50 protein-coding genes and 2 pseudogenes (2 of these 52 running past the window's edge) are annotated in these 56,499 nt (G+C 65.5%); 24 read left to right on the top strand and 28 right to left on the bottom strand.

All coding sequences use genetic code 11. The annotated features are described in order from the left end of the window. Positions 1-67: the 5' end (the start) of a hypothetical protein gene (locus tag I6F36_RS19815; protein WP_036024148.1), read on the bottom strand. 320 nt of this gene lie to the left of the window's left edge; 67 of the gene's 387 nt are visible here — the first part of the coding sequence; the start codon lies at positions 65-67; its stop codon lies off the left edge, out of view. Between the two features lie 170 nt (positions 68-237). Next, positions 238-1,025 (bottom strand): annotated as a pseudogene (locus I6F36_RS19810) (hypothetical protein). 117 nt (positions 1,026-1,142) lie between these two features. On the opposite strand from I6F36_RS19810, the gene I6F36_RS19805 reads away from it, so the two are divergent. Further along, a complete protein-coding gene (locus tag I6F36_RS19805) occupies positions 1,143-2,177 on the top strand; it encodes an aspartate-semialdehyde dehydrogenase (RefSeq protein ID WP_036002717.1) in 1,035 nt (344 codons plus the stop codon). 5 nt (positions 2,178-2,182) lie between these two features. Here I6F36_RS19805 and I6F36_RS19800 read toward each other — a convergent pair whose 3' ends face one another. The 4 genes from I6F36_RS19800 to murJ form a co-directional block, all read right to left on the bottom strand. After that, the gene (locus I6F36_RS19800) at positions 2,183-2,752 is read right to left on the bottom strand and encodes a NifU family protein (protein ID WP_036038709.1); all 570 of its coding nucleotides are present in this window, start codon (positions 2,750-2,752) and stop codon (positions 2,183-2,185) included. A gap of 318 nt (positions 2,753-3,070) precedes the next feature. Continuing rightward, positions 3,071-3,565, bottom strand: coding sequence for a universal stress protein (locus tag I6F36_RS19795; RefSeq protein ID WP_036002710.1), 495 nt, complete (start codon positions 3,563-3,565; stop codon positions 3,071-3,073). A gap of 106 nt (positions 3,566-3,671) precedes the next feature. After that, the gene (gene trpS / locus I6F36_RS19790) at positions 3,672-4,724 is read right to left on the bottom strand and encodes a tryptophan--tRNA ligase (protein WP_036002766.1); all 1,053 of its coding nucleotides are present in this window, start codon (positions 4,722-4,724) and stop codon (positions 3,672-3,674) included. A gap of 81 nt (positions 4,725-4,805) precedes the next feature. Continuing rightward, positions 4,806-6,338, bottom strand: a complete 1,533-nt coding sequence (gene murJ, locus I6F36_RS19785) for a murein biosynthesis integral membrane protein MurJ (protein ID WP_225114855.1) — start codon at positions 6,336-6,338, stop codon at positions 4,806-4,808. A 124-nt stretch (positions 6,339-6,462) separates the two neighbouring features. Between murJ and I6F36_RS19780 the strand changes: the two genes are divergently transcribed. Next, positions 6,463-7,464 (top strand): adenosine kinase, encoded by a 1,002-nt coding sequence (locus I6F36_RS19780; RefSeq protein ID WP_036002704.1) that lies wholly within the window; start codon positions 6,463-6,465, stop codon positions 7,462-7,464. 171 nt (positions 7,465-7,635) lie between these two features. Here the strand turns inward: I6F36_RS19780 and I6F36_RS19775 are convergent, their stop codons facing one another. Beyond that, positions 7,636-9,330 (bottom strand): AMP-binding protein, encoded by a 1,695-nt coding sequence (locus I6F36_RS19775; protein WP_225171985.1) that lies wholly within the window; start codon positions 9,328-9,330, stop codon positions 7,636-7,638. A 148-nt stretch (positions 9,331-9,478) separates the two neighbouring features. Further along, positions 9,479-10,675, bottom strand: a complete 1,197-nt coding sequence (locus I6F36_RS19770) for a serine hydrolase (protein WP_225171984.1) — start codon at positions 10,673-10,675, stop codon at positions 9,479-9,481. A 345-nt stretch (positions 10,676-11,020) separates the two neighbouring features. On the opposite strand from I6F36_RS19770, the gene I6F36_RS19765 reads away from it, so the two are divergent. Together I6F36_RS19765 and I6F36_RS19760 are read left to right on the top strand one after the other, a co-directional pair. After that, positions 11,021-11,341: a hypothetical protein gene (locus I6F36_RS19765; RefSeq protein ID WP_036002694.1), complete on the top strand. Its 321-nt coding sequence runs from the start codon at positions 11,021-11,023 to the stop codon at positions 11,339-11,341. Positions 11,342-11,449: 108 nt separating this feature from the next. After that, positions 11,450-12,946 carry an NAD-dependent succinate-semialdehyde dehydrogenase gene (locus I6F36_RS19760; protein ID WP_225171983.1) on the top strand — a complete coding sequence of 499 codons (1,497 nt, stop codon included), beginning with the start codon at positions 11,450-11,452 and terminating at the stop codon, positions 12,944-12,946. Positions 12,947-13,116: 170 nt separating this feature from the next. Here I6F36_RS19760 and I6F36_RS19755 read toward each other — a convergent pair whose 3' ends face one another. Both I6F36_RS19755 and I6F36_RS19750 read right to left on the bottom strand, forming a co-directional pair. Then, entirely contained in the window at positions 13,117-14,031 is a 915-nt protein-coding gene (locus I6F36_RS19755) for a phosphoribosylaminoimidazolesuccinocarboxamide synthase (RefSeq protein WP_225171982.1), read from the bottom strand. A gap of 63 nt (positions 14,032-14,094) precedes the next feature. After that, the gene (locus I6F36_RS19750; RefSeq protein WP_036024106.1) at positions 14,095-15,012 is read right to left on the bottom strand and encodes a pirin family protein; all 918 of its coding nucleotides are present in this window, start codon (positions 15,010-15,012) and stop codon (positions 14,095-14,097) included. 159 nt (positions 15,013-15,171) lie between these two features. Between I6F36_RS19750 and I6F36_RS19745 the strand changes: the two genes are divergently transcribed. Next, a complete protein-coding gene (locus I6F36_RS19745) occupies positions 15,172-16,227 on the top strand; it encodes a helix-turn-helix domain-containing protein (protein WP_225171981.1) in 1,056 nt (351 codons plus the stop codon). A 330-nt stretch (positions 16,228-16,557) separates the two neighbouring features. Beyond that, positions 16,558-17,985, top strand: a complete 1,428-nt coding sequence (locus I6F36_RS19740) for a serine hydrolase (RefSeq protein ID WP_225171980.1) — start codon at positions 16,558-16,560, stop codon at positions 17,983-17,985. A gap of 44 nt (positions 17,986-18,029) precedes the next feature. On the opposite strand, the gene I6F36_RS19735 is transcribed toward I6F36_RS19740, so the two are convergent. Next, positions 18,030-19,397 carry an MmgE/PrpD family protein gene (locus I6F36_RS19735; RefSeq protein WP_225171979.1) on the bottom strand — a complete coding sequence of 456 codons (1,368 nt, stop codon included), beginning with the start codon at positions 19,395-19,397 and terminating at the stop codon, positions 18,030-18,032. A gap of 117 nt (positions 19,398-19,514) precedes the next feature. Here I6F36_RS19735 and I6F36_RS19730 point away from each other — a divergent pair, with 117 nt between their 5' ends. After that, positions 19,515-20,630, top strand: coding sequence for an aromatic acid exporter family protein (locus I6F36_RS19730; RefSeq protein WP_036002665.1), 1,116 nt, complete (start codon positions 19,515-19,517; stop codon positions 20,628-20,630). Between the two features lie 312 nt (positions 20,631-20,942). Continuing rightward, entirely contained in the window at positions 20,943-21,437 is a 495-nt protein-coding gene (locus tag I6F36_RS19725; protein ID WP_192893029.1) for a septal ring lytic transglycosylase RlpA family protein, read from the top strand. Between the two features lie 35 nt (positions 21,438-21,472). Here the strand turns inward: I6F36_RS19725 and I6F36_RS19720 are convergent, their stop codons facing one another. Next, complete coding sequence (locus tag I6F36_RS19720) at positions 21,473-21,961, bottom strand: DUF2867 domain-containing protein (protein WP_225171978.1); 489 nt, start codon at positions 21,959-21,961, stop codon at positions 21,473-21,475. Then, on the bottom strand, positions 21,958-23,358 hold the full coding sequence (locus I6F36_RS19715; RefSeq protein ID WP_225171977.1) for an MATE family efflux transporter: 1,401 nt from the start codon (positions 23,356-23,358) through the stop codon (positions 21,958-21,960). Before I6F36_RS19715 ends, I6F36_RS19720 begins: the two co-directional genes overlap by 4 nt. A gap of 159 nt (positions 23,359-23,517) precedes the next feature. Here I6F36_RS19715 and I6F36_RS19710 point away from each other — a divergent pair, with 159 nt between their 5' ends. Genes I6F36_RS19710 through I6F36_RS19695 form a run of 4 tightly spaced genes read left to right on the top strand, consistent with a single transcriptional unit; the run spans position 23,518 to position 25,757 of the window. Then, positions 23,518-24,246, top strand: a complete 729-nt coding sequence (locus tag I6F36_RS19710; protein ID WP_225130212.1) for an outer membrane protein — start codon at positions 23,518-23,520, stop codon at positions 24,244-24,246. 43 nt (positions 24,247-24,289) lie between these two features. Further along, entirely contained in the window at positions 24,290-24,892 is a 603-nt protein-coding gene (locus I6F36_RS19705) for an RNA polymerase sigma factor (protein WP_346277103.1), read from the top strand. Beyond that, positions 24,889-25,317 carry a hypothetical protein gene (locus I6F36_RS19700; protein ID WP_225130207.1) on the top strand — a complete coding sequence of 143 codons (429 nt, stop codon included), beginning with the start codon at positions 24,889-24,891 and terminating at the stop codon, positions 25,315-25,317. The genes I6F36_RS19705 and I6F36_RS19700 overlap by 4 nt, the downstream gene beginning before the upstream one ends. Continuing rightward, entirely contained in the window at positions 25,314-25,757 is a 444-nt protein-coding gene (locus tag I6F36_RS19695) for a periplasmic heavy metal sensor (RefSeq protein WP_225130206.1), read from the top strand. Before I6F36_RS19700 ends, I6F36_RS19695 begins: the two co-directional genes overlap by 4 nt. A 387-nt stretch (positions 25,758-26,144) precedes the next feature. Here I6F36_RS19695 and murA read toward each other — a convergent pair whose 3' ends face one another. From murA to rpsT, 9 genes are all read right to left on the bottom strand, one after another. Next, a complete protein-coding gene (gene murA / locus I6F36_RS19690) occupies positions 26,145-27,437 on the bottom strand; it encodes a UDP-N-acetylglucosamine 1-carboxyvinyltransferase (RefSeq protein ID WP_225130203.1) in 1,293 nt (430 codons plus the stop codon). Between the two features lie 129 nt (positions 27,438-27,566). Further along, a complete protein-coding gene (locus I6F36_RS19685) occupies positions 27,567-28,034 on the bottom strand; it encodes a hypothetical protein (RefSeq protein ID WP_225130201.1) in 468 nt (155 codons plus the stop codon). 208 nt (positions 28,035-28,242) lie between these two features. Next, positions 28,243-30,678, bottom strand: coding sequence for a DNA topoisomerase (ATP-hydrolyzing) subunit B (gene gyrB, locus I6F36_RS19680; protein ID WP_036002622.1), 2,436 nt, complete (start codon positions 30,676-30,678; stop codon positions 28,243-28,245). Positions 30,679-31,065: 387 nt separating this feature from the next. Beyond that, complete coding sequence (locus I6F36_RS19675) at positions 31,066-33,228, bottom strand: hypothetical protein (RefSeq protein ID WP_225130199.1); 2,163 nt, start codon at positions 33,226-33,228, stop codon at positions 31,066-31,068. Positions 33,229-33,348: 120 nt separating this feature from the next. Continuing rightward, positions 33,349-34,083 (bottom strand): hypothetical protein, encoded by a 735-nt coding sequence (locus tag I6F36_RS19670; protein ID WP_225171976.1) that lies wholly within the window; start codon positions 34,081-34,083, stop codon positions 33,349-33,351. 108 nt (positions 34,084-34,191) lie between these two features. Beyond that, on the bottom strand, positions 34,192-35,328 hold the full coding sequence (gene recF / locus I6F36_RS19665; RefSeq protein ID WP_225171975.1) for a DNA replication/repair protein RecF: 1,137 nt from the start codon (positions 35,326-35,328) through the stop codon (positions 34,192-34,194). Positions 35,329-35,489: 161 nt separating this feature from the next. Beyond that, positions 35,490-36,608, bottom strand: coding sequence for a DNA polymerase III subunit beta (gene dnaN, locus I6F36_RS19660; protein ID WP_036002613.1), 1,119 nt, complete (start codon positions 36,606-36,608; stop codon positions 35,490-35,492). 258 nt (positions 36,609-36,866) lie between these two features. Beyond that, a complete protein-coding gene (gene dnaA, locus I6F36_RS19655; RefSeq protein ID WP_036024069.1) occupies positions 36,867-38,276 on the bottom strand; it encodes a chromosomal replication initiator protein DnaA in 1,410 nt (469 codons plus the stop codon). Between the two features lie 1,273 nt (positions 38,277-39,549). Next, the gene (gene rpsT / locus I6F36_RS19650; RefSeq protein WP_036002606.1) at positions 39,550-39,816 is read right to left on the bottom strand and encodes a 30S ribosomal protein S20; all 267 of its coding nucleotides are present in this window, start codon (positions 39,814-39,816) and stop codon (positions 39,550-39,552) included. A gap of 422 nt (positions 39,817-40,238) precedes the next feature. Here rpsT and I6F36_RS19645 point away from each other — a divergent pair, with 422 nt between their 5' ends. Continuing rightward, complete coding sequence (locus I6F36_RS19645) at positions 40,239-40,556, top strand: hypothetical protein (protein WP_025033220.1); 318 nt, start codon at positions 40,239-40,241, stop codon at positions 40,554-40,556. 134 nt (positions 40,557-40,690) lie between these two features. After that, a complete protein-coding gene (locus I6F36_RS19640; RefSeq protein ID WP_036002627.1) occupies positions 40,691-41,437 on the top strand; it encodes a polysaccharide biosynthesis/export family protein in 747 nt (248 codons plus the stop codon). A gap of 145 nt (positions 41,438-41,582) precedes the next feature. Here I6F36_RS19640 and I6F36_RS19635 read toward each other — a convergent pair whose 3' ends face one another. From I6F36_RS19635 to I6F36_RS19625, 3 genes are all read right to left on the bottom strand, one after another. After that, positions 41,583-42,257 carry a dienelactone hydrolase family protein gene (locus tag I6F36_RS19635; RefSeq protein WP_225143002.1) on the bottom strand — a complete coding sequence of 225 codons (675 nt, stop codon included), beginning with the start codon at positions 42,255-42,257 and terminating at the stop codon, positions 41,583-41,585. 200 nt (positions 42,258-42,457) lie between these two features. Next, on the bottom strand, positions 42,458-42,793 hold the full coding sequence (locus I6F36_RS19630) for a hypothetical protein (protein WP_225171974.1): 336 nt from the start codon (positions 42,791-42,793) through the stop codon (positions 42,458-42,460). A gap of 24 nt (positions 42,794-42,817) precedes the next feature. Next, positions 42,818-43,582: an alpha/beta fold hydrolase gene (locus I6F36_RS19625; protein WP_225171973.1), complete on the bottom strand. Its 765-nt coding sequence runs from the start codon at positions 43,580-43,582 to the stop codon at positions 42,818-42,820. 486 nt (positions 43,583-44,068) lie between these two features. Here I6F36_RS19625 and I6F36_RS19620 point away from each other — a divergent pair, with 486 nt between their 5' ends. The 3 genes from I6F36_RS19620 (at position 44,069) to I6F36_RS19610 (ending at position 48,353) form a co-directional block, all read left to right on the top strand. Beyond that, on the top strand, positions 44,069-44,560 hold the full coding sequence (locus I6F36_RS19620; protein ID WP_025033225.1) for a (2Fe-2S)-binding protein: 492 nt from the start codon (positions 44,069-44,071) through the stop codon (positions 44,558-44,560). Beyond that, entirely contained in the window at positions 44,557-46,839 is a 2,283-nt protein-coding gene (locus I6F36_RS19615; protein ID WP_225171972.1) for a molybdopterin cofactor-binding domain-containing protein, read from the top strand. Before I6F36_RS19620 ends, I6F36_RS19615 begins: the two co-directional genes overlap by 4 nt. Before the next feature lie 419 nt (positions 46,840-47,258). Continuing rightward, entirely contained in the window at positions 47,259-48,353 is a 1,095-nt protein-coding gene (locus tag I6F36_RS19610; RefSeq protein WP_036002556.1) for an HD-GYP domain-containing protein, read from the top strand. Between the two features lie 135 nt (positions 48,354-48,488). On the opposite strand, the gene I6F36_RS19605 is transcribed toward I6F36_RS19610, so the two are convergent. Continuing rightward, entirely contained in the window at positions 48,489-50,069 is a 1,581-nt protein-coding gene (locus I6F36_RS19605) for an AMP-binding protein (protein ID WP_225171971.1), read from the bottom strand. Positions 50,070-50,295: 226 nt separating this feature from the next. After that, positions 50,296-50,712: a VOC family protein gene (locus tag I6F36_RS19600; RefSeq protein ID WP_109142053.1), complete on the bottom strand. Its 417-nt coding sequence runs from the start codon at positions 50,710-50,712 to the stop codon at positions 50,296-50,298. A 123-nt stretch (positions 50,713-50,835) separates the two neighbouring features. Here I6F36_RS19600 and I6F36_RS19595 point away from each other — a divergent pair, with 123 nt between their 5' ends. The 4 genes and pseudogenes from I6F36_RS19595 to I6F36_RS19580 all read left to right on the top strand — a co-directional run bounded on the left by I6F36_RS19595 (position 50,836) and on the right by I6F36_RS19580 (position 53,511). Then, on the top strand, positions 50,836-51,810 hold the full coding sequence (locus I6F36_RS19595) for a tripartite tricarboxylate transporter substrate binding protein (protein ID WP_036002523.1): 975 nt from the start codon (positions 50,836-50,838) through the stop codon (positions 51,808-51,810). A gap of 86 nt (positions 51,811-51,896) precedes the next feature. Next, positions 51,897-52,412 (top strand): metalloregulator ArsR/SmtB family transcription factor, encoded by a 516-nt coding sequence (locus tag I6F36_RS19590; RefSeq protein WP_225171970.1) that lies wholly within the window; start codon positions 51,897-51,899, stop codon positions 52,410-52,412. Positions 52,413-52,420: 8 nt separating this feature from the next. After that, a pseudogene (locus I6F36_RS19585) lies at positions 52,421-52,756 on the top strand (SRPBCC domain-containing protein); the annotation flags it as partial. A 17-nt stretch (positions 52,757-52,773) separates the two neighbouring features. Continuing rightward, complete coding sequence (locus I6F36_RS19580; protein WP_225171969.1) at positions 52,774-53,511, top strand: thioredoxin family protein; 738 nt, start codon at positions 52,774-52,776, stop codon at positions 53,509-53,511. A 166-nt stretch (positions 53,512-53,677) separates the two neighbouring features. Here the strand turns inward: I6F36_RS19580 and I6F36_RS19575 are convergent, their stop codons facing one another. After that, complete coding sequence (locus I6F36_RS19575) at positions 53,678-54,925, bottom strand: S1C family serine protease (RefSeq protein WP_225144823.1); 1,248 nt, start codon at positions 54,923-54,925, stop codon at positions 53,678-53,680. Between the two features lie 200 nt (positions 54,926-55,125). Here I6F36_RS19575 and I6F36_RS19570 point away from each other — a divergent pair, with 200 nt between their 5' ends. The 3 genes in view from I6F36_RS19570 to I6F36_RS19560 are tightly spaced (at most 29 nt apart) and all read left to right on the top strand, a layout consistent with a single transcriptional unit that may run on beyond the window. Beyond that, the gene (locus I6F36_RS19570; protein ID WP_036002509.1) at positions 55,126-55,743 is read left to right on the top strand and encodes a hypothetical protein; all 618 of its coding nucleotides are present in this window, start codon (positions 55,126-55,128) and stop codon (positions 55,741-55,743) included. Then, positions 55,730-56,104: a transcriptional regulator gene (locus I6F36_RS19565; protein WP_025033235.1), complete on the top strand. Its 375-nt coding sequence runs from the start codon at positions 55,730-55,732 to the stop codon at positions 56,102-56,104. Before I6F36_RS19570 ends, I6F36_RS19565 begins: the two co-directional genes overlap by 14 nt. A 29-nt stretch (positions 56,105-56,133) precedes the next feature. Next, a protein-coding gene (locus tag I6F36_RS19560) for a di-trans,poly-cis-decaprenylcistransferase (protein ID WP_036024036.1) crosses the window boundary here: on the top strand, positions 56,134-56,499 show its beginning. Its footprint extends 375 nt past the window's final position; the window shows 366 of its 741 coding nt (coding positions 1-366); the start codon lies at positions 56,134-56,136; the stop codon falls past the right edge of the window.

The raw sequence follows: 56,499 nt of genomic DNA, 5'->3' as shown, positions 1-56,499 counted from the left end.
CGGCCATTGCGGCGCCCGCCGCAAGCAATGTCGCCAGTTTGTTCGCGGCAGAAAATTTCAAGCTCATCACGTCCCCTTCAGGCGGCAGGCCGCCAGTCGATTTCACCCCATACTAGCCCGGCCGGGGCGGACGCAACTAGGTCAATTGGGTCACACCAGCTCGGAATAATCGTGCGCGCCGGCAAAAGTTGCATGCAAACCAGCTACTTGAGCTTGATGCAGAATCCTTGATGCAAGTCAAAGCGCTCCGCGCAATTGCGCGTTCACTGCGCCCAGCAGCCAGTCCGGCGAGCCCTGAGGGTCACAGCCGCGGCGCCTGAGCTCGGCACGGGCGAACAATTCCGCCAGCCTCGGCTCGTTGCCCGAGGCCAGCAGCGTCAGCCGGTTCAGCGTGCAGGCGATCGCCGCGCGGCGGGCGGGCAAGCTGTCGCCCTGGCAGGAGAAGCCGGAGATCTGCAAGGCGGGCTCCTCGTAGCGCTTGAGATAGCCGAGGCAGCCCGCGTCCCCTCTGTCGCACCGACCGGCCGGAACAGGGCGACGGGGCCGAATTTGCTGTCAATCAGGCCGGCCTGCTCGAGCGGGGCATCTGCACCCAAACCCATCCGGGCGGCCAAGCCCGCGGCCGCCGGCCGTGTCACGTCGAATTCGGCGCCTTGGCGGTAGATTTCGAGTTCGGCCACCGGCTTGTCCGCCATATCGGTCCAGCGCAGCACGTCCCTGCGGCCGCCCTCGGGATGCCTAAAGATGACGTAAGAGGCTGTTTTTTCTGATGAATCGATCCGGCTGACGGCGAAGGCCGGATGCGAGCGGTCGGCGATGCTCCAGCCCGGTCTGTCCGCCGGACCATCGCCACGCAGGTCAGGCAGCTGTCCCAGGCCTGCGAGGGCGAGGATGGCAAACAGGGCGAGCGCCCCCACATAGGCGACCAGATGCGCCAGCGTGCCGACGACCTCGTCGGCCAAGGCCAAGAGCGTCAGCTGGATCTGGGTAGGGCTAACGGCCGTGCTGGCCTCAGGCGACTGCATCCACGTCCCTAAGGCATGGTCTTAACGTTGTCTTGAGTCCGGTTCTCGCATAGAAGCGCTGCTCTTCCTGTTTAAGCGTCAGCTTCGGGAACGGGCTTTTTCATCGGAGAGTGAACGATGGGTTACAAAGTCGCAGTCGTCGGCGCGACCGGCAATGTCGGTCGGGAAATGCTCAACATCCTCGATGAGCGCAAATTCCCCGCGGACGAGGTCGTGGCCCTGGCGTCGCGCCGCAGCGTCGGTGTCGAAGTCTCCTATGGCGACCGCACCCTGAAGGTCAAAGCGCTCGAGCATTACGACTTCTCCGACGTCGACATCTGCCTGATGTCGGCGGGCGGGTCGGTGTCGAAGGAATGGTCGCCGAAGATCGGCGCCGCCGGCGCTGTGGTGATCGACAATTCCTCCGCCTGGCGCATGGATCCGGACGTGCCGCTGATCGTGCCCGAGGTGAATGCGGCCGCGACCGAAGGCTTCAAGAAGAAGAACATCATCGCCAACCCGAACTGCTCGACCGCCCAGCTCGTGGTGGCGCTCAAGCCGCTGCACGAGAAGGCGACGATCAAGCGCGTCGTGGTCTCGACCTATCAGTCGGTGTCGGGCGCCGGCAAGGACGCGATGGACGAATTGTTCTCGCAGACCAAGGCCGTCTACACCAACGACGAGCTGGTCGCGAAGAAATTCCCCAAGCGCATCGCCTTCAACGTCATCCCTCACATCGACGTCTTCATGGAGGACGGCTACACCAAGGAAGAGTGGAAGATGATGGCGGAGACCAAGAAGATCCTGGATCCCAAGATCAAGCTGTCCGCCACCTGCGTGCGCGTGCCTGTGTTCGTCGGCCATTCCGAGGCCGTCAACATCGAGTTCGAGAATCCGATCACCGCCGATGAAGCGCGCAACATCCTGCGCGTGGCGCCCGGCTGTCTCGTCATCGACAAGCAGGAGCCCGGCGGCTACGCCACGCCCTATGAAGCGGCCGGCGAGGACGCGACTTACATCAGCCGCATCCGCGAGGACGCGACCGTGGAGAACGGTCTCGTGCTCTGGTGCGTGTCGGACAATCTGCGTAAAGGCGCCGCCCTCAACGCGATTCAGATCGCGGAAGTCTTGATCAACCGCAAGCTGATCACCGCCAAGCAGAAGGCGGCGTAAGGGGCTTACATCGGCCGGACTTCGACCACGTCAGGCACGAAGTGCTTGAGCAGGTTCTGGATGCCGTGCTGGAGCGTCGCCGTCGATGACGGGCAGCCGGAGCAGGCGCCCTTCATGTTGAGATAGACGATACCGTCCTTGAAGCCGCGGAAGGTGATGTCGCCGCCGTCATTGGCGACGGCCGGCCGCACCCGGGTCTCGATCAGGTCCTTGATCATGTCGACGGTCTCGGCGTCGGCCTCGTCGAAGAACTCGTCCTCGTCATCGAGATCGGCCTCGCTTGTGGCCGTGCCGTCGGCCAGCAGCGGCGCGCCCGACATGTAGTGCTCCATGATGGCACCCAGGATCGCCGGCTTGAGCTGCTGCCACTCACCGCTCGCCTTCGTCACGGTGATGAAGTCCGATCCGTAGAACACGCCGGTGACGCCGGGCACCTCGAACAGCTTTTCGGCGAGCGGCGAACGCGCCGCCGATTCGCGGCTCGAAAATTCCATCGGGCTGCCGTCGACCACGACGCGGCCGGGAATGAACTTCAGCGTGGCGGGATTGGGGGTGGCTTCGGTTTGAATGAACATGGTTTTCTCCAGACGTCGCCGGTTCAAGGCCGGCGCGTGCTCTATCCCCTAGCAGATGGCGACGGCTAACGCACGGTCAAGGCGAGGCGGGATATTAGCTCATAAAAATCAGTGGGTTGGCCTTGCCCTCCCCTGGAGGGGTCCGGGACGAGCGTAGCTCGCCCGTGGTCGATCGCGCGCAGCGCGAGCGGGGTGGGGTGATCTCTCCACTCGGGCAGTGTCGGATGTGGAGAGACCGTCACCCCACCCCGTCTCATGCCTCGCTTCGCTCAACATGAGCCGACCCTCCCCTCCAGGGGAGGGTAAGATGCATCGTCGCTAGGACAGCGAATCCACGCTCTCATCGCTCAGGGCACCCGAGATGATCGTCACCGGCACCGGGAACGTGCCGAGCGCATGCGCGAGCAGCGAGACCAATGGCCCCGGGCCCTCCGCGCCGGGATTTGCGGCGAGCACCAGCATGGCGATATCAGGATCCTCGTCGATCACTGCGAGCAGCTGTTCCATCGCGCTGCCTTCGCGAATGACGCGCTCCGGCGTGATGGCGGCGATGCCGTTGGCGCGCCCGGCGGCGCGGTCGAGCGCGGCTTCGGCGGCTTCCTGTGCCTCGGCGCGCATGATGTCGGCGACCCCCAGCCATTCCTGGCTCTGCTGCTCAGGCTCGATGATGCGCAGCATCACCACGCCGCCGCCGGCGCGAATCGCCCAGCGGCTGGCGTAATAGACGGCGCGATCCCATTCGGCGCTGTCGTCGACGATGACGAGGCATTTGGGCTTGTGACCCGGCTCGTAGCAAAGTCGCTTACTGGTCATGCATGTCCCGGATTGTGCACGGGGAGCATGCTGCCACACTCCCGCGATGTTTGGGAGGGGCGAAGCGGCCGGCGCCGTGGCGCCAGCCGGTATCGCGAAGCGCGCCCTAGCGCCGGCGAATGAAGCCGACGATGTCCTTGGAGAGCTTCATGGTCTCGTCTGCGATCGCGCGCGCCCGGTCGGATCCGTCGTTCAGGATCGCCTCGATGTGGCCAGGGTCGGCGACGAGGCGCTTCATCTCGCCGGCGATCGGCGCGAGCTTGGTCACGCACAGCTCCGCCAGCGCGTTCTTGAAGCTGGAGAACTGGCCGCCGCCGAACTCGCGCAGCACGTCCGCCTTGGAGCGGCCGGACAGCGCGGCGAAGATGCCGACGAGATTGTCGGCCTCGGGCCGCGCTTCCAGGCCCTTCTCTTCCGTCGGCAGCGGCTCCGGATCGGTCTTCGCCTTGCGGATCTTCTGCGCGATGGTGTCGGCATCGTCGGTGAGATTGATGCGCGAATTGTCGGAGGCGTCCGACTTCGACATCTTCTTGGTGCCGTCGCGCAGGCTCATCACGCGCGTTGCCGGACCCGTAATCAAGGGTTCCGGCAGCGGGAAGAACAGCCCGTCATTGACGCCCTGCGCGCGGATCGAGTCGCCGAAGTCGTTGTTGAACTTCTGCGCGATGTCGCGCGAGAGTTCGAGATGCTGCTTCTGGTCCTCACCCACGGGAACGTGGGTGGCGCGGTAGAGCAGAATGTCGGCCGCCATCAGCACGGGATAGTCGAACAGGCCCACCGAGGCGTTCTCGCGGTCCTTGCCGGCCTTCTCCTTGAACTGGGTCATGCGTCCCAGCCAGCCCATGCGCGCGACGCAGTTGAAGATCCAGGCGAGCTCGGCATGGCCCGAGACCTGGCTCTGGTTGAACACGATGTGCTTCTTCGGATCGATGCCGGCCGCGATGAACGCGGCGGTCACCTCGCGGGTGTTGCGCGCGAGCTCGACCGGCCCGCCCCAGACGTCCACCCCTTGCGTGATCGCGTGCATGTCGACGACGCAATAGATGCAATTGTGGGTTTCCTGCATCTTCACGAAGTTGACGATGGCGCCGAGGTAATTGCCGAGGTGCAGATTGCCCGTCGGCTGGACGCCCGAAAAGACCCGTTCAACGAATGGCATGGTCAGCCTTCCCATAGGTATTCGGCCGTCGTTTCCAACAGCGGCGCTGCCCCGTCAAGGGTCTTTCGCGGAGGCCGTGGTCTAGCTGGGCCGTTTCAATGCGTTAACCGCCTCGCGCCAGGAGGCGGCACCGAGGATCTGCAGCAACAGGCCGTAGACGGCGATCCCGGCTGCGATCTGCACACCCAGCACAATGAAGTGGATGAGCCCATGGGCGCCGGCCGGCACCAGACCCGCGGTCAGCCAGAGCAGGGCGCCCATGGCGATCGCGGCCAGCACGATCCGCGGCAATCGCGTGCGGGCCGCCGCGTCGATCGAGAAGCCGAACTCGCCCGCGCCCTTGCGGAGCAGCGCGAGCGCGCTGCTCCAGGCGCCAGCCGCGATGCTTGCCGCGATTCCGCTTGCGCCAAAGACATGACCGAGCAGAACCGCGAGCACGACCGTCACCACGAAGCCCTTGGCGGTCGCGAGCAGCGGCGTCATCGTGTCGCTGCGGGCATAGAACGCCGGCGACAGCGCCTTGATCAGCACATGCGCCGGCAGGCCCAGCGCCAGCCACATCAGGGCACGCGCGGTGGCCGCGCTATCCGCCGCACCGAACGCGCCATGCTCGAACAGCAGCCCCACGATCGGCTCGGCGAGCACGATCAGGCCGACCGTGGCCGGCAGCGCCAGCCCGGCGGAAAGCTCCAGCGCGCGGGATTCGGCATGCGCCACCGCGTCGCGATCGGAGCTCGCGACGGCGCGCGTCAGCTCCGGCACCAGCACGGTGCCCATGGCGACGCCGACGATGCCGAGCGGCAGCTCGATCAAGCGGTTGGCGAAATAGAGCCAGGACACCGCGGACGGCGTTGCGGACGCGATGATCGCACCCGCCACCATCAGCCATTGCGGCCCCGAGCTTGCGATCATGCCGGGGATCGCCTTAGCGAAGAAGCCGCGCATCTCCTTGTCGAAACTCGCGCGCAGCGGTGTCGCAAGGCGCGCGCTTCGCTGCGACAGCAGCATTAAGAGTTGCAGCAAGCCGGCGAGGCCGACGGTCGCTGCCAGGATCCACGCGGCGAAGCCGGCGTCTGCATGCCAGACCAGCAGCATCGCGATCGCGGCGATCAGCGCAATGTTGAACAGCAGTGGCGAGAACGCCGTCAGCGCGAAGCGTCCCTGCGCATTGAGCAGCCCCATCAGCACGGTGACGGGACCGGCGAAGGCGAGGTAAGGCAGCATCAGCCGCGCGTTCTGAACCGCGAGATCGAGCGTGCCACTGCCGAGGAATCCCGGCGCGATCACCGTCATGATCAGCGGCATCAACAATGCGAGCAGGAGTGAGATCCCGATCAGGGCCGTGCTGACCGTGCCGATCACGCGCCCGGCGAACGCCGCGGCTTCCGCCACCCCGTCGCGGTCCCGCACCCGCAGCCAGGCTGGGATCAGCGCCGCGTTCAGCGCGCCCTCGCTGAGCAGCCGCCGCACCACGTTGACGAGCTGGAACGCCGCCAGAAACGCATCCGCCACGGCGCCGGTGCCGAGCAGCGCCGCAATCAGGGAATCGCGGGCGAAACCCAGCAGGCGCGAGGCCAGCGTTCCCGTCGAGACGGTCAGGAAGGAGCGGATCATGCTCTCGAAAATACCGTTGCTTGCCCGCCAAGGCCCGGTCGTGATAGGCCGCGAGCTTGGATTTCAGGCCGACAGGAAGCGGATTTCCGGTTAGATCGCAATCCGGCAAACAGGATCAAGGTGAATGGCTGACGTGAAATATGACGTTCTCGGCATCGGCAACGCGCTGTTCGACGTGCTGGTTCGGACCGACGAGGCCTTTCTGGCCAAGCATGGCATGGCGAAGGGCAGCATGTCGCTGATCGACGAGGCGCGCGCGGCCGCCATCTACAAGGACATGGGTCCGGCGACCGAGGTCTCGGGCGGTTCGGCCGCCAACACCATCGTCGGCATCGGCAGCCTGGGGGCACGCGCCGCCTATGTCGGCAAGGTCAAGGACGACCAGATCGGCAAGCTCTACGTGCACGACATTCGCGCCGCCGGCGTTGCCTTCAACACGCCGGCCGCCAAGGACGGCCCCGCCACCGGCTGCTCCTACATCCTGGTCACCGGCGACGGCGAGCGCACCATGAACACCTATCTCGGCGCGGCGCAGGACCTGTCGCCCGCCGACATCGACCCGGCCGAGATTGCCGGCGCCGGCATCGTCTACCTCGAGGGCTATCTCTGGGACCCCAAGAACGCCAAGGAGGCCTTCGTCAAGGCGGCCAAGATCGCCCATGACGCCAAGCGCAAGGTGGCGCTGACGCTGTCCGATTCCTTCTGCGTTGATCGCTATCGCGACGAGTTTCTCTCGCTGATGCGGGGCGGCACCGTCGACATCGTGTTCGCCAACGAGTCCGAACTGCACTCGCTCTACATGACCTCGGACTTCGACACCGCGCTGAAGCAGCTGCGCAACGACGTCAATCTCGGTGTGGTCACCCGCAGCGAGAAGGGCTGCATGGTGGTGTCGTCGGAAGACGCGGTCGCAGCGCCGGCCTTCCCAGTCGAGAAGGTGGTCGACACCACCGGCGCCGGCGACCTGTTCGCCGCCGGCTTCCTCTACGGCCTCGCGCGCAATTTCGGCTACAAGCAGTGCGGCGAGCTCGGCGCGCTCGCCGCCGCCGAAGTCATCCAGCACATCGGCGCCCGCCCGCTTGTCTCGCTGAAGGAGCTGGCCGAGCAGCGCGGGTTGACGGGGTAGGGTCCCGCTCTCACGCGGTCATCGCGACCCTCATTCACCGGTGTCATCGCCCGCGAAGGCGGGCGATCCAGTATTCCAGAAGCGTCAGCGGGTTACGGAAAAGCCACGGCGTACTGGATTCCCCGCTTTCGCGGGGAATGACACCGTCAGTGTTGCGCGAGCGTTCGACACTCATGCCGTCTTCGCCGCCTTCAATCCCAGCCGCTGCTCCACCGCGTCCCGCATCAGGAATTTCTGGATCTTTCCGGTCACGGTCATCGGAAACTCGTCGACGAACTCGACGTAGCGCGGGATCTTGTTGTGGGCGATCTGGCCCTCGCAGAAGGCACGTACTTCCTCAGCCGTTAGTTGCTCGCCCGTTCTGACGCGTATCCAGGCGCAGAGCTCTTCGCCGTAGCGGGTGTCTGCGACGCCAAAAATCTGTACGTCCTGGATCTTGGGATGGCGATATAGAAACTCCTCGATCTCGCGCGGATAGAGATTTTCGCCGCCGCGGATCACCATGTCCTTGATGCGGCCGACGATGTTGCAATAGCCCTCGTCGTCGATGGTGGCGAGGTCGCCGGTGTGCATCCAGCCGTTGGCGTCGAGCACGTCGGCGGTCTTTTCCTTCTCCTCCCAATAGCCCAGCATGACACTGTAGCCGCGGGTGCAGAGCTCGCCGCGTTCGCCCCGCTTGACGATCTTGCCTTCGAGGTCGACGACCTTGACCTCGACATGCGGGTGGATGCGGCCGACCGTGGAGACGCGCCGCTCGAGCGGATCGTCGGTTGCGCTCTGGAAGCTGACCGGGCTGGTCTCGGTCATGCCATAGGCGATGGTGACCTCGCGCATGTTCATTTCGGTGTTGACGCGCTTCATCACCTCGATAGGGCAGGGCGCGCCGGCCATGATGCCGGTCCGCAGCGATGTCAGGTCGAAGCCGGCGAATTCGGGGTGATCAAGTTCGGCGATGAACATCGTCGGCACGCCGTAGAGGGCCGTGCATTTCTCCTGCTCGATGGTGCGCAGCGTCGCGAGCGGGTCAAAACCCTCGCCGGGATAGACCATCGTGGCGCCGAGCGTCACGGAGGCAAGGTTGCCCATCACCATGCCGAAGCAATGATAGAGCGGCACCGGAATGCAGATGCGGTCCTGCTCGGTGAGGCGCATCGCGCGGCCGACGAAATAGCCGTTGTTGAGGATGTTGTGGTGGGTCAGCGTCACGCCCTTCGGTGATCCGGTCGTGCCGCTGGTGAACTGGATGTTGACGGGATCGTCGAACTGCAGCTCGGCGCCGAGCGCGGCCAATTGCTGACGGTGCCGGTCGCCACCCATCTGCGCGACCTCGTCGAAGGCAATTGTGCCCGGTGCGGCCGGGCCGCCGATCTGGATGACATTGCGGAGGGCCGGCAGCCGTGCCGCTTGCAGCTGTCCGGGCCTGGCGGATGACAGCTCCGGCAATAGCGTGTTGAGCATCTCCATGTAGTTGCTGGTCTTGAACGTCGTCGCGGTGACGATCGCCGCGCAGCCGACCTTGCGAAGGGCAAATTCCAGCTCGCTCAGGCGATAGGCAGGATTGATCGTCACCAGGGTCAGGCCGGCCTTGGCGGCGGCGAACTGGGTCAGCGTCCATTCCGGTCGGTTCAGCGACCAGATGCCGATCCGCTGGCCCCGCTCGAGTCCGAGCGCGAGAAAGCCGGCGGCGAGCGCATCGACCCGTTCGGCGAATTCCGACCAGGTCCATCGCACCCCGTGGCTGGGCGAGACCAGCGCTTCGCGATTGCACCAGCGCTGCGCGGCCTGGTCGAGACTCCGGCCGATCGTGTGGCCGAGCAGCGGCGCGTCCGAGATGCCGCAAACGTAGCTGTCCGCTTTGTCCGCCAAGTCGAAATCCTTTCGTGAGTGATGATCGGCACACTCTACCCGTCGTCATGCCCGGGCTTGTCCCGGGCATCCACGTTCTTTGTGCCGCGTGGCAAGTCGTGGATGGCCGGGACAAGCCCGGCCATGACGTCAGGTGAGAGGTTGCGAGTCACGCCGCCTTCTGCCCGCTTCCGGCAGCATCGAGCCCGGCATAAACGCCGCGCTCAAAGCCCGCGAACGCCTCCAGGCATTTCGCATCCGCGAACGGCAGCAGCTGCATCAGGATGACGCCGGTGACGTTGCGCGCCGGATCGATCCAGTAATAGGTGTTGGCAAGGCCTGCCCAGGCGAGGCTGCCGGCGCTGCGGCCCTCGGCGGTCTTGGCGGTGTTGATCATGAAGCTGAGGCCCCACTTCTTCACCTGCTCAGGATAGAGATCGACGTCGTTGGTGTACATCGGCGCCGCCGTCGTCATCTTGCCCATAGCGAGATCGCCGATGTGGTTCTGCCCCATCGTCGCGACCGTGTCGGCCTTCAGCACCTGGTTGCCGTTGCCGCGGCCCTTGTTGAGGATCATCTGGGTGAACTTGATGTAGTCGGCCGCCGTCGAATAGAGCCCGCCGCCGCCCATGTGGAATTCCGGCTCCTGCTCCAGCTCGAACGGGATCGCTGCCAGCTGGCCGTCCTCGCCGCGCGCATGCATGCCCACCAGCCGCTTGCGCATGTCGTCGCTGATCTTGAAAGCGGTGTCCCGCATGCCGAGCGGCGCGAACAGATTGTCGCGCAGGTAAGCATCCAACCGCTTGCCGCTGGCCGCTTCCACCGCCTTGCCGACGAAATCGATGTTGGTGCCGTATTCCCAGCGCGTGCCGGGATCGGACATGATCGGGGTCTTCAGCGCCGCGTTCTGGCAGGTGGTGATGGCTGGAATGCCGTTCTTGTCCAGATAGACCGCGAGATCGCCGTTCCACATGTTGTAGCAGAAGCCGGCGGTGTGGGTCATGAGCTGGCGCAGCGTGATCGGCCCCTTGGCCGGGCGCAGCTTCGCCTCGCCATTGGCGTCAAAACCTTCGAGCACCTGCGGATTGGCGAGCTCCGGCAAGACATCGCCGATCGGCGCATCCAGCGACAGCTTGCCCTGCTCAACCAGCTGCATGGCGCCCGCTGTGGTCACCGCCTTCGTCATGGAGGCGATCCAGAACACGCTGTCGACACTCATCGCATCGGGCTTGGACAGATCGCGCTTGCCGAACGCGCCCTGATACAGCACGTCTTGACCGCTGGCCGCGATGGCGACGACGCCCGGAATCTCCTTGGTCTCGCTCTTCTGACGCAGAATCTCATCGATCTGTGCTTGGCTTTGCATGGCGTTTCCTCGGGTTTGATTATTGTTGGAAGTGATCGATTGTCTTCCCGGATCTCCGGCGCGGCAAGCGCCATCTATGGACCTGCACCGGTCGCGATGTCGTGACTTGACGGTCTTGATCCAACGCAGGACGACAACGAGGCTGAGCGCGTACGCTCTTTTACAATCTGCGGTGGATCGACGTGTCTCGCCTCACCTCGGATGGGTTTCTCGCGATATGCTTCGTGGTTCTGAACCCCTGAAACATTTCGTGAGCTGCCGCGTTCAGCACCCGGCCCGATCGACGAGCCGTTAAGACTTGATGCAAATGTGCAGGCCGTGGATGGGCGGCGAGGGGGACCTCAGATGATTTCGACCTGGAGCGAATGGAAGCGCTATCCCCGTCCGGGACGTGGCGAGAACCTGGAGGCGCCGATTTCGCCGGGGATCTACGAGGTCCGCGTCGCCGGTACCGGCGCCCTTTATTCCTTCGGGGCGGTGGACAATCTGGCGCAGGCGCTGGCGCTGCTGCCGGTCGGCTCGAAGTCATGGTTCGGTCGCCGCGACACCTCGTCAGTCCCCGATTTAGAGTACCGGACCTGCGCGACGTCCACGAAAGCGGATGCCAAGGCCGCCGCGGAGCGCATGATCGGCCGCCGCGAGACCTATATGAGCGGCGCGGCCTAAGGCCGCTGCCAGTTTAGCTGCCATCTGACGTGCGTTTGCAGGGCGGTGCATTGCGTACCGTCTGTCCCTATATTGCGGCCGATCCGATCGCCGCCAGGGAGAAACGCCATGACACCTACCACCGCCGCCGCACGCGCCCCGCAAGCCACCGCCACCCTGCGCGACCGGTTGAAGGACCCCTCACTGCTGAAGGAGGCCTGCTACATCGACGGCGCCTGGGTCGGCACGCCGGTCTTCCCCGTCAACAATCCCGCCACCGGCGTCGAGCTCGCCAAGGTGCCGCAGCTTGGCGCTGACGACACCACCCGGGCGGTCGAAGCCGCCGAGCGCGCCTTTCCGGCCTGGGCCAAGCACACGGCCAAGCAGCGCTCCAACACCTTACGCAAATGGTTCGAGCTGATCACCGCGAACCGCGAAGACCTCGCGCTGATCCTCACCTCCGAGCAGGGCAAGCCGCTCACCGAGGCGCTCGGCGAGGTCGATATCGGCGCCGCCTATATCGAGTTCTTCGCCGAGGAAGCGAGGCGCGTCTATGGCGAGACCATCCCGACCCAGCGGCCCGATGCGCGCCTGCTCGCCATCAAGCAGCCGATCGGCGTCTGCGGTGCGATCACGCCGTGGAATTTTCCGAACTCGATGATCACCCGCAAGGTCTCGCCGGCGCTGGCGGCCGGCTGCACCGTGGTGCTCAAGCCCGCCAATGAGACGCCGCTGTCGGCGCTGGCACTGGCCGTGCTTGCCGAGAGGGCCGGCATCCCCAAGGGCGTGCTCAACATCATCACGGGCGATGCGCCGCCGATCGGCAAGGTGCTGTGCGAGCATCCGGCGGTGCGCTTCGTCGGCTTCACCGGCTCCACCGCCGTCGGCAAGATCCTCTATCAACAGGCCTCGGTCGGCGTGAAGCGGCTCGGCCTCGAGCTCGGCGGCAACGCCCCCTTCATGGTATTCGACGACGCCGACATCGACGCCGCGGTCGAAGGCGCGATCGTCTCGAAATACCGCAACATGGGCCAGACCTGCGTCTGCGCCAACCGCATCTACGCCCAGGACAAGATCTACGACGAGTTCGTGCAGAAGCTGTCGAAAAAGGTCGCGGCAATGAAGATCGGCGACGGCACCGAGAGCGGCGTGACGCAGGGCCCGCTGATCAACATGAAGGCGGTCGACAAGGTCGAGCGCCACATTGCCGATGCCGTCAAGCGCGGCGCCAAGGTCGTCACCGGGGGCAAGCGCAGCGAGCTCGGCCGCTCCTTCTTCGAGCCGACGGTGCTCGCCGACGTCAAGCCAGATTCGCTGGTGTCGCAGGAGGAGACCTTCGGCCCGCTCGCGCCCGTCATCCGCTTCAAGGACGAGGCGGACGTCATCGCGATGTGCAACGCCTCGCCGTTCGGCCTTGCGTCGTACTTTTACTCCCGCGATCTCGGCCGCGTCTGGCGCGTCGCCGAAGCGCTGGAGTCGGGCATGGTTGGCGTCAACACCGGCCTCATCACCACCGAGGTCGCGCCCTTCGGCGGCGTCAAGGAAAGCGGCCTGGGTCGCGAAGGCTCCCGTCACGGCATGGAAGAATATGTCGAGATCAAATACGTGATGATGGCGGGGGTGTGAGCGGCTCGCTCGCATCAGCACGAATGCGAGCCAGGCGGAGATGTTGGAGAGGCCGACCGGCCTCTCCACGTCATTGCGAGCGCAGCGAAGCAATCCAGAATCCCTCCGCGGAAACACTCTGGATTGCTTCGCTGCGCTCGCAATGACGGAGCGAGACGCGACAGTCGCGCCTAAATCTTCAGCTCTGTCCCCGTCACGCGCCGATACGCTTCCAAGTACCGCTTGCTGGTCGCGTCCACCACGCTGGCCGGCAGCGGCGGCGGCGGGGCGTCGCCGTTCCAGCGGCCGGCGCGGCGCTCGACGTCGAGATAGTCGCGCAGCGGCTGCTTGTCGAAGCTCGCCTGCGGCTGGCCCGGCTTGTAGGCGTCCACCGCCCAGAAGCGCGACGAGTCCGGCGTCATCACCTCGTCGATCAGGATGATGCGGCCGTCCTTGTCGCGGCCGAACTCGAACTTGGTGTCGGCGATGATGATGCCCTGCTCGCGGGCGAGCTCCTCGCCGAGCGTGTAGATCGCGCGCGTCATGCTCTCCAGCGTGTAGGCCACCTCGTCGCCGACCACCGCGCGCATCTTCGCGATGGTGATGTTCTCGTCATGGCCGCTCTCGGCCTTGGTCGCCGGGCTGAAGATCGCGGGCTCCAGCTTCTCGCTCTCGATGAGGCCGGCCTTCAGCTTCTCGCCGGCGAGCGTGCCGCTCGCGGCATATTCCTTCCAGGCGGAGCCTGAGAGATAGCCGCGGATCACGCATTCGATCGGAAACACGGTGGTGCGCTTGCACAGCATGGCGCGGCCAAGGATCTCCGCGCGATGCGGTTTCAACGCCGGCACGGCCGCAATGATCTCGTCGGTATCCGCGCTGATCATGTGATGCGGCACCACGCCTTCGAGCTCATTGAACCACCACGCGCTGATCTGGGTCAGCACCGCGCCCTTCATCGGGATGGTCTCGCCCATCACCACATCGAAGGCGCTGATGCGGTCGGTGGTGACGAGCAGCAGGCGGTCGTCGTCGACGGCGTAGATATCGCGCACCTTGCCGCGTCCGATCTTGGATAGAGGCAGGTCGCTGGAGAGCATGGTGGTCATCGGCAAAGCCTTCGCACAGGACATCCGGCCGCGTCTGATGGCGCGGCCGGACACCGGATTAGCCTATTCCGGCAGCGGAATGAACTCGTGTTCCTGCGGAACTGCGGCGAAGCGCCCGGTTTTCCAGTCCTGCTTGGCCTGCTCGATCCGCTCCTTGCTGGAGGAGACGAAATTCCACCAGATGTGGCGCGGGCCTTCCAGCGCATCGCCGCCGAGAAACATCATTCGCGTCGCCTTCAGCGCCTTCACGGTGATGCGGTCACCGGGCCGGAAGATCAGCAGGCGCGGCCCCTCATAGCGCTCGTTGGCGATCTCGACCTCGCCGTCGACGACATAGATCGCACGCTCCTCATGATCGGGGTCGAGCGGCACGCTCGCGCCCGCGAGCGCCGTGACCTCGGTGTAGAACCAGGGCGAGACCATCGACACCGGCGAGGCGATGCCGAAGGCGGAGCCCGCAATCACCCGCGCGGTGAAGTCGCGCTCGGAAATCATCGGCAAATCGCCTGCCGCATAATGCTGGAACGACGGCGCGATCTCTTCGGAGCCCGCCGGCAGCGCGATCCAGCTTTGCAGGCCGAGCATCTTCTGGCCCGAGGCGCGCTGCGCGTCCGGCGTGCGCTCGGAATGCGCGATGCCGCGCCCGGCCGTCATCAGGTTCATCGCGCCGGGAGCGATCTCCTGGACGTTGCCCTCGCTGTCGCGATGCATGATTGCGCCGTCGAACAGATAGGTGACGGTGGCAAGCCCGATATGCGGATGCGGCCGCACGTCCATGCCCTTGCCGGAGACGAACTGTACCGGGCCGAAATGATCGAAGAAGATGAAAGGCCCGACCATCTGCCGCTTGCCGTGCGGCAACGCCCGCCGCACCGCGAACCCGTCACCGAGATCGCGCGTGCGCGGCACGATGACGAGATCGAGCGCATCGCAGGACATGGGATCGCCGAGCACGGGATCGTTCGAGGGCTGCCAGCTCATGGGGGACTCCTTTTGGCTTTGTTGAACGCGACGCTAGCAGGATTTGGCGTCGCCGTCGCGACAAAGCTCCGCTAACCCTTGCATGCGGATCGTCCTTGAAAAACCGGGCGCAACGAACGATGTTCGGCTGCCTTCAACCGCGACCGTTCGCCCCAGCCGATGACCCTTGCCGCAACCGAACTTGCCTTCCGCGCTGCCAGCGTCGCGCTGCTATTGGTGCTGGCGGCGTCATTGCTCTCCGATTTCCGCAATGTGCTCGCGGCCCGCCTCGGCGCGGCCTTCGCGCTAGGCTCGGCGGCGCATGCCGGGAGCTATTCCATCGGCGTGTCGTCGCTCGTTCCAATCTGGCACGCGCCGCTGATTGCACTGTCGACCGGCAACATCGTCGTGTTCTGGCTGTTCACGCGCGCGCTGTTCGACGACGAGTTTCGGTTACGCTGGTGGCATGGTTTGATCTGGGCCGCGGTGACCGCCTTCAGCTTCGTCGGATGTCTCTGGATCGCGCCGGGCGGCAACGCGCGGTTCTCCGTGACGGCAGTGAACCTGATCGTGCTCGGCTTCATCGCGCTCGCGGTGGTGCAGACGATCGGATCGTGGTCCGCCGATCTGGTCGAGCGTCGCCGCCGCCTGCGCGTCGTCATCGTCTGCGCCGCCGCACTCTATGGCGGGTTGAATGCGCTGCTCCAGATCCTCGTTGCCTTCAGCGCGAGCGATGTCGCCGACACCGTCAATACAGGCGTGCTCGCCTGCATCGTTGCCGCGATCGCCTACGCAATGTTGCGAGTCGATGGCGCCGATCTGTTTCCGATTGCGCCAGAGCCCGCACCCGCGATCGCGCCGATCCAGCCTTTGGCCGAGGACTCCGACCAGAAACTCATCGATGCCCTGATGCGCCTGATGGCGGACGAGCGGATCTATCGCCAGGAGAACATTACCATCGGTGTGCTGGCGGGCCGGCTCAGGATTCCCGAATACAGGCTGCGCCGCCTGATCAACCAGCGGCTCGGCTATCGCAATTTCAATGTGTTCCTGAACAACCACCGCATCGAGGAAGCCAAGGCCGCGCTCGCCGATCCCTCCCAGGCCGAGGTCCCCGTCATCACCATTGCCATGGACGCCGGCTTCCAGTCGCTGGGACCATTCAACCGCGCCTTCAAGGCGGTGACAGGCGTAACGCCGACCGAGTACCGGCGGTTGAAGACGAGTGCGGCTTGATCTTTCTTTACCTCTCCCCGCTTGCGCGGAGAGGTCGGATCGCTCTTGCGATCCGGGTGAGGGGGTACGGGTCCGTCGGCAGTCTCGCGTGCGGAGAGGCCCCTCACCCCAACCCTCTCAGCGCGAGCGAAGCTCGTCGCGGCCCCGTAAGAACGGGGAGAGGGAGCAGACCCATCGCTGTCTCATTTTCGTATCACTCTGAAATAGCTCGCTTATTCCAAAATCGGCCAGCCCGCCCCGATTTTAACCAACCCCTTTTCCAAATCCGGCGAGCATCCCCCGCCCGCATCCCGCTTCCTCCCCGGCATACGCCTCAGCCGGAGAACGCCCGTGACCCGCCGCCGCAAGATCGTCCTTTTCGCCTCCGCCATCGCCGCAGCCGGCCTCGCGCTCGGCGCGGCTCGAGCCCACGACGTGCCGAAGGTCGCGACCGGCTTCGTCGCCGACATCCTGTGCGCCGAGACGTTCGTGTCCGGCCTCGATCCCGGGCGCAACTTCGCCGAGACCACCGACGCCATGCCCGGAGCGGGCCTGATCAGCTGGGCGATGGAGTACAGAATCGACCGCGTCCGCAAGGATGTCACGGTGACGCTGTTCGGCCTCGGCCGCAGCCACGCCATCTATCGCGAGGGCCTCGGCTGCACGCTTGAGCACGGCGCTGGCATTGCCTCCGTCGAGCCGCTGCCTGACGACAAGCGGCCCGCGTTGCTTCCCGCGATCGCCGGCCCCGCGATCGTGCCGCCGCAGAGCCCCGAGCTCGGCGCCGCGCTCGACCGCGCCTTCGCCGAGCCCGCTCAGCCGCCTTACCGCCGCACCCGCGCCATCGTCGTGATGAAGGCCGGCCGCGTCGTCGCCGAACGCTACGCCGACGGCATCGGCCCCGAGACGCCGCTGCTCGGCTTCTCCATGACCAAGTCGGTGGTCTCGGCGCTGATCGGCGTGCTGGTGCGCCAGGGCAAGCTGAAGCTCGACGGCCCCGCACCGGTCGCCGCCTGGAAGGATCCCGACGATCCGCGCCATGCCATCAATGTCGATCAGCTGCTGCGCCACACCGCGGGCCTCGCGCTCGGCAGCTCGTTGCAGGCCTCGCTGGGCTCCGCCTTCGAGCCGGTCAACCGGATGAAATTCGCCGAGAAGGACATGGCCGCCTATGCCGAGAGCATGCCGCTCGCAACCGCGCCCGGCACCGCATGGAATTATCACGACGGCAACACCCTCATTCTCTCGCGTCTGATCCGCGATGCGGCCGGCGGCACACCGCAAGACGCGCTGCGCTTTGCGCGCCGCGAATTGTTCGCCCCGCTCGGCATGCGCCATGTCGTGCTCCAGCTCGACGGCGCCGGCACGATCGAGGGGTCGACCGAGATGCTCGCCTCCGCCCGCGACTGGGCGCGCTTCGGCCAGCTCTATCTCAATGACGGCGTCGCCGGTGGCAAACGCATCCTGCCGGAAGGGTGGGTCACCTATTCGGCGACGGCCACGCCGAATGCGTGGGTCGGCATCGGCGCCGGCTTCAGGACCAACCAGGGCGACAGCTTTGGCGCAAATTTTCGCGTGAAGCACGGCTGGCCGCGCGATGCCTTCTTCGCCAAGGGCACGATCGGGCAGTACACCATCGTGATCCCGTCGGAGCAGCTGGTGATCGTGCGGCTCGGACGTTCCCCGAACGCATCGCCGCACGTCGATGGTGTGTTCGACCTCGTGCGCGATGTGGTGGCGGCAACCCGCGCGGAGGGGAGGCTGGCGGGAGGGGATTGAGGTCTTCTTACCCTCCAGGGGGGAAGCGGAGCGCCGCGGTGAACTTACCTCCCCAATTCCGTTGCCTGCGCGACGCGGTCGAACCGCTCCAGCGTCATGATCGCGTCCGCGAACTTTTCCGCGCGCGCGTTCAGCACGGGGCGGGCCAATGTCAAAAATTTCTGCTGCATCGCCTGTGTATCCGGGAACGAGGTCGGCTCTCCGGACGGATCGGCGTAGAGCCGCTCGTGCACGCCGTCGTCCGTGGTGATGCTCACGCGCGCGCCGAAGGGATGGGTGCGGCCGATCTCGAGGCGATCGTCCTGCACCACGTCGAACTTGTCGGCGAGCGCGTCGATGGCGGCATCGCCGAGCCGGTTGTAATCGTCCCAGCCGAATGAACCCTGGTCGAGTGCGAGCGCGCCGGTGAAGAACATCGAGAACTGGCCGCCGACGATCGAGCGCGGGTGCCGCTTGGTCGCGGCGTCGCCGGTCAGCGTGATGCCGTTGCGGTGCAGGCCGATCTCGACGCGCTTGACCTGGTCCGGCGTCAGATTGTGCTCGCGCCGCATCGCGATCAGCGCGTCGATCGCGGCATGGGTGTAGCGGCAGCTCGGATAGGGCTTCACGCCAATCTTCATGGTCTCGTAGGTCTTGCCGAGCTCGGCGACTGCCTTGTCGGGATGCGCATCGTCGGTGTAGCCGGCGAGCAGGCCGTGCTTGCCCTCGACCGATTCCGTCGCACCGACGAAATCGTTGCGCGCGAGCGTCGCGGCGATCACCCCGTTCATCGCGGCGGCGCCGACCTGGTAGCGCTTGTTCCAGGCGCCGTTGACCAGAAATTGCAGCGAGCCCGCGGCCTGGCTGCCGGAGACGCCAAACGCGGCAATCAGCTGCTTCTCGCTCAGGCCGAACAGCTTGCCCGCCGCCGCGGCTGCGCCGTAGGTGCCGGCCGTCGCCGTCGGGTGGAAGCCGCGCGCGTAATGCGAGGTCGGATCGAGCGCATTGCCGAGCCGGCAGCACACCTCATAGCCAGCAACGATCGCCGTCAGCATCTCTCGCCCGGAGGCGCCCACCATCTCGCCGACGGCGAAGGCGGCCGGCACCACCGGTGCGCTCGGATGCAGCGAGGAATCGGCATGGGTGTCGTCGAAATCGAGGGAGTGGCCGAGCGCGCCGTTGAGCAGCGCCGCGACCGCCGGCGTCCAGGTCTTGGTATCGCCGAACACGGTGGACTCGCCCTTGGTGTCGAGCGCCAGCGCCTCCAGCATCTTCAGCATCGACGGGGTCGATTCCGCCTCGCGCCGCGCCCTGATGGCGCTGCCGAGGAAGTCCAGCGTCAGGACCTTGGCGCGCTCCAGCACCTCCGCCGGAATATCCTGGTACTTGAGATTGAAGACATAGGCGGCGAGCGTTGCGGTTTCGTGAGCCATCGTGTTTCCTCGATTTGGCGCGCAAGTTAGGCGGGCTGATTTGGCCTTTCAAGCGGCCTTGCGTCGGCGGGGATCAGCCATGCTTTTGCTTAGGCGAAAAGGATCGGGATATTCCGCATGACGCGCGCAAGGCAGCTGTTCGACCGGATTCGAGCGCGGCGGACGCAATTGGGGCTGGCGATCCGGGTCACGGTCGCCGCGACAGCGGCCTATGCGATCGCGACCGCGCTGCATCTGCTGCTGCCGCTCTGGGCGGTGCTGACCTCGCTGATCGTGACCCAGATGAGCGTCGGCCGCTCGCTGAAGGCGACGCGCGACTACATGCTCGGCACCATCGGCGGAGCCCTCTATGGCGGCGCCATCGCCATCCTGATTCCCTATTCCAGCGAGGCGGGCCTGCTCGGCCTGCTGGTCCTCTCCGTCGCCCCGCTCGCCTTCATCGCCGCGATCAATCCGAGCCTCAGCGCCGCCACTGTCACCGCCGTGATCGTGCTCCTGGTTCCGACCCTGCATCATGCCGATCCCCTGACCTCGGCGATCGATCGGGTCAGCGAGGTCGGCGTCGGCGCCGTCACGGGATTGCTGGTCTCCTTCCTGGTGCTGCCCTCGCGCGCGGTGCGGCAGATCCGCGCCAGCGCGGCGGTTCTGCTCGAGCTGATCGCCGATGCCCTCGCCGAGCTGCTGGCAGGCCTCACGCGCGGCCGCGACAACGACGCGCTGCACCGGATCCAGGACGGCATCGGCACCGCGATGGTCAATCTGAATGCGATCGGCTCCGAAGCCGAGCGTGAGCGCGCGGCGCGGCTGTCGAGTGGCCCGGACACCGGCCCGTTGCTGCGAACGATCCTGCGGCTGCGCCATGACGTCGTGATGATCGGCCGCGCCACGGTGGTGCCGCTGCCGGTGGAAGTGCAATTGCGGCTGGCAGCGCCCCTGTCGGAAGTGTCGACCGTGATCGCCCGCTTCCTCCGCTCGGCCGCTGGCGCCTTGCGCGAGGGCGCCGGCGCGCCGCCGATCCATCCCGTCCATGTCGCGCTCCAGCACTACGCCGAGGCCGTCGCGTCCGTCCGTCAGGATGGCCTGATCCGCGGCCACGCGAGCGACACAGCCGAGCGCTTCTTCGCGCTCGGCTTCTCCCTGGAGCAGATGCACCAGAATCTCGGCGACCTCGACCGCGTCGTCGGCGAATGGTCGGAGGCCTCGACAGATAAAACCGCACGCGTTGCGGAGTGAGTTCGGGCGCGTCGTCGTCAACGTCGGCTTTCGACAGTAATGCGCGTGTGCGAAGCGCGGCGGTGATCGGCGGTCTGCGGCTCTAAGCCGCTCCACGCACAAGGTTCCATCGGGTCATGTTGCTGACGCATTCTCTGTTTTAATCGGCGGCAAGCTAAACACGACGTGAGACCACTCCGGTTCTCACAACGGTTCCGTAGCCAGGGGTTGGCTCGAATCCGCAAAACGTTCGGCAAGTTCATGAGCGCTGCTGCGTTCGCTTGACCACGTTTGCGGTTCTGGAACCGGACAATCTAAAAAATCACAGGACTCATGATGCTCTTCCGCTCGAGCGCCGCAGTTTGCGGCGCCCTGGTTACGCTTGCCTTCTCTGTTGCCGTTGCTCGAAGTGAAACGCGTGGGGATCACTCAAGTGCCGTCGTCGATGCCGCCTCAGGCGATGCGATTATTGGCGCGGCGTCCACCTATAATCCGTTCAAGCCCGGCAAGGAGGAGGGCGGTCCGCAGACGGCTTCCGGCGAACGTTATGATCCCTCCGCCTGGACGGCTGCCATCAAGACGAGCCTGCGCCGGAAATTCGGTGGGGTCGGATTCGGCGCGAGGCCGAAATATGCTCTCGTCGAGGCCGTGGGCAAGAAGGTCATCGTCAAGATAAACGACGTGGGACCACTAAGACCTGGCCGCATCATCGACCTCAATGAGCGAACGATGCGCCATTTCGATCCGAGCATGGACCTCGGTGTCATTCCTGACGTGAAAGTCAGTCCGCTCGCTGGCGACAATTGGACTGCAGGGCCGGTGGGCTGAACAGGGCGTGTTCGTTCAATGTCGGCCCGCACAGTTCATCGGGCCGTCTCCACGATGCGTCCCATCATGTTGCGGACCACGAGCTTGTGGAAGGGCATGATCAGCGCAAGATAGGTCCGGCCGAGCAGGTTGTGCGTGCGCACCAGCGTGGTCGAGGTCACCTGCCGGCGCGCGGCATTGCCTGAAACGTCGACCACGATGCGGAAATCGAGGTGCGAATCATCGAAGCCCGCGACCAGCTGCTCCGGCGTCTCGCTCAGCACCGGAAACAGGCCGATCATGCCGCCCGGCGGCGGGGCGCCTTCGCCCGATGTCTTCAGCCCGAACGGCCTCACCAGAATGTTGCGCAGGCGCAGCAGTGCGTCGATCCAGCGCGGCCCGTGCAGCACCATCCTGGTGCAGGCTTCGCGGGCATTCACCGCCGCGGCGCCGATGTCCACGCAAAACGCGTCGATGAACTGCGCGCCGGCGAGCAGCGCATCGGCATCGACTTCAGGCGCGACTTCGCGGACCGTCCCGATCATCCCGCCATTTTGCGCGTCAGCATCCGGAAGCGCAAGATCAGGAGCCCGGCATAGACGAACGTGCCGATCGAGAATCCGATCCAGACGCCGATCGCGCCCAGCCCTGTGTGGAACGCCAGCAACCAGCCGATGGGAAAAGAGACGCCCCAATAGCCGATCGCGGCGAACAGCAGGGTCATCTTGGTGTCGTTGATGCCGCGCAGCGCGCCGCCCATGATGGTCTGCAGGCCGTCGGCGATGAAGAAGCTGGCCCCGACCAGCAGCAGCGTTGCCGTCAGCTCGACGGTGACCGCACTTTCGCTGCCGGCGCCGAAGAACAGCCGGCCGAGCTGATAGCGACCGATCACGATGGCGATCGTCAGCGCGGAGACCAGCGCGAGGCCGAGCACGGCTGCGACGAGCCCTGCGCGCTTCACCGCCGCCGGATCATTGCGGCCGAAGGCATGACCGACCCGCACGGTCGCCGCCATGCCGATGCCGAGCGGCACCATGAACAGCACGGCGGTGACCTGGAGCGCGATCTGGTGCGCGGCAATCGCGGTGGTCGAGATCAAGCCCATCAGCAGGGCGGCCGAGGAGAACAGGCCATATTCCAGCAGCAGGGAGAACGAGATCGGCGCGCCGATCGAGATCAGCTGGCGCATCAAGGGCCAGTCGATCCGCCAGAGGCGGGCGAGCGGATGATAGTCCGCGAACGGCTTGCGTAGCCCGGCGATCGCGAGCGCGGCGAGGAAGGTGCCGAGATTGACCAGCGTGGTCGCAAGCCCCGCGCCGAACAGGCCGAGCTCGGGCAGGCCGAACAGCCCGTGGATCAGGGCATAGACCAGCGCGGCATTGACCGGGATCGCCGCCAGCGTGATCCATAGCGGCGCCTGCGGCCGGTTCACTGCGCTCATCATGCTGCGCAGCGCGATGAATCCGAGCGCCGGTGCGATGCCCCAGGCCAGGCCATTCAGGTAGTGCTGTGCCAGCGCGGCCGAGTGCGGCATTTGACCGAGCGTGAGCAAAATCTGCTCGCCATAGAGCGGCGAGGCCATCATCGGCAGCGAAATCAGCAGCGCGGCCCACAGACCGACGCGCAAGGAGCGCCGAATGCGCCTGACGTCGCCGGCGCCGTACGCCTGCGCCGCCAGCGGCGACACTGCGGAGGTCAATCCGAGCCCGAAGGTGAAGCTGACGAAATAGACCGTATGTGCCAGCGCCGCCGCGGCCACCGCCTCCTCGCCGAGCCGCCCGATCATCGCAAGATCGGTCGTGATCATCGCGATCTGCCCGAGTTGCGTCAGCATCAGCGGCACGGCGAGGCGCAGCGTCTCGACGAATTCTTCGGCAAGGTGGCTCTGCCGTGCGTCCAGGCGTGCCCGGTACCGCCGTTTGGTATCCAAAAGCTCGGTCATGCCGGGGACATAGCAGCCTCGATCGGCGAAGTAACGGCAAAGAAATGTGAGGGCGGGTGCCGCTGAAAAAAAGGCGGGGCTCAGGCGAAGGAAAGGTCGGGTTGCGCCGTATTCGTCATGTGCGGCGAATCTGGGCCGGTCTCACATTGGGAATTGAGTATGATAACGAGATTTAGACTGACGTTCGCCGCACTGTTCATCGGTTCCGCCATCCTGAGTGCCGACGCCGCTGCAGCGGCCGACCTGAGGCTGCCCGCAGCGCCGCCCCCGCAGTCGGCGTCGGCAGCCTTGCTGAGCTGGGCGGGGCCCTATGTCGGGATTCAGGCCGGCTATGTTTCCGGCCGTTCCGATATCTCGCTGCCGGCGACGGGTGAATTCCACTTTGTCGATCCGAAGGGCGCGATCGTCGGTGCAACGGCGGGCTTCTCGGCGCAATGGGGCCGGATCGTCGCCGGGCTCGAGGGCGACGTGAACTTCGTCGATGCGCGCGCGACGATCGATACCGGCTTTGCGCCGACACCCGCGGTCACGCAGCTTCAATCCGCGGTCAATTGGAACAGCCATCTCCGTGGACGGATCGGCTATGCTTTCGACCGCACGCTGCTGTTCGCCGCCGGTGGCCTTGCCGTCGCGGGCGTCGAGAGCAAGGCGTTCGACAATGGGATCGGGGCCGTTGCGAGCTGGAGCGATACACGGATCGGCTGGTCGATCGGAGCGGGCGGGGAATTCCGCTTCGCACCGCAGGCCTCGGTCCGGCTCGAATATCTCTATGACAATTACGGCTCGAAGACGCTGGCCGCCCAGACGGTCGGCGCGACGACCTTCGGCGCGCGCGAGTCCCGGCTCGACACGCACACGGTGCGAGCCGGAGTCTATTGGCGCTTTTGATGCTCGGTTGGAGGCGGCTATCGTCTGGTAGGATCGGTTCGCAATTCTCGGCTACGATGTCCGCAGGCCAGAGCAACAGATCGATGTGATGGAAGAGCCATCGGACGAGGCCTTGATGGCGGAGGTTTCGGCGCAGCGGCAGCATGCGTTTCGCGTCCTCATGCGGCGCCATATGCCTCGGGCGCTGCGGGTCGCGGAGCGGATCGTGCGCGACCCGGCCGAGGCCGACGACATCGGCCAGGAGGCGTTCATGCGGGTTTGGACGCACGCAGCCTCGTTCGATCCGCAGGTTGCGAAGTTTACGACCTGGCTCTACCGCATCGTCCTCAACCTGACCTTCGATCGCACGCGGCGGCGAACGTTCCTGCCGCTCGAAGACGCCGGCGACGTACCCGACATGGGACCGCACGCCGTCGAGCGGCTGATCGCGGATGAGGAGCTCAGTCTTCTCAATCGCGCGATGGCCGGCCTGTCGGACCGGCAGCGCGGCGCGATCGCCCTCTTCCACATGGAGGGATTGAGCGGCGAGGAGGCCGCCAAGGCGATGGACGTCAGCGCCAAGGCGTTCGAATCGCTGCTGGGCCGCGCCCGCACGGCGCTCAAGGCAAATGTTCAGAAAATACAGCAGACGGGGAGCCACGTATGACGCCCGAACAGTTCAGACAATTGGCCGAGACATGGGGAGGTGAGATCGAGCGCTGGCCCGCACCGACGCGCGAGGCCGCGCGGCGGATTGCGGCGACCGCGGAAGGCGCTGCGGTCCTGGACCAGCAGTCGCGCCTCGACCGGCTCCTTGCCGTCGCCCCGGAGATCGAGACGGCGAGGGTGGATCGTTCGAGCTTTCTGGTCCTGCAAAGGCTCGCCGCCATCCCGCAGCAGCATAGGCCGGCATGGCATCGTCGCCTGTTGCGCTGGCCGGCGCTCGTTCCCGCCGCAAGTCTCGCCTGCTCTGTGATGGTGGGTGTGTGGCTGGCGGGGGCGCTGCCCTACGCCCACGCGCCGTCGGACCCCCTGTCCGTCATGAGCGGCGTCTTCGACATCTACGCAATCGGCTATGGATCGGTGCAATGAAGTTCCGGCGAGAATGGTCCACTCCCTGGCGGGCGCTCATGCTGCTGTCGCTGTGCGTCAACGTCGCCCTGTTTACCTATGTCTCGGCGCAATGGCTGCTACCCGGCGGCTTTCGACCGGGCGCAGCCGTGCCGCTACGCATGATCGAGCGTGTCGCCGAAAGACTTCCGGCGGAAGACGCGGAGATCCTGTGGAGCATCTATCGCGGCAAGGAGGCGGAGCTGGCCCCGCTCCAGGCCGAGTACCGGCTCGCGCTGATGAAGGCGATGAAAACGGCGGCGCAGACGAATCTCGACAAGGCCGAGCTGGAAGCAGCCGTGAAGGATGCCCGCGACAAGCGCGTGAAGATTGGCGACCTCGTCGTCTCGACCTTCGTCGAGATGCTGGAACGAATTTCAGCGAAAGGACGCCGACAGCTCGTCGGCGGCTATTTTCGCTGAGTCGCGCAAAGTGAACGAGGGATTCGGCCCGTCCAGACGTATCACCTACATCGATGTCTGCGAATTGGTGGAGATGATATGGTGCAACGATTTGACAGGACGGCAAGCGGACCAGTGGTGAGGTTCTCGCATCGGACGGCCGTCTACGTGCGTGCGGGTCTTGCGGCCGCGAGTCTGATCGCACTTCTCGTGTTGTTTCTTTCGCAAGCCTCCGCAGGTGATGCGCGGAGTGAGGCAAAGCAGGCCTGCAAGGCAGACTATTCACGGTTCTGCGCCGGCACCATGCCCGGGAGCGGCCGCATCCGCAAATGCCTCGGCGACAATTACGCGAGCTTGTCCGCGGCCTGCAAACAGGCCTTCGACGCGAATCCGCCAAAATAGAACAGGTTAGCCCCGCTCCGGCACGCGCTTGATCTTCGCACCAAGCGCGTTCAGCCGCTCCTCGATGCGCTCATAGCCGCGCTCGATCTGGTCGGCGTTGTTGATGGTCGAGGTGCCCTCGGCGCAGACGGCCGCGAGCAGCATCGCCATGCCGGCGCGGATGTCGGGCGAGGTCATTGTGGCGCCGTGCAGGCGGCTGGGGCCGGCGATGATGGCGCGGTGCGGATCGCACAGCACGATGCGCGCGCCCATCGCGATCAGCTTGTCGACGAAGAACATCCTGGATTCGAACATCTTCTCGAACATCAGGATCACGCCCTCGCATTGCGTGGCGGTGACAATGGCGATCGACATCAGGTCGGCCGGGAAGGCCGGCCAAGGCTGGTCCTCCAGCTTCGGCACATGGCCGCCGAAATCGTCCTGGATCTTCAATGTCTGGTTGGAGGGCACGATAAGATCATCGCCCTCGATGCGGCAGACGATGCCGAGCCGCTCGAAGCCCATGCGGATCGAGCGCAGATGCTCGACGCCCGCGCGCGCGATGCGCAAGGGCGAGCGCGTCACGGCGGCAAGCCCGATCAGCGAGCCGACCTCGATGTGGTCGGGCTGGATCCGGTACGTCGTCCCGCCGAGCGTCGCTTGACCATGGATGATCATGGTGTTGGTGCCGATGCCTTCGATCCTGGCGCCGAGCGCGACCAGGAAATTGGCGAGGTCCTGCACATGCGGCTCGGAGGCCGCGTTGCGCAAATAGGTGATGCCGTCGGCGGCGACCGCCGCGACCAGCGCGTTCTCGGTGGCGGTGACGCTCGGCTCGTCCAGGAACACGTCCGCGCCCGCGAGCTTTGGCGCGCGGAATTCGAGCCGATCGGTCGCGGTGACCTTGGCGCCGAGCTGCTCCAGCGCGAGCACATGCGTGTCCAGTCGCCGTCGGCCGATGACGTCGCCGCCCGGCGGCGGCAGCATCACCTCGCCGCAGCGGGCGAGCAGCGGCCCGGCGAGCAGGATCGAGGCGCGAATGCGCACGCACAGTTCGGGGTCGAGGTCGGCGGCGCGGATGCTCTTGGCGTGGATGTGAAGCGTGTTGCGCGCGGACCATTCGGCCGACGCGCCGACCGAGCGGACCAGCTCGACCAGCGTCTCGGTGTCGCGGATCCGCGGCACGTTCTCCAGCACGACCGGATGCTCGGTCAGCAGCGCGGCGGCGATGATCGGCAACGCCGAATTCTTATTGCCGGACGGCTCGATCGAGCCCGAGAGCCGGTGACCGCCCTCGACGATGTATTGGATGGGCGCCACGGGGTTCTCGCTGTCCTGTTGAGTGGGAGGGCCTGTTTCGGGCGGAAACTACAGAGATTTGAGCGCGGGAGCAATTGTGCCGGCTGGGACCCGCACACGTCCGTCCGTCGCTTGTGGCAGGACCCGCCCTCAGAACAACCCGATGATACTCCCGACCACATAGAGGAACGCGATCAGGATCAGGACGCCCATCAGGAAGAAGGAGATTTCGATGGCGATGGCGCCGGTGCCGAGTGCGGCGGCGACAGCGGCAAGGAGCCGTTCCTCCCGAAAGATCAGCGAGAGCACCGACAGCAGGATGGCGAGCAGGCCGAGCGAGATCGCCGTGACCGATGCGATATCACGCCAGCTTCTTCCAGCCGACTTCTCGAGGTCCGGAGCCTTGAACTCCACGCCCTTCACCTTGGCGACGATGCGGTCCTTGATGCGATGTCCGGTGTCGACGATCACCTTGTCCGCCGGCGGCGGCGGAAACACGATCGGCACGACCCAATGCGGCAGCACGGCCACCATCAGCGCCAGCACGCCGACAATGCTGCCGATGATGCCGAGACGGCGTGAGGGCGCGGCGGAGCCGGTCGTTGCAGAGGCGGTCATGGCGCGACATTTCCCGGCCGGAATTGGCCTTGCGGGGTCATGCCGTTTCGTCGCGATGGCGGGTGGGGAGGTTCAGGGCCGGATTGGTGCTGCCGTCATGCCAGGGCTTGTCCAGGCTTGTCCCGGGCATCCACGTTCTTTGTTCCGCGGGGCAAGACGTGGATGGCCGGGACAAGCCCGGCCATGACGCCGCGGAAGCAGCGAGCCCTCAAATATCGATCGTCGCGCTCAGCGAATGTTCCTGAATGAAATCGCGGCGCGGCTCGACGACGTCGCCCATCAGCTTGGTGAAGATGTCGTCGGCCTCGTCGACCTCCTTGACCTTCACCTGGAGCAGCGAGCGTGCCTCGGTGTCGAGCGTCGTCTCCCAGAGCTGCTCCGGGTTCATCTCGCCGAGGCCTTTATAGCGCTGCAGGCTGATGCCCTTGCGACCCGAATCGGTCACGGCCTCGAACAGATCGACCGGGCCGTGGACCACGTGCTCTGAATCCTTGCGCCGTAGCTTGCCGGAGCGGGCGTAAACGTCCTGGAGCTTGGTCGTGTATTCGTCGAGCTTGCGCGCCTCGGCCGAGCCAAGCAGCGCATCGTCGATGACGGCGGCTTCCTTGACGCCGCGCACGGTGCGCTCGAATAGGAAGCCCTGGCCCTCGATGAATTGTCCGACCCAGCCGCGCTCGACCTCCTCGGCCTGGTTGTCCAGCCGGCTCGCGATGTATTGCGCGGCGGCCGCCGCCTTCTCGGGATCGCCGTAGATCTCCTTGTTCAGCACGCCGGTGATGGCGGCCTGCTCGACCACCTTGCGATTATAGCGGCTGTGCAGGTTGCGCAGGACGCTGCGGACTACGCGGGCGTCATCGACCAGCGCGCGCAGATCGCGCCCGGAGCGGTCGCCGCCGGTGCCGGGGATGTACACGCAATCATCGAGGCCGGCGTCGATGAGATAGTCTTCCAGCGCCCGCTCGTCCTTCAGGTACTGCTCGGACTTGCCGCGTGAGACCTTATAGAGCGGCGGCTGGGCGATATAGAGATAGCCGCCATCGATGATGTCGCGCATCTGCCGGTAGAAGAACGTCAGCAGCAGCGTGCGGATGTGGGCGCCGTCGACGTCGGCGTCCGTCATCACGATGATCTTGTGATAGCGCAGCTTCTCGACCGAGAACTCGTCGCTGATGCCGGTGCCGAGCGCGGTGATCAGCGTGCCGATCTGCTCTGACGACAGCATCTTGTCGGGACGCACGCGCTCGACGTTCAGGATCTTGCCGCGGAGCGGCAAGACGGCCTGGAACTCGCGGTTGCGGCCCTGCTTGGCGCTGCCGCCTGCCGAGTCGCCCTCGACGATGAAGAGCTCGGACTTGGCTGGATCCTTTTCCTGGCAGTCGGCGAGCTTGCCCGGCAGCGAGGAGACCGAGAGCGGGCTCTTGCGCGTCAGCTCGCGCGCTTTTCGCGCAGCTTCACGGGCCGCCGCGGCCTGGATCACCTTGCCGACGATCATCTTGGCTTCGCTCGGGTGCTCCTCGAACCAGGCGGCAAGCGCCTCGTTAAGGACGTTCTCGACCACGGGGCGCACTTCCGAGGACACCAGCTTGTCCTTGGTTTGCGACGAAAACTTCGGATCGGGCACCTTCACCGAGAGAACGGCGGTGAGCCCTTCGCGGCAATCGTCGCCGGTCAGCGCGATCTTTTCCTTCTTGGCATTGGCCTCGGCATAGCCGTTGACTTGGCGCGTCAGCGCGCCGCGGAAGCCGGCGAGATGGGTGCCCCCGTCGCGTTGCGGGATGTTGTTGGTGAAGCACAGCACGTTCTCGTGGTAGCTGTCGTTCCACCACAAAGCGGCCTCGACGCCGATGCCGTTGGCTTCCGAGCGCACCATGATCGGCGCCGGCACCAGGGCCTTCTTGTTGCGGTCGAGATATTTGACGAACTCCTCGACGCCGCCGGAATAGAACATCTCCTCGCGCTTCTCGACCGCGTGGCGCATGTCGGAGAGCACGATGTTGACGCCGGAATTGAGGAAGGCGAGCTCGCGTAAGCGATGCTCGAGCGTGGCGAAGTCGTATTCGATGTTCTTGAAGGTCTCGGTCGAGGCCAGGAACGTCACCTCGGTGCCGCGCCGGCCCGGCGCCTCGCCGACCACCTTCAGCGGTGCGACGGCATCGCCGTGAGCGAACTCGATATAGTGCTCCTTGTTGTCACGCCAGATGCGCAAGCCGAGCTTGCTCGACAGCGCGTTGACGACGGAGACGCCGACGCCGTGCAGGCCGCCGGAAACTTTGTAGGAGTTCTGGTCGAACTTACCGCCGGCGTGCAGCTGGGTCATGATGACCTCGGCCGCCGAGATGCCTTCGCCCTTGTGGATGTCGACGGGAATGCCGCGGCCGTCGTCGCGCACGGTGACGGAATTATCCGCGTTGAGGATCACCTCGACGCGCGAGGCATGGCCGGCGAGCGCCTCGTCGATGGCGTTATCGACGACTTCGTAGACCATGTGGTGCAGGCCCGAGCCGTCGTCGGTATCGCCGATATACATGCCCGGGCGCTTGCGGACGGCATCGAGTCCCTTGAGCACGCGGATCGATTCCGCGCCGTAATCGCTCGCGTTGGAGGGCTCGTTTTCGGCAGCGTGCTGCCGAGCAGGTTCTGTCATGAGAGGCCTTCGAGATGTCGCCCGAATCAGCGGCGCAAAAGGCGCTGATTTGCGGGGCTATTTGTGCCATGAAAGACCGCTTGCGCCTAGCGCAAAGTATCCTCCGGCAACCCTTTGAGCAGATAGGGTTTTTCGGCCGGTTTTCAAGGCGCCGGAGGGCCGATTCTGGGCGCCGCAAAAAGCCCGATTCGAGGGCAGTTTTTTGCCTCGAAAAGCCGTGGATTTTGCGGGGCCAGGAAGAGTGGTTTTGGGGCACCTGAAACTGATTCATCGATCGCCGTCATGCCCGGCCTTGTCCTGGCATCCACGTTCTTGGCGTCGCGGAAGACGTGGATGGCCGGGACAAGCCCGGCCATGACGATACCGCGAATCTGAAAGCGTGCAGCCTCAATACATCTGCAGCGGCAGCACGTCGCCGCTCGGGCCCACCAGAAGGCCCCAGGCCTCGCCGGCGGCAACGGTCAGGGACTCGCTACGCGCAGGGCGGCCGGGCAGGCGCAACGCGTACACGTATTTGCCGGGCGGTAGGTCGAGCATCGGGCCTTTCGGTGATTGCGGGCCGCCGGCGCCGGCTGCGATCTTCACCGTCTGCTTGTTGATCGTCAGCGCGACCTCGTTCGCTGCCATGTTTCCGAGCATGAGCCGCGCTTGTCCCGCCTTCGGCATGATCTCGGCCTTGGCCGCGGCATCGGCATTCTTCTGCGCCAGGCTGACCGTGGTCTCGCCCTTGGCGCGGCCGAGCTTGAGCACGGCGGGACCTTGCGGCGAGGTGAAGTCGATCTGCGCGCGTTCCGCGGACACGGCTGCGCCGTCGGTCTTCTCCTGCCAGCCCAGCTTTGCAAGCTCGGCCCGGTAGAAGGCGAGGACCTCGTCGAGCGAAGCGGGGATGCGGGCCTCGAGCTCGCGGCGGAGCGGCGCTTCGCCTCCGGGTATCTTGGTGGTCGCGAGCGATTTCGACGAACGCTGCGTCGGTACCGGCAGCGGGGACTCAGGATCGGGCTTGAGCGGCTCGGCGGATTTGGCCTGAACCTCCACCTCCGCGCCGGCCGCAGCCTTGGCCGCTTCCGTCACCAGGCCCGATCCGTCGGCGCGGACATTCACCTTCGGGCCCATCTGCATCACCGTCATCGAGATCGACTTGCCGCCCTTCGAGAACGCCATCACCGCCATGTTCGGCTGGTTGATGACGGAGGGCTGCTCCTTCCAGCCCGAGCTCTTCAGCGCCGTCCGATAGAAGCTGCTGAGCGCCTTCACGCTCGACTCCGAGGAGAATTCCAGGTGGCCGTCGCCGCCTTCGAACGTCACGGCTTCGGCGTTTTCGGGCAGCGGCACCGGCGTCTTGCCGTCAGCGAGCGCGGTGAGCGGGGCGTCCGACAGGGAGGCGGCCTGCGTCTTGCGCCTGATATCATCGGCCGCAATGAGCTGCTGAGCCGTACCCAAGGCATCGCTCAGGAACCTCGCGTCGGCCTCCTTCTTCGCCTTGGCGCGAGCGGCGAGCGCGGATTCCTTCACCTGCGCGGTCAGGCTGACCATGGTGAAATCATATTTGCGGCCGAGCCGCAGCACACCGGTTTCATCAGTGTTGGAAATCTTGATCGCCACCTCGTCGCCGGGCGCGAGCGGCGCGCGGCCGTCCTCCTGCCAGCCGCGCGCGGTGAGCTCGCGCTGGTAGAAGGCGAGCACGGCGGGCAGCTCGGCGATCGCGGCGGCCGAGATCTCGCGCTTGTTCGAGTTGGCGCTGCCGAGGCCCCGCGCAGATTTGGTTGGCTTCGGCCGTGGCAGGCCGGCCATGTCGTCGTCGGCCTCGAGCACCTCCGGCAGTGCGAACGGCGCCACCCTGATCTCGACATTGGTGCGGCCATCGTCGCGGCGCGTCAGGGTCAGCATCACCGGCTTCTGGTAGATGTGCGTCGCGTCGCGATCGGGGTGGTCGTAGAAGACGCGAACGCCGTTCGGAACGGCTCCGGCAAGATCGGCGTTCGGCCAGCGCGATGCCGTATCGGGGTTCAGCTTGCGCCATCCCATCGCCGCCATGTCCTTGGTAAAGAATGCTGCGGTCGCATCGAGCGCGCCGGGCGCAATGCAGCTGAGATAGGGCCGGGTCTCGTCGAACACGAGATCGATCGCACCTTCCGGAAAGGGCACGTTCGCATAGATCCGGTTCGGCGTGTAGAACACGGCGGACTGGTCGGGTCGCCCGCGCGCCTGTGTGAAGGAAACGCGCAGCCCCTGCCGTCCCTTCTTGAAGGTCAACGCTGCGCTTCTCTCATCCAGGGGATACACATAGGGCACCCAGCCGTCGGCGCTCAGCAGCTTCCTGGTCGCGTCCGACGTGGCGGCAAGCGGGGTCGGCACGGTGTAGATCACGCGATAGGTGTCGGGACGCGAAGTGTCCTCCACCGCACCGTCGAGCCGCGGCAGCGTATGGACGTCGACGATGCCATCGTCTGCCGCGCCGGCGGGACGCGAGGGGATCACTATCGCGAGAATGCCGCAGGCAAGCAGCAGCCATCTTGCCGGGACTTGCGCCCCGCGCCGGGTCATCGGCATCGTCAAAAAACTCCTGGATGTCGCGCGGGTCGTCTTGCCCTTGCGCATTGGCGGGCTGCGGCGCCGTCGGCGCGGCCTCAGACGAGAAGTCGCGCCGGGAACCGGAGAGGTTCAACAGGCTCAGTACAGCTGCAACGGCGGCCAGGCGTCACCGTCGCGCCCGACCGTGAGCTCCCAGGTGTCGCCGGCGGCGACGGTGAGGATGTTCGTGGTGGCGGGTTGGCCCGGGACGCCCAGCCTGTACGAATATTCGCCCGGCGCGAGGTCCAGCGCGACGGCGTTCGCGCCGGCCGGGCGCGGGATGGTCCGCCCGTTGATGGTGAGGACCGCTTCCTTGTCGCCGATATTGCTGAACACCAGCTTCGCCTGGCCGGGCTCGGGCAGCACGTTCGCCTTCGTCGCCATGTCCGCGTTCTTCTGCACCAGATGAACCGAGGTGCCGGAATCCTTGCGGTCGAGCTTCAGCGCGGCCGGCCCCAGCGGCGAGACGAAGGCGAGCCGGACGTGATCGGCGTTGATCACGGCGCCATCATGCTGCTCTTGCCAGCCGAGCTTGCGAAGCTCGGTCCGGTAGAAGGCGAGCACGTCGCTGATCCCCGCGGGCACGGTGGCCTCCAGCCTGACGCGGAGCGGCGCGTCGACGCCCTGCATCAGCGTGGTGTGGATCCCCCTGTAAGTATAGCGGGTCGGTGCGGGCAGCTTGGCATCGGAATCCAGCGTGAGCGGCGTCGGAAACAGATGCGGCAGCGAGGCACCGGCGCTGGCCGCGAGCATGCACATCGCAAACAGGGCGAAGCCGCACGCAAACAACTGCCATCGTGCCGGGGCTTGCGCCCCATGCCTCACCGCCGTCATGCTCATGCTCCAAGGATGTCGCGCATGTCCGAGTGCTGCGCGATGGCCGCTTCTTGCGGCCTCAAGCAGCTAGTCGCGATCTGGAACAGGCGGGTTCAATGCGGCGGCCTAGCTGCGGGCCGAGACTCGTCCGCTCTCGACGTCAAACACTTCGCCCCCCGCGCCGATCTCGGCGAAGGCGGCAGGATCCGCACCGGTCAGCCACACCTGCGCGCCGAGCTTCTTCAGCTCATCGAACAGCGCCGCCCGGCGGTTCGGATCGAGATGCGCAACCACCTCGTCGAGCAGCAGCAGCGGCACGATGCCGGTCATCTCGGCGACCAAGCTCGCATGCGCCAGCACGAGGCCGATCAGCAGCGCCTTCTGCTCGCCGGTAGAGGCATCGCGCGCCGGCATGCTCTTGGGCGCGTAGATCACCTGGAGGTCGGTGAGATGCGGGCCGTCGGTGGTGCGGCCGGCGATCGCATCGCGCGGGCGGTTGTCGCGCAGGATCTGGCGGTAGCGGTCCTCGACCGAGGTCGCGGTCTCCTCGAGCAGCGCATTCTCCATCCAGCCGTCGAGCGCGATCTGAGCGGACGGAAATGCGAATGCCTGTGCGCGCGCGTTGAGCATGCCGGTGAGCCTTGCCGCGGTCTGGCCGCGCGTGGCCGCCACCGCGACGGCGAGTTCGGCCGTCTCGCGCTCGATCGCGTCGCACCAATGGTCGTCGTAATTGCGCGTCTCCAGCAGGCGGTTACGCGAGCGCAACGAGCGCTCGAGCGCGTTGATGCGGCTGGAATGCTCGCTGTCGATGGCGAGCACGAGACGGTCGAAGAAGCGCCGCCGTTCGGACGCTGCGCCCATGAACAGCCCGTCCATGGCCGGCGTCAGCCACACCATGCGGATATGATCGCCGAAGGCGCTGGCCGAGCCCACCGGCTCGCGGTCGATGCGGCAGCGCCGGCTGACCGTGGTATCCGCGCGCGGCGCATCGATGCCGGTGCCGAGCGTCGCCAGCCCCAGCGCGCCCTCGACCTGCGCCGACACCGCCCAGGAGCCGTCGCCCTGGTTGTCGGCGACATCCTCCAGCGTCGCCCGGCGCAGGCCGCGGCCCGGCGACAGGAACGAGATCGCCTCGATGCAATTGGTCTTGCCCGCCCCGTTCGGCCCGACCAGCGCCACCAGATCAGCCGCCGTCTCGAGCCCCGCCGCCCGGTAATTGCGAAAATGCGTCAGCGTCAGCCGATAAATGCGGGAGGGGGTCATGAGATCCGTTTTCCGTCATGCCCGGCCTTGTGCCGGGCATCCACGTTCTTGGCTCCGAAGACGTGGATGGCCGGGACATAGGCGGAGCAAAGCGACGCCGTCCTTTCGGACGGCTACGCCGGCCATGACGATGTAGTGACAGGTGTGGATGCCGGTAGGTCTCACACCCGCATCGGCATCAGCACGTACAGCGCGCTCTTGTCGTCGCGGTCCTGCACCAAGGTCGGCGAGCCGGGGTCGGCGAGGCGGAGCGTTGCGACGTCGCCTTCGATCTGGGCGGCGATGTCGAGCAGATAGCGGGAGTTGAAGCCGATATCGAGCGCGTCGGAGGCGTATTCGACCTCGAGCTCTTCGGTCGCGCTGCCGGAATCCGGATTGGTCACCGACAGCACCAGCTTGCCCGCCGACAGCGACAATTTGACCGCGCGGCCGCGCTCGCTCGAAATCGTCGAGACGCGGTCGACCGCGTTCTCGAAATCCTTCTTGTCGACGACAAGCTCCTTGTCGTTGTTCTGCGGAATGACGCGGCCGTAATCGGGGAAGGTGCCGTCGATCAGCTTCGAGGTCAGCACGACGTTGCCGATGGTGAAGCGGATCTTGGCCTGCGACAGCTCGATCGTCATCTCGGCCTCGGTGTCCTCGATCAGGCGCTGCACCTCGCCGACCGTCTTGCGCGGCACGATCACGCCGGGCATGCCCTCGGCGCCCTTGGGCTGCACCAGGTCGAGCTGGGCGAGGCGGTGACCGTCGGTGGCGACACCGCGCAGGGTGGCGGCCTTTGGCGTGCCGGCGGCATGCAGATAGATGCCGTTGAGGTAATAGCGCGTCTCCTCGGTCGAGATCGCGAACTGGGTGCGGTCGATCAGCCGCTTGACGTCCTTGGCGGCGAGCGAGAACGAATGCGACATGTCGCCGGCGGCCAGATCCGGGAAATCGTTCTCCGGCAGCGTCTGCAGCGTGAAGCGCGAGCGGCCGGCGCGGATGGCGAGCACGGCGCGGTCGCCGTCGGCCTCCAGCACGATCTGCGAGCCGTCCGGCAGCTTGCGCACGATGTCGTAGAACATGTGCGCCGGCACGGTGGTGGAGCCCGCGGTCGCGGTTTCCGCCGGCAGCGTCTCGGTCACTTCGAGGTCGAGGTCGGTCGCCTTCAGCGACAATTTCGCGTTCTCGGCGCGCACCAGCACGTTGCCGAGAATCGGGATCGTGTTGCGGCGCTCGACCACGCGGTGGACATGGCCCAGCGACTTCAGCAGTTGTGCGCGTTCGACCGTAACCTTCATTGCACTACTCGCCCGATCCCTTAGGAAAACACAGCGTTGAGAAGGCCGGGCGGCGGGACGCGCGCCACGGCATCGAAGACCCCGACCGGCCGGATCATTCCTGCCGATATGACCAAAGCCGTCTGGGTCGCGCAAGGTGGCGCGGATAGCCCGCAGATTCAAGGCATTGGGGCCAGTTCCCCACGATTTACCGCCTCAAAACGAAGACGCCGCCCAGGCAAGCCGGGGCGGCGGGAGCAGGGCGGGAGCCCTAGGCCTTTATTCCTGAAGCTGGCGCTTCAGCGATTCCACTTCCTCCGACAGCGCGGTGTCCTTGGAGACCAGCGCCTCGATCTTGCGCACCGCGTGCAGCACGGTGGTGTGGTCGCGCCCGCCGAAGCGGCGGCCGATCTCGGGCAGCGAGCGCAGCGTCAGCGTCTTGGCGAGATACATCGCCACCTGGCGCGGGCGCACCACGTTGGCGGTGCGGCGCGAGGACAAGAGGTCGGAGCGGCTGACATTATACTGCCGTGCCACCACGCGCTGGATGTCCTCGATCTTGATCCGCTTGGGCTCCTGCGGCCGCACCAGGTCGCGCACCTCGTGCTCGGCCATCTCCAGCGTCACCGGCCGGTTGTTGAGCTTGGAATGCGCCAGCAGCCGGTTGATCGCGCCTTCGAGGTCGCGGCCGTTATGGGTGATGGTGCGCGCCAGATAATGCAGCACCTCCTCGGGCACCTCGAACGTGGCGTGATGGGCGCGGGCCGCCGCGACGCGCGACTTCAGGATGCCGTGGCGCAGCTCCTCGCCGAGCGATCCCATCTCGACCACGAGCCCGCCGGCGAGCCGCGAGCGGACGCGATCGTCGAGGCTTTCCAGATCCGATGGCGGACGGTCGGCCGCGATCACGACCTGGCGGCCGGCGTCGATCAGCGCGTTCAGCGTGTGGCAGAACTCGGCCTGCGTCGACTTGCCCTGCAGGAACTGGAGGTCGTCGATGACAAGCACGTCGATGCCGCGCAGCGCTTCCTTGAAGGCCAGCGCCGTCTGCGTCTTCAGCGCGGCGACGAAGCCATACATGAATTTTTCGGCCGTGAGATACAGCACCTTGCGCTCGTTGCCGGAATTGCCGGCCCAGGTCACGGCCTGCAAGAGATGCGTCTTGCCGAGGCCGACGCCGGCATGGATGTAGAGCGGGTTGAACATCACGGGGTCGCCACGACGCCCTTCGGCGACCTGGCGCGCGGCCGCATGGGCCAGCGTGTTGGAGCGGCCGACGACGAAGCTCGCGAAGGTCAGGCGCGGATCGAGCGGCGAGCCGCCGAGCGCGTCGTGATTGGCCGAGACCGGCGCGGTCGCGGTCGAGCGCAATTCCGGCATCGGCGCGCGGCGCGCCTCGACCGGCGCGGGCGCTTCCTTCGGCTGCGCCGAGGGGCGCACGGCGGACCGCACCGTGAGGTCGATGCGATGCACTTCCGGCATCTCGGCCTGCCAGCACGACAGCACGCGCTCGGCATAATGGGCCTGAATCCAGCTCTTCAGGAACCGCGTCGGCACCGAGAGCCGCACGCTCTCGTCCTGCACGCCTTCCAGATCCATGCGCGCAAACCAGCTTGTGTAGACGTCCTCGCCAACGCTCGAGCGCAGCCGACCCTTCACGCGTGACCAGCGATCCTGTTCCATTGTCATCGTCAGAAAACTTCTCTTGAGAGATATAGTTGCGTTTGTGAGCGCCATGCAGGGTTCCTGCCACGGTCCCTGAAGTGGCGCGACCTCGAGCGAGTCCATCGTCGGGCATGGCTCGACCGTTCGGCGCGAACGCCGCGGGTCAGATCAGCGATGTCAGAGATGGTGGGGTCGCGAGGTCAGCGCGTACTCGGCGCTCCGTCACGCGCGGGAGGCTGGAAATCCGACGGGGCTGAAACGGCATCGTTGGAAAAGGAAACGTGCTGCAATACCGCGTTGAGTCCGTAAGACATGATACCTCCCCGTCCTGCCGTGATCGCTCACGACAAGGTCCTGCGTGTCCTAAAGACAACCGCGCCGTACTCCTGTCGCGGATGCCTGCCCAAATGTACTAGTCGTCCGCTCGACTTCGCCACCTTGCGTGCCGGGATAGCTTCGCGATGTCTCTCATATGAGCCTGGCGCGAGTAGATGCGCCTGGCGCGAGCGGGAAAGGTCCCGCTTGGAAACATTCAGACAAAGAGCTACCATTCCCACATTGCTGTGGGTTTTGCACCGACATCACTTTTTGAAGCGTCGCCTACGTGCACACCGCCGCCGATTTGCACGCTCGCCCCGTTTCCTAAACCGCGCTGGTCTGAAGATCGTGGGCGCCGCTGACTGGGTTAAGGAATACACTAAGCGGAAAGACTCGCAACGAAATTGATTCACAGTTGAGCCGTCAAAAAACTTGACCTCGGTTAACGTCGCACAGGAGTTGTTCACAGGCTGCGAAGCAAGTTTTTGAATCCGTGCACAGAATCGAGAAGGCCGCGCGTCATGTGACAATTCTCGTTCAGCGCCAAATTATTTTTATAAATTCGTCATGCGCCCGACGTGCGGGCGAATTTTCCAAATGCTTGTCGCTGCTATGTTGATAAGTGATTATCGAGCCATCGCTTTTCGAGACTCGTTTTGCAGGGTAACTCCACCGTGACACACGTTCCGGTGAATCTACGGTGTGCAGAACTCTCATCGGCCATCGATTCAATTCGCGCCCGCCTCACAGGGGTTTTTTGCAACGCAGTGAAGTTTCCTCTGTTGCAGAACATCGGCAGGTAGAATTACGGAATGAAGACTGACGCAGACGATGTAAATCATCCAAGCGAGGCGTGAGCCTCGCGTGACTGCTTGCGTGAATGTGACAGTCAACAAAAAAGCCCGGCGCGAGGCCGGGCTGTTTGACGCGCTGACCGGATCGACCGATCAGGCGATGTCGCCAAGATGACTTAGCAGATTTACTTCGCGAGCTTGGCGATCTGCGCGGTGAGGCGCGAGACTTTGCGGCTGGCGTTGTTCTTGTGAATGATGTTGCGCTGGGCGGCGCGCATCAAGGCGGGCTCGGCCGTCGCGAGCGCCTTCACGGCAGCGGCGCGGTCGCCGCTCTCGATGGCTTCCTCGACGTTGCGCACGGCGCCACGCATCTGGGTGCGGCGCGACTTGTTGACGGCAGTGCGGCGGGCGATCTTGCGCGTCGCTTTCTTGGCGGAAGTGGTATTGGCCATGGTCTCAATGTCCTTTGCGGGTACCGGTCGCGTCTTGGTCGGGTAGCGCCGGCTTGCTTGACCGCGGAATCGACGCTCGGATTTAGGGTGTTCGGTTGCTGGGCCGTTCCCGGAACATGAGCGACCGCCTTGCGGCTGTCTCTGAGGCTCCAAGGTGTCTTCAAGCTCGGATGAGTCCTGAAGCCCAGGGTGCCTGCAACTGCTCAAAGAACAGCGGCGGCGGGATTGCGCCCACCGCCAGTTGGCGCCCTTATAGAGAGGGTCTTTCGCACCGTCAACGCTTTCGGGCGCCGGAAACGCGCCTTTGGCGGCCTGGATGAGTGCCGTAACGCCCTGAAGAGGTTGAATTTCTGCCGCCGCCCGGCTATTGGCTGGCATCGTTCCGAAAAGGTCGTCCGCTTCGACGGCCATCTAGGTGAGGCATGATCCGCGGCTTTTTCCGACTGATAGGGCTGTTGCTGCTCGCCGGCGGGTTCATCTTCATGGTCTATGACGGCGCCCGCTGGGTGGCCGACCAGACCCTCAAATTCACCCGCTTCGGCCAGTTCTGGAACGATATCAATCAGGCCAGCCAATCGGCCTTCCGCACCTGGGTCGAGGCCAAGGCGCCCTGGCTCTGGACCTCGGTGATCCGCCTGGTGCTGGAGCAGCCGGTCTTCGCCGTCCTCGGCATTCTCGGCATCCTCCTGATGATCTTGTTCCGCCCGCGGAAACCGCTGATCGGCTATTCCCGGGATTGAGCCTGCAGCTGGCACCCGCGTAACAGCGCTGCCTCTTACCCTCCCCCTCCAGGGGAGGGTTGGAGCCCCACTCAACGCTTTATTAACCATAACCGGTGCATCACTGGAGCCGTCTCGTTTCGAGGATGGGTCCGGTGCCGGTTGCACGCGCGTTTCGATGGTCGAACTTGGCGTCCTTGGCAGCGTCCGCCGCGCTCGCTTTGGGCGGCTGCATGCAGACCGCAACTCCCGTCGCGATGGTGCAGCCTCGTCCCGATCTCGATGCCATGGCCTATGGCCAGCCCTATAATGCGCCGCGGCCGGTCGTCGTCGCCAATAACGGCGGTGGCGCGATCGCAGCGCTCAGCAATTCCTTTGCCGCTTCGCCCGCACCGATGCCTGTCGGCTACGCCGCGCCGATGGCGGTGCCGGTGCGCAATGGCCCCTCCTACCATCTCGACGCCGGCGACAAGCTCCGCGTCGTGGTCTACGGCCAGGAAGGTCTCACCAACAGCTATGCGATCGACGCCGGCGGCTCCATCACCATGCCGCTGATCGGCGCGGTGCCCGCCCGCGGCCGCACCACGGCGGGGCTGGCCGGCGAGATCGCCGCACGCCTGCGCAACGGCTACATCCGCGAGCCTTCGGTGGCGGTCGAGATCGAGACCTATCGTCCGTTCTTCATCCTCGGCGAGGTCCTCGCGCCCGGCCAATATCCCTACGTGCCGAACATGACGGTTGAGAGCGCGGTCGCCATCGCCGGCGGCTTCTCGCCGCGCGCCAAGCGCGACATGGTCACCGTCACGCACACCGAGAACGGCGGCGCCATGCGCGCCGTGGTGCCGCTCGGCACGCCGCTCGCGCCCGGCGACACCGTGTTCGTCGGCGAGCGCTGGTTCTAGGATTCAAGCCCGACTCTCTCCTTCGTCATTCCGGGGCGCGACGAAGTCGCGAGCCCGGAATTCATTCATCCACGAACGCTGACGCACGATGGATTCCGGGCTCGCGCTGCGCGCGCCCCGGAATGACAGTGGAAAGAGCCGCGCGCTACTTCGTCAAATGCGTCGCGAAGAACGCCATGCTGCGCGGCCAGGCGATGTCGGCGCTGGCCTTGTCGTAGCTGGCGCGCTCGTCGCAATGGAAGCCGTGCTGGGCACCCGGATAAATGTGGACTTCGACCTCGGGCCGCTTGGTCTTGACGGTCTCGACGTCGGTCAGCGGAATGCCGGCATCCTTCTCGCCGAAATGCAGTTGGGTCGGTACCTTCGGCACCTCGTCGGCGAAGCGCACGACGGCGCCGCCGTAATAGCCGATTGCCGCCTTCAGGCCGGTCAGTCGCGTCGCCGCGACGAAGGCGATGCTGCCGCCTAGGCAAAAGCCAATGATGCCGACGGGCCCGACGCTTCTGACCGCATCGATCGCAGCCTGCGTGTCGCGCAGCATCGCGGCCCAGTCCGGATTGGCCACGAACTTGCGCGCCTCCGCGATCTCGTCGGGCGAATAGCCCGACTGGAAGTTCGGCGCCGTCCGGTCGAAGATCGACGGCGCGATCGCGACATAGCCTTCCCCGGCGAGGCGGTCGCAGACCGAGCGGATGTGGTGATTGACCCCAAAGATCTCCTGGATCACCACCACCGCGCCCTTCGGCGTGCCGGCGGGATCAGCGCGATAGGCGCCGAGCTGGAAATTGTCCGAGGCTGTCAGCTTGATGTCCTGTCCCACGCGGGTTGTCCTTCTTGGTTGGTATTGATCCGAGGTCGCGTTCGTTCCACGCGCTCGTCATGCCCGGGCTTGTCCCGCCTGCGCGGCCGAAGCCGCTTCGGCGAGGCGAAGGCCCGGGCATCCACGTCTTGTCTCAGCGCGAGAACGTGGATGGCCGGGACAAGCCCGGCCATGACGATCCGGAATATCGGCCCTCAACACTACTCCCACATCCAGTTCTCGCCGTAATCCTCCTTCCATCCGGCCAGCCGGCCGTGGCGGAATTGCAGGAACAGGCGATGGCGATAGGGGATCAGGCCGCTGCCGCCGATGTTGCGCAAGGCGAGATAGATCTCGTGGCCGGGACGTCCCCGCACATATTGCAGCTTCTGCCCGAGCGCGCGTGCGGTCTGTTCGGCATCCATGCCGAAGGCGAGCGGAATGTTGTTCGACAAGGTCGCGGCGAAGGGCTGGCGCGGCGGCACGGCGCCGATCGGCTCGGCCTGCGCAGATAGCGACAGCAACATCGTGCCCGCAGCCAGCATCATCAGCTTCATCGCCTGTGTCCCTGCTCGATCCGCCTATGCCGGCAAGTTCTTCAGGAAAGGCACGACCGCGTCAACAAAAGCCTCGGGCTGATCGATGTTGACGGCGTGTCCGGCCGCGGGGATCACGGCCTTTTGTGCGCCCGGGATCTTTGCCGCCATATAGTCGGACGCGGCGAGGAACGGGGTGTCGTCGGCGCCGACCACGATCAGGCTGGGCACCTTGATCTCAGGCAACAGCTCCATCACGCGCGCATCGCGCTGGGTCAGCATGCCGCGCGCGGCGAGCGCAAGCCCGCTGGCGTTGCGATGGTTCGCGGTGGCGCGCTCGCGCGTCGCCGATTTCAGCACATCGAGGCCTTCGCGGTCGAGCCGGTCGGCCGTGGCGAGCGCTCGCGCGTTCCAGGCTTCGCGCGCATCGTCCTTCCTGAAGCCGGGGCCGGTGTCGATGATCAGCAGCGCGCGGGCCCGCTCCGGATGTGCGCGATAGAACGCCAGCGACATGTAGCCGCCGAGCGAAAGCCCACCGATGATGGCGCGCTTCGCGCCGACCGCATCGAGGATCGCCGCCATGTCACCGACCGTGAGGTCTTCGCTATAAGCACTCGCATCGTCAGGGTAATCGGACTGGCCGTGGCCGCGCATGTCCCACAGGATCAGCGTGTGGTCCTTCGCCAGCGCGTCGATTTGCCCATGCCACATCGCCGAGGTCGAGGAATAGCCGTGGGTGAGCAGCAGCGGCGGCCCGTTGCCATGAACCTCGTAGTAGATGTTGACGCCGTCGCGATTGATCTCCGGCATTGCTTCCCGCCCTTTCTTTTTTTCTCGCCGCGACATCGGCGCACCCTCTCCCCTTGTGGGAGAGGGTGGCTTCGCTGAAAGCGAAGCCGGGTGAGGGGTCTCTATCCGCGCATGACTCTCTCAATGCGAGTGCGCGGATACAACCCCTCATCCGGCGCTTCGCGCCACCTTCTCCCACAAGGGGAGAAGGAAGAAAGCGGCGGCAGCTGCACCTTAGCTCGCTAAGTTACCTCGAAGAAACTGCCTGAATGCGTAGCACGCATGCCGGAGGCATGCGCTGTTGTGTCCAGTGGCTGCGTCGACGCCCTTGGCGCGGCGCACAACGGGCGAGTGTGGCGAGCGCTTTTTCGACTCGTTCCAAATTGCATTTGCCTCCGCGCCGGAACGCGATCATTCTCGCCGGCAAGGCTGACGCCAGCCCGGTGGGCGTCCGCCATTCAAATTGCCGCCGTAAGCGGCTTCATGCACCGGCAGGGGAAGACGCCTATGCCAACTCTCACCATCAACGGGCGGAGTCTGTCCGTGGATGCGGCGAACGACACGCCGCTCCTCTGGGCGATCCGCGAACAATTGCAGATGACAGGCACCAAGTTCGGCTGCGGTGCCGGGCTGTGCGGTGCCTGCACCGTGCACGTCAACGGCGAAGCCGTGCGCTCGTGCCAGACCATGCTCAGTGACGTCGCCGGCAAGAAGATCACCACCATCGAAGGTCTCTCCGCCAAGGGCGATCATCCCTTGCAGAAGGCCTGGATCGCCGAGCAGGTGCCGCAATGCGGCTACTGCCAGTCCGGCCAGATCATGCAGGCGGCTTCGCTGCTCGCCAAGAATCCCAATCCGACCAAGGAAGAGGTGGTCGCCCATATGGACGGCAATCTCTGCCGCTGCATGACCTATTCGCGGATCCAGAAGGCGATCATGCGCGCCGCATCCGAGATGCGCACCGCCTCGGCCACCTCGAGCGAGCGGAGGCCCACATGAACGAGCATGTGAAGAAATTGACGCCCGAGACGACGGATCTCAGCCGCCGCTCCTTCCTCGTCGGCACCGCCGCGACCGGCCTCGTGCTCGGCTATGCCGGCGTGCCCGGCATCGAATCGGCAGCCGCCGCGCCCGCCAATTTCGAGCCGAGCGTGTGGTACGCGATCGCGCCGGACGGGCTTGTCACCGTGACCTGCGGCAAGGCCGATATGGGCCAGCACATCGCCTCCACCATGGCGCAGATCGTCTGCGAGGAATTGGGCGCGAAATGGAGCGACATGCGCGTGCAGCTCGCCTCCAACGATCCCAAGTTCAACGATCCCGTGCTGGGCGCGCAGATCACCGGCGGCAGCTGGTCGACCATGATGAATTTCGAGGCGATGAGCCGGGCCGGCGCCGCCGGGCGCATCGCATTGACCGAAGGTGCCGCCGCCGCCACGGGCGTGCCGGCATCGGAGCTCGTGGTGCGCGATTCCATGATCGTGCATCCGAAATCGAAGAAGCAGATGTCGTTTGCCGATGTCGTGAAAAGCGGCAAGGCGACGAAAACCTTCACGCCCGACGAGCTGAAGGCGATCAAGCTGAAATCGCCGGACCAGTACACCATGATCGGCGTCTCGGTTCCGCAGCTCGACATCCCTTCAAAGACCAACGGCACGGCCAAGTACGGTATCGACGTGATGCTGCCGGGCATGGCCTATGGCGCGCTGGTCACGCCGCCGGTGCGCTTCGGCGCCACCGTGAAATCGGTCGACGACAGCGCGGCAAAGAAAGTGCCAGGCTTCATCAAGGCCGTCACGCTCGACGACAAGACCGCAACGACGTCGGGCTGGGTCGTCGCGGTCGCCAGCACCTACGCCAACGCCAAGAAGGCCGCGCAGGCGCTGAAGATCGCCTATGACGCGGGTCCGAACGCGAAGCTATCGAGCCAGTCGCTGCTCGACGAGGCCAAGCGGCTGCACAAGCTGGACGATTCCGGCCAGTTTTTCGTCAAGGACGGCGATCCCAATGCAGCCTTCGGTTCGGCGGCCAAGGTGGTGGAGGCCGAGTACACCACCAGCATCAACATCCACGCGCCGCTGGAGCCGATGAACGCCACTGCGGAGTTCAAGGGCGACATCCTGCACATCTATTCCGGCAACCAGTTTGCGACGCGCTCCGGCGCGATCGCGGCGGGCGCTGCCGGGATCGATCCGAAATTCGTGGTCATGCACCAGATGTGGCTGGGCGGCGGCTTCGGCCGGCGTCTCGATGCCGACATGATGATTCCGGCGGTGCAGGCGGCCAAGGCCGTCGGCAAGCCGGTGAAGGTGATCTATTCGCGCGAGAACGACATGACGATGGATTTCTCGCGTCCGCTCACCTACCAAAAGGTGAAGGCCGGCGTGGACGGCGATGGCAAGCTCATTGCGATCAGCCACGACGTGGTCTCGGCCTGGCCGACCGCGCGCTGGGGAATCCCCGATTTCCTGACGCCCTCGGTCGACAAGAAGGGCCCGCTCGATTCCTTTACGGTGAACGGGGCGGACTTCTTCTACACCGTGCCCAACCATTATGTGCGCGCGATCAAGAACGAGCTCGCGCACAACGCTACGCCCTCCGGCCAGCTTCGCTCGGTGGCGCCGGGCTGGACCTTTTGGGCGGTCGAAAGCATGATCGACGAGATCGCGGCGGCGACGGGCAAGGATCCCGCCCAGTTCCGCATCTCGTTGCTCGACGGCGCCGGCAAGAACGACGGCGGCGCGCAGCGCTTGCGCAACACGCTGCTCGCCGCGATGGGACTGTCCGGCTACGGCACCAAGCAATTGCCGAAAGGCGAGGGCATGGGCGTCGCCTGCGTCTCCTCGCAGGAGCGGGCGACCGCGAGCTGGACGGCGTGCGTGGCTCACGTCGCCGTCGCGCCGTCGGGGGAGGTGACCGTGAAGAAGCTCACGGTCGCAACCGACGTCGGCACGCAGGTGCATCCCGACAATGTCCGCGCCCAGGTCGAGGGTGCGGCGCTGTGGGGCCTGTCGCTGGCGATGTACGAGAAGGCGACGCTGAAGGACGGTGGCATCGAGCAGACCAATTTCGATGGTTACACGCCCTTGCGCATGAGCCAGACGCCCGAGGTCGCGATCGCCGTGATCGCCAATGGCGAGAAGGCCACCGGCGTCGGCGAGCCCGCGGTCACAGTGGTCGCGCCGGCCATCGGCAACGCCATCTTCAATGCCAGCGGCGCCCGCGTCCGCGCCCTGCCGATCACCGCGGAAGCCGTGAAGGCGAGCATGAAGGCGTAAGTCGAGCCGTGATTGCCAAATGAGCTGATCCGCCGGAGGGCAACCTCCGGCGGATTTGTTTTGGAGCCGCCTCCACACCCTCACCGTCATGCCCCGGCTTGACCGGGGCATCCAGTACGCCGCGGCTTCTCGGTTTCAGCCGGACCGTCTCAGCGTACTGGGTCGCCCGGTCAAGCCGGGCGACGACAGCGGGGGGCGGGGCGATAGCGTCCAAAATTCCCCTTATCCATCAATGCCCGTTCTACTGTGCATGGGGTTGTTTTCGCCGGTTGTGAAATTCTCCCCTGAACCCCAATCCGTAAAATTGCGTGCGATTCCCCAAGGTTCCATTGAGCACGCCTCTTAAGGGCCGGAGAACCTGATCCGGCTTAGGCTGATAGGCCAATACGCCCGAGTTTCCGGTCCTTGTGGGGGAAGCCATGAACGCCACAGCCAAATCCGCCGCCAAACGCCGGCTTCTGCTCGCCTCCGATCGGAGCGACGGGAGCAGCGAGCTCGCCAGCATCCTGAAAGCGGTCGGCGACGTCTCCACGGTGAAGACGGACGAGATCCCCGCCCAGCCCTCGCGCGATCTCTCCGGGCTCGTGGTCGACATCAACCTGCGCTCGCCCGACAGCGTGCAGCGGGTCCGCAACAAGCTGCGCGGCGATGCCTATCGTTCGATGCCGCGGCTGTTCGTGCTCGCGGACGCCCTGCATCACGGCACCATGCAGGCCTGGGCGTTAGGAGCCACCGACACCATCTCACGGCCGCTCCAGGCCGAGGCCATCCTGCAGCGCATTCGCGCCGCCTTCCCGGACACCGCGGCCTATGACGCGACCGATCGCGGCAAGACGCTCAACCGCGGCGTCGAGGCGGCGCATGCGGTGCTGACCAAGATGTTCGAGAAGCTGCCGCTCGGCGTGGCCCTGACCTTCGACGACGTCATCGCCGCCGAGAGCAAGATCCTGAAGGCGATCAAGCATTCCTCGCTGCGCGAATGGCTCACCACGGTCGGCTGTCACCATGTCGGCAGCTACCGCCATTGCCTGTTCGTCACCGGCTTCGCCGTCGCCTTCGCCCAGCATCTCGGCATGCGCGAGGACGACCAGCGCCGCCTGACCCGCGCCGCGCTGCTGCACGACGTCGGCAAGGCCTTCGTTCCGGCCTGGCTGCTCGACAAGCCCGGCAAGCTCACCGACGAGGAGATGGCCGAGGTCCGCCAGCATCCGCGCCGCGGCTATGATGCGCTCGCCGCGCAAGGCGGCTTCCCGCCGGAGATGCTGGACGTGGTGCTGCATCACCACGAATTCCTCGACGGCTCCGGCTATCCGAACGGCCTGTCGTCGAACCAGATCAGCGACATCGTGCGCCTGACGACGATCGTCGACATCTACGCCGCGCTGGTGGAGAAGCGCGCCTACCGCATGCCCTTCACCCACTCCCGCGCCTTCACGATGATGGAAGGCATGGGCGGCAAGCTCGACCAGCAGCTGCTGCAGGCGTTCCGTCCGGTCGCGCTGGGGTCGTTCTAGTCGGGATGCCGTAGTCGTAGGGTGGGTTAGCCTCGCGGCTGCGCGAAGCGCAGGCGCCAGGCGTAACCCACCATGCCTCCGCAATTGCCGAACGAAGTTGGTGGGTTACGCCTTCGGCTAACCCACCCTACGAGATCACCCCACCAGCTTCCGCAGCTCCGCCTTCGCCACCTTCTCCAGCGTCGAGCGCGGCATGTCGTCGACGAGCCTGATCTCGCGCGGCAGCTTGAAGTCGGCGAGGCCCTTGCGGCAGGCTTCCATCACGCGATCATGCAGATCGGGCGCAGCGCCTGCGACGCCGCCCTGCGGGATGATGAAGACCACCGGCACCTCGTCCAGCATCGGGTGCTTCTTCGCCACCACCGCGGCCTCGCGCACGCCCGGCACGAGCGCGATCACCTGCTCGATCTCGGAGGCCGCAACGTTCTCGCCGCCGACCTTCAGCATGTCCTTGGCGCGGTCGCCGAACTTGATGAAGCCGTTCTCCAATCGCTCGACGCGGTCGCCGGTGAGGAAGAAGCCGTGCTCGTCAAAACTCTCGCGCGTCGCCTTCTCGTTGTGCAGGTACTCGGCGAACAGCGACAGGCCGGGGATGCCCCTGATCGCGAGATTGCCGGTGTCGCCGACCTCCGTCGGCCATCCGTCGTCGTCAGTAATGCGGATCTGATATTCGGGCGCGGCGCGACCGATCGACATCGGGATGTTGGGCTGATCGACCTCGCCGACGATGCCGTGGGTGATGGTCTCGGTCATGCCCCACCAGCCGATCATCTTGACGCCGAAGGCGGCAAAGGCCGGCGGCTCGTTGATGGCGGTGCCCCACAGGCGGAACTTATGGTCCTTCGGGATCTCCTGCTCGAGCAGTGCCTTCATGCAGAACGGGATCGTCGAGGTCCAGGTCGCGCCGTGCTCGCGCGCGACGCTCCAGAACCGGCTGGCGGAGAAACGCGGCTGGATCACGCAAGTGGCGCCGACCCACAGCGCCGCCAGCATGGAATAGGCCAGCGCATTGGTGTGGAACAGCGGCAAATACGCCTGGTGCACGTCGCCGGCGTGAAGGTCCTCATGCGCGGCGTTGATCTTGGCGCCCCACAGCGCGTTGGCATGGGTCCACAGCACCGCCTTCGGCCGCGACGTCGTGCCCGAGGTGTATTGCACGCTGCATGGCGCGAGCGGATCGGTCGCGCGCCGGGGACGATCGGTGCTGTCGGCGAACAGCGATTCGAAGCTGTCGCCGCGCGAGACGCCCCGCGCGGGCGCCGCGCCCGCATCATGCGAGGTCACCGCGAGCCAGCGTATGTTGCGGCAGTTCTGCGCGACGGCTTCCGCATAGGCCGGCTGCGTGATCGCGGCGACCGCACCGCAATGATCGGCGAAATACGCGATCTCGGCCGGCGCCGAGCGCGTATTGGTGGTGACAGCGACGGCCCCGAGCTCGACGCAGGCGAACCAGGCCAGCATCGCCTCGATGCAATTGTCGAGATGGATGAGCACATACTCGCCCGGCTTGACGCCGCGCCTGGCAAGCCCCGCCGCGAGCGCGCCGACGCGCTCGTGAAACTCGCCGTAGCTCCAGCGCCGCGCCGGCGCGTCGAACGGCGCCCAGATCAGGAATGGATGATCACGCCGGACTTCGGCGCGCAGCTTGAGCAGCCAGGGCACGTCGAGCCCGTCGAACGGGCCCACGATTCCAGCTGTGGTCTGTTGAACTGGCATGGCTCCTCCCGGTGCAGCCGCATCTTGCCGGCGGCTGTCTTTTGATGATTGCGTCTTCCTGCCATTGGACGACGCGGGACGCAATCGGGGGTATGCGTGAGCGCGCTCTCTCCACCGTCATTGCGAGCGCAGCGAAGCAATCCAGACTCTCTCCACGGAGGCAGTCTGGATTGCTTCGTCGCAAGCGCTCCTCGCAATGACGGCGTTCGGGGGCGCGGCGGCCCTATCAGCCGGCGTCCCCGTACGACGAGATCTCGATCAAACTGCCATCGGGATCCCGGCAATAGACCGAGCGCAACGTGCCGCGGGCGCCTTGCCTCGGGCCCGGACCTTCCTCGATCGCGACGCCATGTGCCCGCAAATGCGCAACCACCTCGTCCGGCGTGGCCGAGGTGAGAAAGCACAAATCTTCGCTGCCCACCGTGGGATGGTTCGCGGTGAACCACTCCACCTTGTCGGCATCGCGTTGCCGGACGTTGATCCTCTGGTTACCGAATTCAAGGAAAGTCCGCGGCGCTTTGCCGCCGCCGGGATCGAACACCTTGACTTCCATGCCGAGAATCTTGCCGTACCACGCAGCACTGGCCGCGACGTCGCTGACATTGATCACGAGATGATCCAGGGCATGAACCTTGACCGGCATGTCTCATCCTTTCGTCGTGATGTGCCCCGCGCACTTTCCGCACGCGGCAAGCTTTGTTACAACCGCAGCGACGCGGCTTTCAAGCCATCCGACTTCAAGAACAACACTGGGAGAACCCTTGAGATGATCACTCGCCGTACCGCGCTGGGCCTGCTCGCCGCCAGTCCGCTTGCAGCCACCCCGCTGTCGAAGGCCCTTGCCGCCGATTATCCGGCCCGTCCGGTGAAATGGGTGGTGGGTTATCCGCCGGGCGGCGCCACGGACATCCTGGCACGGCTGATCGGCCAGCGCCTGTCGGAAAAGCTCGGCCAGCAATTCGTGGTCGAGAACAAGCCCGGCGCCGGGAACAACATCGCGACCGAGTCGGTCATCAATGCCGAGCCCGACGGCTACACGCTGCAGCTGGTCAACCCGGCCAACTACATCAACGCCTCGCTCTACAAGAATCTCAAGTTCAACTTCGTGAACGATATCGCGCCGGTCGCCTCGTTCCAGCGCGTTCCGAACGTGATGACCGTCAACAAGGACGTACCGGCCAAGAACGTCGCAGAGTTCATCGAGTACGTGAAGGCCAATCCCGGCAAGGTGAACATGGCCTCGTCCGGCAACGGCACCTCGGTGCATCTGTCCGGCGAGATGTTCATGGCCATGACCGGCTGCAAGATGCAGCACGTGCCCTATCGCGGCGCCGCGCCCGCGATCACCGACATGCTCGCCGGCCAGGTGCAGGTGATCTTCGACAACATGCCCTCGATCATTCAGCACATCCGCTCCGGCAGCCTGCGCGCGATCGGTGTCACCACCACGGAACGCTCGCCGCAGCTGCCCGACGTGCAGCCGATCGCCGACACCGTCAAGGGCTATGAGGCGAGCGCGTTGTTCGGCATGGGCGCGCCGAAGAACACGCCGAAGGAAATCATCGCCAAGCTCAACGCCGAGGTCAACGCGGTGCTCAAGGAGCCTGACATGGCCAAGCGCCTGGTCGAGCTCGGTGGCGAGCCGCGGGTGCAGACGCCCGAGGCGTTCGGCGAGGAGATCAAGGCCGAGACCGAGAAGTGGAAGAAAGTCGTCGACTTCGCCGGCCTGAAGGTCGAGTAGAAATCTCGTGATGACGAGGAAGAGAGCCCTGCCGTTCGGCAGGGCTTTTTTCTTGGCTGCATTGCCAGCAACCCGATCACGCTCTCGTGCGGATCCGCGCCTGCGCCTTCCGGCTTGACGTTGCCGCGCTCGCGTCTATACTAAACCACATGGTTAAGTATCAGGACGAGACGCTGGACCGGACTTTTGCGGCGCTGTCAGACCCGACGCGGCGTGCCTTGCTGGCGCGCCTCGGCGAGCAGGACGGCCTGTCGGTGAGCGAGCTGGCGGCCCCGTTTGCGGTATCGCTGCCGGCGATAATGAAGCATCTCGACGTGCTCACCGATGCCGGGCTGATCGTGCGCGAGAAGACCGGGCGCACGGTCGCCTGCCGGCTGACCGCGCAGCCGATGGAGCAGGCGATGAACTGGCTCAATCGCTATGCGCAGTTCTGGTCCCACAATCTTGATCGCCTTGCCGCCTTCGTGGAGGAAGAGACATGGCCAACGCAGCCGCCAACACCGCCGAACGCCCGGCAGAACGACCAAGCCTCACGCTCACGCGCCGGCTCCGCGCGCCGCCGCAAAAGGTCTACGCCGCCTGGACGCAAGCCGCGCAGCTAGCGCAATGGTTCGGGCCGCCAAACATGAAGCCGGCGACGCTTCAAGCCGAGCTCGACGTTCGCGTTGGCGGCCGGTTTCGCATCAGCTTCACCGGCGACGACGGCGAATATTTCGAGGCCGGCGGCTGCTATCGCGAGGTGGTGCCGAGCGAGCTTCTCGTCTTCACCTGGGCCTGGCACTCGACGCCGGAGCGTGAATCGCTGGTGACGATCTCGCTGAAGCCGGACGCTGCCGGCACCTTGATGATCTTTCAACACGCCCAGTTCTTCGACGAGACCGCGCGCGACAACCACCAGCGCGGCTGGAGCTCGATTTTCGACAAGCTCGATGCTTTCGTCGCCTGATCCCCAAGGAGAACGCCATGCAGCAACATCAGATCGTTTCGCGCGAGCAATGGATCGTCGCGCGCAAGGCCCTTCTGGCCCACGAGAAGGAATTGACCCAGGCTCGCGAACGGCTTGCCGACGAGCGCCGCCGGCTCCCCTGGGTCAAGGTCGACAAGGCGTACGAATTCGAAGGGGCGAACGGCATTGTGTCCCTGGGCGATCTGTTCAAGGGCCGGCCGCAGCTGATCGTGCAGCACGTGATGTTCGCACCCGATTGGGACGCGGCCTGCAAGAGCTGTTCGTTCTGGGCCGATGGGTTCGAGCGCATGGTGCCGCATTTGGCCGCGCGCGACACCGCCATGGTTGCGGTCTCGCTGGCGCCAAGCGCAAAGCTCGAAGCCTTCAAGGAGCGGATGGGCTGGACCTTCGACTGGGTTTCCTCAGGCCGCAACGACTTCAACCGCGATTACGGCGTGACGTTCTCACAGGAAGAGGTCGCGACCGGCAAGCCGATGTACAATTTCGGGACCACGCCGTTCTACGGCCCCGAGCTGCCCGGCATCAGCGTGTTCTTCCGCGACGAGGCCGGCGCGATCTTCCACACCTATTCCTGCTTCGCCCGCGGCCTCGACATGATGAACGCCGCTTATCAATATCTCGATCTCACCCCACTCGGCCGTCACGAGGAAGGGCTGCCCTATCCGATGGACTGGGTACGCCTGCGCGACCAATACCAACCGCAGCCGGCGAAGGCGGCGTGCTGTCACGGGTGAGGGGAGGGCTCGGCGTACATCAAAGGTGTCATCGCCCGGCTAGACCGGGCGATCCAGTATTCCGAGACGGCAGTGATGAATCGAAAGGCCGCGGCGTACTGGATTCCCCGCCTTCGCGGGGAATGACAGCTACGGGTGAGGTGCAGGGTGTGCCTTGCCCCGATAGCTACCGCTTCGCCTCCGCCTGCTCCGCCGCGTTGCACGAGATCAGCATCGTGTACGGCCGGGCGTTGGTGGCGATGTCGGTGGTCTTGAGCTCGCTCTTTGGCTCGGCGGTCTGATAGGGCACGATCGAATTGTCGAGGAAATCGCGCAGCACTCCGGTCTTGATGGCGAAATTGATGTTTTCAGGGATGTTGCCGGTCGCCACCGCGATCCGCAAGGCTGGAATCTTGCCCGTGACCACGCCCACGACCTGACCCGTGTTGTCGAACAGCGGCCCGCCGCTGTTGCCAGGCTGCACGGGTGCGCTGATCTGCAGGAAGCGCGAGTCGTTGCGCATGCCGCTGAGCGAGCTCACGATGCCGGTGGTCACGCTGAAGTCCGAGGTCAGGATGCCGTGATAGGGAAAGCCGATCGCGATCACGGAATCGCCGGAGCGGATCGAGCGGTCGCGGATCCGGGCAAAATCCTTGAAGGTCGTCGTCGACGGCGCCTGCAGCAGGGCGAGGTCGTTGTTGGCATCGCTCGAGACGACGCGCAGCACCATTGCGGCTTCGCCGGTGAGATTGCCCCTGACGTCGCCGACGCAGCCGTCGATCACATGATGGTTGGTGACGACGTGCCCGCTCGCGCTGACGACGAAGCCGCTGCCGCTCCTGGCTCGGGCGGGTTTGCCGCCGGCCGGCGCTGCCGTCTGCTTCTCCGCCGTCGCCGCCGGCTTGGCCGCACCCTTGGTGAAATCGCCGGCCTTGCTGAGCCCGTCTGCCTTCACCCGCGTGACGCAGTTCGCCAGCGCCGCGATCAGGGGGGCCGTCGACGTCAGCACAAATTGGAGTGGCTTGCTCCCGTTGGTCGTGATCACCATCAGGCTTGCCTTCTGGAAGGTGCGAGCGACGTTGGGGGGCAGGATGGTCGTCACCATATTGGTGGTGCCGGCGGTCGCAAACAACCTCGCCTGCTCCTGGCCGTCGAAGATGAAGTCGATGGGCGCGGTATCGCCCTTGTTGAAGCGAAAGCTGGGGCTGGCAAAGCTCAGCAGCCAGGAGCCGGCCGCATTCTGCGCGACGAAGAGACTCACGCCGTTGGCGTAAGGTGCGGTCGCCGCGCAATGGGAGAACGCGCCCGTTTCGTCATTGCTGAATGCGCCGCCGGCCCAGTTGCCGACATTGACCGTGCCGAACGGCCCCGCCGCGTTCGCCCCGAACACACTCACCTGCAACACGAACGCAACGACCAACGACCTCAACCACATACCAGCCCCCGGGCAAACGCACTTGCATCCATCTTATCCGCGAGGGCAGGGGAGGCGCAACCGTCAGTTGTCCGCTCTCGTCCGGCTGGCCGCGACAATTCGGGCTTGCACATACTTTGCAGTGCCGTATACTTTGCGATACAAAGTAACGGGGCCGTTGCCTCGTAATGTCTGGGTGGAACGAGGTTTTGGCGTTGCCGATGCGCGATCTCGACAAGGCGCTGGCCGACATCGTAACGATCCGCAGCCAGATCGCGGCAGGTACCGCCTTCCGCGGTTACGGCCCGGCGACGATGGCGGCGACCGGTGCTGTTGCGCTCATCACCGCCGTCCTGCAATTCTGGTTGTTGGATGATCCCACCGGCGAGCCGCTCGTTTTCTTCATCGGCTGGTTCATCGCCGCCGCGCTGTCTGGATTGATCATCGGCATCGAGATGCGCGCCCGGTCGCGGCGCCATCACTCCGGCCTCGCCGACGCGATGATCCACCAGGCGGTCGAGCAGTTCCTGCCGGCGGGCGTTGCCGGCGTTCTGCTCGCGGTGGTGATGTGGAAGTTCGCGAGCGAGACGCTGTGGCTGCTGCCGGGCCTGTGGCAGATCCTGGTGTCGCTCGGCATCTTTGCCTCGGTCCGCTCGCTGCCGCGCACGGTGGCGCTCGCCGGCGCCTGGTATTTCGTGTCCGGCTTCGCGGTCGTGGTGCTCGCGAGCCGAACCCACACGCTGTCGCCATGGACCATGGGCCTACCTTTCCTGATCGGCCAATCGCTGATGGCGGCCATTCTGCATTTCGCGTCCGGAGACAACGATGTCGAAGACTGACAGCGCGCCCTTCTCCTATGAAGGCCTCGACCGCGTGATCCACGAGAAGGCGAGGCTCGGGCTTCTGACCTCGCTGATGGCGCATCCCAAGGGGCTGGCGTTCGGCGATCTCAAGCAGCTCTGCGGCCTCACCGACGGCAATCTCAGCCGGCACCTTGCCGTGCTGCAGGAAGCCGGACTGGTCGAGGTGACCAAGGGCTACGAGGGCAATCGCCCGCACACCACCTGCCGCCTCACCAAGGCCGGCCGCCGCCGCTTCCTCGACTATCTCGCCGTGCTCGAGCGGCTGGTGCGCGACGCGGCGAAGGCCGCTGGCCGCGAAGCGCCGCCGCTCGGCCGTCTCGGCATCGCCTCGACCTGATCTCCCCTTTTTTGACCGGAGACTTTGCAATGCAAAGTGACATCACGTCCCGCAACGAGAAGCTTCATGTCGGCATCATCATGGACGGCAACGGCCGATGGGCGACGCGGCGCGGCCTGTCGCGCGTGCGCGGCCACGAGGCCGGCGTCGAGACCATCCGCCGCATCGTCGAGGCCGCGCCCAAGCAGGGCATCGGCACGCTGACGCTTTACGCCTTCTCCACCGACAATTGGCGGCGGCCGAAGGCCGAGGTCGCGGCGCTGATGACCCTGCTGCGCTTCTACCTCGCGAACGAAGTGCAGAGCCTCGTCAAGAACGGCGTGCGCCTCTCCGTCATCGGCCGCCGCGATCGCCTGCCCGACGGCATCGCCGCCGCGATCGCGCGCGCCGAGGCG

Origin of the sequence: Bradyrhizobium sp. BRP19 (assembly GCF_020194195.1) — a bacterium.
GTDB lineage: Bacteria > Pseudomonadota > Alphaproteobacteria > Rhizobiales > Xanthobacteraceae > Bradyrhizobium > Bradyrhizobium yuanmingense.
Note: the sequence above shows the minus strand (reverse complement) of the source record. Positions and strands in the feature narration are given on the sequence as shown.

Bases quoted from the DNA above. Each gene is read 5' to 3' on its own strand.
- I6F36_RS19580 (WP_225171969.1), top strand. From the start codon at position 52,774: ATGCAGCAACATCAGATCGTTTCGCGCGAGCAATGGATCGTCGCGCGC.
- I6F36_RS19620 (WP_025033225.1), top strand. From the start codon at position 44,069: ATGCCAACTCTCACCATCAACGGGCGGAGTCTGTCCGTGGATGCGGCG.
- I6F36_RS19725 (WP_192893029.1), top strand. From the start codon at position 20,943: ATGATGCTCTTCCGCTCGAGCGCCGCAGTTTGCGGCGCCCTGGTTACG.
- I6F36_RS19600 (WP_109142053.1), bottom strand. From the start codon at position 50,712: ATGCCGGTCAAGGTTCATGCCCTGGATCATCTCGTGATCAATGTCAGC.
- I6F36_RS19685 (WP_225130201.1), bottom strand. From the start codon at position 28,034: ATGACCGCCTCTGCAACGACCGGCTCCGCCGCGCCCTCACGCCGTCTC.
- trpS (WP_036002766.1), bottom strand. From the start codon at position 4,724: ATGCCATTCGTTGAACGGGTCTTTTCGGGCGTCCAGCCGACGGGCAAT.
- I6F36_RS19765 (WP_036002694.1), top strand. From the start codon at position 11,021: ATGATTTCGACCTGGAGCGAATGGAAGCGCTATCCCCGTCCGGGACGT.
- I6F36_RS19745 (WP_225171981.1), top strand. From the start codon at position 15,172: ATGACCCTTGCCGCAACCGAACTTGCCTTCCGCGCTGCCAGCGTCGCG.
- I6F36_RS19630 (WP_225171974.1), bottom strand. From the start codon at position 42,793: ATGAAGCTGATGATGCTGGCTGCGGGCACGATGTTGCTGTCGCTATCT.
- I6F36_RS19675 (WP_225130199.1), bottom strand. From the start codon at position 33,228: ATGCCGATGACCCGGCGCGGGGCGCAAGTCCCGGCAAGATGGCTGCTG.
- I6F36_RS19755 (WP_225171982.1), bottom strand. From the start codon at position 14,031: ATGACCACCATGCTCTCCAGCGACCTGCCTCTATCCAAGATCGGACGC.
- dnaN (WP_036002613.1), bottom strand. From the start codon at position 36,608: ATGAAGGTTACGGTCGAACGCGCACAACTGCTGAAGTCGCTGGGCCAT.
- I6F36_RS19645 (WP_025033220.1), top strand. From the start codon at position 40,239: ATGATCCGCGGCTTTTTCCGACTGATAGGGCTGTTGCTGCTCGCCGGC.
- I6F36_RS19565 (WP_025033235.1), top strand. From the start codon at position 55,730: ATGTCGAAGACTGACAGCGCGCCCTTCTCCTATGAAGGCCTCGACCGC.
- I6F36_RS19795 (WP_036002710.1), bottom strand. From the start codon at position 3,565: ATGACCAGTAAGCGACTTTGCTACGAGCCGGGTCACAAGCCCAAATGC.
- I6F36_RS19570 (WP_036002509.1), top strand. From the start codon at position 55,126: ATGCGCGATCTCGACAAGGCGCTGGCCGACATCGTAACGATCCGCAGC.
- I6F36_RS19595 (WP_036002523.1), top strand. From the start codon at position 50,836: ATGATCACTCGCCGTACCGCGCTGGGCCTGCTCGCCGCCAGTCCGCTT.
- I6F36_RS19695 (WP_225130206.1), top strand. From the start codon at position 25,314: ATGAAGTTCCGGCGAGAATGGTCCACTCCCTGGCGGGCGCTCATGCTG.
- I6F36_RS19760 (WP_225171983.1), top strand. From the start codon at position 11,450: ATGACACCTACCACCGCCGCCGCACGCGCCCCGCAAGCCACCGCCACC.
- I6F36_RS19735 (WP_225171979.1), bottom strand. From the start codon at position 19,397: ATGGCTCACGAAACCGCAACGCTCGCCGCCTATGTCTTCAATCTCAAG.
- recF (WP_225171975.1), bottom strand. From the start codon at position 35,328: ATGACCCCCTCCCGCATTTATCGGCTGACGCTGACGCATTTTCGCAAT.
- I6F36_RS19575 (WP_225144823.1), bottom strand. From the start codon at position 54,925: ATGTGGTTGAGGTCGTTGGTCGTTGCGTTCGTGTTGCAGGTGAGTGTG.
- I6F36_RS19605 (WP_225171971.1), bottom strand. From the start codon at position 50,069: ATGCCAGTTCAACAGACCACAGCTGGAATCGTGGGCCCGTTCGACGGG.
- I6F36_RS19750 (WP_036024106.1), bottom strand. From the start codon at position 15,012: ATGAGCTGGCAGCCCTCGAACGATCCCGTGCTCGGCGATCCCATGTCC.
- I6F36_RS19615 (WP_225171972.1), top strand. From the start codon at position 44,557: ATGAACGAGCATGTGAAGAAATTGACGCCCGAGACGACGGATCTCAGC.
- I6F36_RS19780 (WP_036002704.1), top strand. From the start codon at position 6,463: ATGGCTGACGTGAAATATGACGTTCTCGGCATCGGCAACGCGCTGTTC.
- gyrB (WP_036002622.1), bottom strand. From the start codon at position 30,678: ATGACAGAACCTGCTCGGCAGCACGCTGCCGAAAACGAGCCCTCCAAC.
- I6F36_RS19610 (WP_036002556.1), top strand. From the start codon at position 47,259: ATGAACGCCACAGCCAAATCCGCCGCCAAACGCCGGCTTCTGCTCGCC.
- murJ (WP_225114855.1), bottom strand. From the start codon at position 6,338: ATGATCCGCTCCTTCCTGACCGTCTCGACGGGAACGCTGGCCTCGCGC.
- I6F36_RS19670 (WP_225171976.1), bottom strand. From the start codon at position 34,083: ATGACGGCGGTGAGGCATGGGGCGCAAGCCCCGGCACGATGGCAGTTG.
- I6F36_RS19715 (WP_225171977.1), bottom strand. From the start codon at position 23,358: ATGACCGAGCTTTTGGATACCAAACGGCGGTACCGGGCACGCCTGGAC.
- I6F36_RS19710 (WP_225130212.1), top strand. From the start codon at position 23,518: ATGATAACGAGATTTAGACTGACGTTCGCCGCACTGTTCATCGGTTCC.
- dnaA (WP_036024069.1), bottom strand. From the start codon at position 38,276: ATGACAATGGAACAGGATCGCTGGTCACGCGTGAAGGGTCGGCTGCGC.
- I6F36_RS19770 (WP_225171984.1), bottom strand. From the start codon at position 10,675: ATGCAAAGCCAAGCACAGATCGATGAGATTCTGCGTCAGAAGAGCGAG.
- I6F36_RS19625 (WP_225171973.1), bottom strand. From the start codon at position 43,582: ATGCCGGAGATCAATCGCGACGGCGTCAACATCTACTACGAGGTTCAT.
- I6F36_RS19720 (WP_225171978.1), bottom strand. From the start codon at position 21,961: ATGATCGGGACGGTCCGCGAAGTCGCGCCTGAAGTCGATGCCGATGCG.
- I6F36_RS19805 (WP_036002717.1), top strand. From the start codon at position 1,143: ATGGGTTACAAAGTCGCAGTCGTCGGCGCGACCGGCAATGTCGGTCGG.
- I6F36_RS19700 (WP_225130207.1), top strand. From the start codon at position 24,889: ATGACGCCCGAACAGTTCAGACAATTGGCCGAGACATGGGGAGGTGAG.
- I6F36_RS19800 (WP_036038709.1), bottom strand. From the start codon at position 2,752: ATGTTCATTCAAACCGAAGCCACCCCCAATCCCGCCACGCTGAAGTTC.
- rpsT (WP_036002606.1), bottom strand. From the start codon at position 39,816: ATGGCCAATACCACTTCCGCCAAGAAAGCGACGCGCAAGATCGCCCGC.
- I6F36_RS19730 (WP_036002665.1), top strand. From the start codon at position 19,515: ATGACGCGCGCAAGGCAGCTGTTCGACCGGATTCGAGCGCGGCGGACG.